47 protein-coding genes are annotated in these 56257 nt (G+C 66.5%); 16 read left to right on the top strand and 31 right to left on the bottom strand.

Annotated elements, in window-relative coordinates; genetic code table 11:
• The 13 genes from KVS69_RS12950 to ndk all read right to left on the bottom strand — a co-directional run.
• Positions 1–575 (bottom strand): integrase arm-type DNA-binding domain-containing protein (locus KVS69_RS12950; RefSeq protein WP_217538396.1); only part of this gene is annotated, 575 nt, incomplete at its 3' end.
• A 301-nt stretch (positions 576–876) separates the two neighbouring features.
• Complete coding sequence (guaA, locus tag KVS69_RS12945) at positions 877–2442, bottom strand: glutamine-hydrolyzing GMP synthase (RefSeq protein ID WP_217538394.1); 1566 nt, start codon at positions 2440–2442, stop codon at positions 877–879.
• Positions 2443–2554: 112 nt separating this feature from the next.
• Complete coding sequence (gene guaB, locus KVS69_RS12940) at positions 2555–4009, bottom strand: IMP dehydrogenase (protein ID WP_068854633.1); 1455 nt, start codon at positions 4007–4009, stop codon at positions 2555–2557.
• Between the two features lie 188 nt (positions 4010–4197).
• On the bottom strand, positions 4198–5073 hold the full coding sequence (folD, locus tag KVS69_RS12935) for a bifunctional methylenetetrahydrofolate dehydrogenase/methenyltetrahydrofolate cyclohydrolase FolD (RefSeq protein ID WP_217538392.1): 876 nt from the start codon (positions 5071–5073) through the stop codon (positions 4198–4200).
• A 111-nt stretch (positions 5074–5184) separates the two neighbouring features.
• A complete protein-coding gene (locus tag KVS69_RS12930) occupies positions 5185–7011 on the bottom strand; it encodes a monovalent cation:proton antiporter-2 (CPA2) family protein (protein ID WP_217538390.1) in 1827 nt (608 codons plus the stop codon).
• A 125-nt stretch (positions 7012–7136) separates the two neighbouring features.
• Entirely contained in the window at positions 7137–8276 is a 1140-nt protein-coding gene (moeB, locus tag KVS69_RS12925; protein ID WP_217538388.1) for a molybdopterin-synthase adenylyltransferase MoeB, read from the bottom strand.
• A gap of 92 nt (positions 8277–8368) precedes the next feature.
• Positions 8369–9766 carry a ribosome biogenesis GTPase Der gene (gene der, locus KVS69_RS12920; protein ID WP_068851324.1) on the bottom strand — a complete coding sequence of 466 codons (1398 nt, stop codon included), beginning with the start codon at positions 9764–9766 and terminating at the stop codon, positions 8369–8371.
• Between the two features lie 12 nt (positions 9767–9778).
• On the bottom strand, positions 9779–10987 hold the full coding sequence (gene bamB, locus KVS69_RS12915) for an outer membrane protein assembly factor BamB (RefSeq protein ID WP_095364619.1): 1209 nt from the start codon (positions 10985–10987) through the stop codon (positions 9779–9781).
• Positions 10987–11625, bottom strand: a complete 639-nt coding sequence (locus KVS69_RS12910) for a tetratricopeptide repeat protein (RefSeq protein ID WP_217538386.1) — start codon at positions 11623–11625, stop codon at positions 10987–10989. The genes bamB and KVS69_RS12910 overlap by 1 nt, the downstream gene beginning before the upstream one ends.
• Before the next feature lie 72 nt (positions 11626–11697).
• Positions 11698–12558, bottom strand: a complete 861-nt coding sequence (locus KVS69_RS12905; protein WP_217538384.1) for a RodZ domain-containing protein — start codon at positions 12556–12558, stop codon at positions 11698–11700.
• A gap of 6 nt (positions 12559–12564) precedes the next feature.
• Positions 12565–13362 carry a tetratricopeptide repeat protein gene (locus tag KVS69_RS12900; RefSeq protein WP_068851312.1) on the bottom strand — a complete coding sequence of 266 codons (798 nt, stop codon included), beginning with the start codon at positions 13360–13362 and terminating at the stop codon, positions 12565–12567.
• Positions 13349–14554: a 23S rRNA (adenine(2503)-C(2))-methyltransferase RlmN gene (rlmN, locus tag KVS69_RS12895; protein ID WP_217538382.1), complete on the bottom strand. Its 1206-nt coding sequence runs from the start codon at positions 14552–14554 to the stop codon at positions 13349–13351. The genes KVS69_RS12900 and rlmN overlap by 14 nt, the downstream gene beginning before the upstream one ends.
• Positions 14555–14564: 10 nt before the next feature.
• Complete coding sequence (gene ndk, locus KVS69_RS12890) at positions 14565–14990, bottom strand: nucleoside-diphosphate kinase (RefSeq protein ID WP_068851305.1); 426 nt, start codon at positions 14988–14990, stop codon at positions 14565–14567.
• Positions 14991–15266: 276 nt separating this feature from the next.
• Here ndk and KVS69_RS12885 point away from each other — a divergent pair, with 276 nt between their 5' ends.
• The 3 genes from KVS69_RS12885 (at position 15267) to KVS69_RS12875 (ending at position 19600) form a co-directional block, all read left to right on the top strand.
• Positions 15267–15929, top strand: a complete 663-nt coding sequence (locus tag KVS69_RS12885) for a TetR family transcriptional regulator (protein WP_093534404.1) — start codon at positions 15267–15269, stop codon at positions 15927–15929.
• A gap of 70 nt (positions 15930–15999) precedes the next feature.
• The gene (locus KVS69_RS12880) at positions 16000–18372 is read left to right on the top strand and encodes a 3-hydroxyacyl-CoA dehydrogenase/enoyl-CoA hydratase family protein (RefSeq protein WP_217538379.1); all 2373 of its coding nucleotides are present in this window, start codon (positions 16000–16002) and stop codon (positions 18370–18372) included.
• 19 nt (positions 18373–18391) lie between these two features.
• Positions 18392–19600, top strand: coding sequence for an acetyl-CoA C-acyltransferase (locus KVS69_RS12875; protein WP_217538377.1), 1209 nt, complete (start codon positions 18392–18394; stop codon positions 19598–19600).
• A 139-nt stretch (positions 19601–19739) separates the two neighbouring features.
• Here the strand turns inward: KVS69_RS12875 and galU are convergent, their stop codons facing one another.
• The 8 genes from galU to cmk all read right to left on the bottom strand — a co-directional run bounded on the left by galU (position 19740) and on the right by cmk (position 28011).
• Positions 19740–20630 carry a UTP--glucose-1-phosphate uridylyltransferase GalU gene (gene galU / locus KVS69_RS12870; RefSeq protein WP_068851293.1) on the bottom strand — a complete coding sequence of 297 codons (891 nt, stop codon included), beginning with the start codon at positions 20628–20630 and terminating at the stop codon, positions 19740–19742.
• Positions 20627–22534, bottom strand: coding sequence for a nucleoside-diphosphate sugar epimerase/dehydratase (locus KVS69_RS12865; protein WP_217538375.1), 1908 nt, complete (start codon positions 22532–22534; stop codon positions 20627–20629). Before KVS69_RS12865 ends, galU begins: the two co-directional genes overlap by 4 nt.
• A gap of 16 nt (positions 22535–22550) precedes the next feature.
• A complete protein-coding gene (locus KVS69_RS12860) occupies positions 22551–23525 on the bottom strand; it encodes a glycosyltransferase family 4 protein (protein ID WP_217538373.1) in 975 nt (324 codons plus the stop codon).
• Between the two features lie 3 nt (positions 23526–23528).
• Complete coding sequence (lapB, locus tag KVS69_RS12855; protein ID WP_068851284.1) at positions 23529–24707, bottom strand: lipopolysaccharide assembly protein LapB; 1179 nt, start codon at positions 24705–24707, stop codon at positions 23529–23531.
• 6 nt (positions 24708–24713) lie between these two features.
• Entirely contained in the window at positions 24714–24998 is a 285-nt protein-coding gene (locus KVS69_RS12850) for a LapA family protein (protein WP_068851282.1), read from the bottom strand.
• A 56-nt stretch (positions 24999–25054) separates the two neighbouring features.
• Positions 25055–25360 (bottom strand): integration host factor subunit beta, encoded by a 306-nt coding sequence (locus KVS69_RS12845; RefSeq protein ID WP_017355596.1) that lies wholly within the window; start codon positions 25358–25360, stop codon positions 25055–25057.
• Positions 25361–25450: 90 nt separating this feature from the next.
• Positions 25451–27136 carry a 30S ribosomal protein S1 gene (gene rpsA, locus KVS69_RS12840; protein WP_068851279.1) on the bottom strand — a complete coding sequence of 562 codons (1686 nt, stop codon included), beginning with the start codon at positions 27134–27136 and terminating at the stop codon, positions 25451–25453.
• Between the two features lie 194 nt (positions 27137–27330).
• Complete coding sequence (gene cmk / locus KVS69_RS12835) at positions 27331–28011, bottom strand: (d)CMP kinase (RefSeq protein ID WP_068851276.1); 681 nt, start codon at positions 28009–28011, stop codon at positions 27331–27333.
• A gap of 193 nt (positions 28012–28204) precedes the next feature.
• On the opposite strand from cmk, the gene ykgO reads away from it, so the two are divergent.
• The 6 genes from ykgO (at position 28205) to KVS69_RS12805 (ending at position 33210) form a co-directional block, all read left to right on the top strand.
• Positions 28205–28330: a type B 50S ribosomal protein L36 gene (gene ykgO / locus KVS69_RS12830; protein ID WP_017355593.1), complete on the top strand. Its 126-nt coding sequence runs from the start codon at positions 28205–28207 to the stop codon at positions 28328–28330.
• A 233-nt stretch (positions 28331–28563) separates the two neighbouring features.
• Positions 28564–28890, top strand: a complete 327-nt coding sequence (locus KVS69_RS12825; protein ID WP_068851273.1) for a hypothetical protein — start codon at positions 28564–28566, stop codon at positions 28888–28890.
• Between the two features lie 44 nt (positions 28891–28934).
• Complete coding sequence (locus KVS69_RS12820) at positions 28935–29972, top strand: agmatine deiminase family protein (RefSeq protein ID WP_217538371.1); 1038 nt, start codon at positions 28935–28937, stop codon at positions 29970–29972.
• 568 nt (positions 29973–30540) lie between these two features.
• Positions 30541–31428 (top strand): carbon-nitrogen hydrolase, encoded by an 888-nt coding sequence (locus tag KVS69_RS12815; RefSeq protein ID WP_095364215.1) that lies wholly within the window; start codon positions 30541–30543, stop codon positions 31426–31428.
• Between the two features lie 23 nt (positions 31429–31451).
• Positions 31452–31982: a GNAT family N-acetyltransferase gene (locus tag KVS69_RS12810; protein ID WP_210132333.1), complete on the top strand. Its 531-nt coding sequence runs from the start codon at positions 31452–31454 to the stop codon at positions 31980–31982.
• On the top strand, positions 31975–33210 hold the full coding sequence (locus KVS69_RS12805; RefSeq protein ID WP_068851262.1) for a TraB/GumN family protein: 1236 nt from the start codon (positions 31975–31977) through the stop codon (positions 33208–33210). The genes KVS69_RS12810 and KVS69_RS12805 overlap by 8 nt, the downstream gene beginning before the upstream one ends.
• A gap of 119 nt (positions 33211–33329) precedes the next feature.
• Here KVS69_RS12805 and KVS69_RS12800 read toward each other — a convergent pair whose 3' ends face one another.
• Genes KVS69_RS12800 through KVS69_RS12790 form a run of 3 tightly spaced genes read right to left on the bottom strand, consistent with a single transcriptional unit; the run spans position 33330 to position 41082 of the window.
• The gene (locus tag KVS69_RS12800; protein WP_217538369.1) at positions 33330–36425 is read right to left on the bottom strand and encodes an efflux RND transporter permease subunit; all 3096 of its coding nucleotides are present in this window, start codon (positions 36423–36425) and stop codon (positions 33330–33332) included.
• Positions 36422–39937 carry an efflux RND transporter permease subunit gene (locus KVS69_RS12795; protein ID WP_217538367.1) on the bottom strand — a complete coding sequence of 1172 codons (3516 nt, stop codon included), beginning with the start codon at positions 39935–39937 and terminating at the stop codon, positions 36422–36424. Before KVS69_RS12795 ends, KVS69_RS12800 begins: the two co-directional genes overlap by 4 nt.
• Positions 39934–41082 (bottom strand): efflux RND transporter periplasmic adaptor subunit, encoded by a 1149-nt coding sequence (locus KVS69_RS12790; RefSeq protein WP_068851252.1) that lies wholly within the window; start codon positions 41080–41082, stop codon positions 39934–39936. Before KVS69_RS12790 ends, KVS69_RS12795 begins: the two co-directional genes overlap by 4 nt.
• A 206-nt stretch (positions 41083–41288) precedes the next feature.
• Here KVS69_RS12790 and KVS69_RS12785 point away from each other — a divergent pair, with 206 nt between their 5' ends.
• The gene (locus KVS69_RS12785; protein WP_068851249.1) at positions 41289–41684 is read left to right on the top strand and encodes a c-type cytochrome; all 396 of its coding nucleotides are present in this window, start codon (positions 41289–41291) and stop codon (positions 41682–41684) included.
• A gap of 8 nt (positions 41685–41692) precedes the next feature.
• Positions 41693–42154: a cytochrome c gene (locus tag KVS69_RS12780; RefSeq protein ID WP_217538365.1), complete on the top strand. Its 462-nt coding sequence runs from the start codon at positions 41693–41695 to the stop codon at positions 42152–42154.
• Positions 42155–42358: 204 nt separating this feature from the next.
• Here the strand turns inward: KVS69_RS12780 and KVS69_RS12775 are convergent, their stop codons facing one another.
• A complete protein-coding gene (locus KVS69_RS12775) occupies positions 42359–44254 on the bottom strand; it encodes an ATP-binding cassette domain-containing protein (RefSeq protein ID WP_217538363.1) in 1896 nt (631 codons plus the stop codon).
• A 36-nt stretch (positions 44255–44290) separates the two neighbouring features.
• Positions 44291–45193, bottom strand: a complete 903-nt coding sequence (locus KVS69_RS12770) for a LysR family transcriptional regulator (protein WP_217538361.1) — start codon at positions 45191–45193, stop codon at positions 44291–44293.
• A 114-nt stretch (positions 45194–45307) separates the two neighbouring features.
• Between KVS69_RS12770 and KVS69_RS12765 the strand changes: the two genes are divergently transcribed.
• Positions 45308–46372: a YeiH family protein gene (locus KVS69_RS12765; RefSeq protein ID WP_217538359.1), complete on the top strand. Its 1065-nt coding sequence runs from the start codon at positions 45308–45310 to the stop codon at positions 46370–46372.
• A gap of 16 nt (positions 46373–46388) precedes the next feature.
• Positions 46389–47765 carry an ATP-dependent RNA helicase DbpA gene (gene dbpA, locus KVS69_RS12760; RefSeq protein WP_068851234.1) on the top strand — a complete coding sequence of 459 codons (1377 nt, stop codon included), beginning with the start codon at positions 46389–46391 and terminating at the stop codon, positions 47763–47765.
• Here dbpA and KVS69_RS12755 read toward each other — a convergent pair whose 3' ends face one another.
• The 5 genes from KVS69_RS12755 to KVS69_RS12735 all read right to left on the bottom strand — a co-directional run bounded on the left by KVS69_RS12755 (position 47766) and on the right by KVS69_RS12735 (position 52156).
• On the bottom strand, positions 47766–48302 hold the full coding sequence (locus KVS69_RS12755; protein WP_217538358.1) for an adenine phosphoribosyltransferase: 537 nt from the start codon (positions 48300–48302) through the stop codon (positions 47766–47768).
• A 40-nt stretch (positions 48303–48342) separates the two neighbouring features.
• Positions 48343–49908 carry a YdiU family protein gene (locus KVS69_RS12750; RefSeq protein ID WP_217538356.1) on the bottom strand — a complete coding sequence of 522 codons (1566 nt, stop codon included), beginning with the start codon at positions 49906–49908 and terminating at the stop codon, positions 48343–48345.
• Between the two features lie 37 nt (positions 49909–49945).
• Positions 49946–50638, bottom strand: a complete 693-nt coding sequence (locus KVS69_RS12745) for a glutathione S-transferase (protein ID WP_217538354.1) — start codon at positions 50636–50638, stop codon at positions 49946–49948.
• Between the two features lie 102 nt (positions 50639–50740).
• Complete coding sequence (locus tag KVS69_RS12740; RefSeq protein ID WP_068851222.1) at positions 50741–50950, bottom strand: cold-shock protein; 210 nt, start codon at positions 50948–50950, stop codon at positions 50741–50743.
• 321 nt (positions 50951–51271) lie between these two features.
• Complete coding sequence (locus KVS69_RS12735; RefSeq protein WP_217538352.1) at positions 51272–52156, bottom strand: pseudouridine synthase; 885 nt, start codon at positions 52154–52156, stop codon at positions 51272–51274.
• Between the two features lie 42 nt (positions 52157–52198).
• On the opposite strand from KVS69_RS12735, the gene KVS69_RS12730 reads away from it, so the two are divergent.
• The 3 genes from KVS69_RS12730 (at position 52199) to KVS69_RS12720 (ending at position 56108) form a co-directional block, all read left to right on the top strand.
• Positions 52199–52753, top strand: coding sequence for a YaeQ family protein (locus KVS69_RS12730; RefSeq protein WP_184123933.1), 555 nt, complete (start codon positions 52199–52201; stop codon positions 52751–52753).
• Between the two features lie 10 nt (positions 52754–52763).
• Positions 52764–53948, top strand: coding sequence for an NAD(P)/FAD-dependent oxidoreductase (locus KVS69_RS12725; RefSeq protein WP_217538350.1), 1185 nt, complete (start codon positions 52764–52766; stop codon positions 53946–53948).
• 90 nt (positions 53949–54038) lie between these two features.
• On the top strand, positions 54039–56108 hold the full coding sequence (locus KVS69_RS12720) for an EAL domain-containing protein (protein WP_217538348.1): 2070 nt from the start codon (positions 54039–54041) through the stop codon (positions 56106–56108).
• Positions 56109–56257: the final 149 nt, after the last annotated feature.

The following is a 56257-nucleotide window of genomic DNA, read 5'->3' as shown; positions in this document are numbered from 1 at the left end:
GCCGCGCCCACGTCATCGGACGGGTTGTCCACCTTCTCGACGTGCACGATGGCGAAGGCGTAGACCTGCTTCACGATGTCACGGATGTGGACCGCGGTGGCAGGCGCGCCGCGCGCCTTCACCTTGTTGCAGAGGGCGCGCAGGTCATCGGCCGCGATTTCGTTGAGCTGCCGGTTCTGGAACGCCGGCAGGATGTCCCGATCGACGATGCTCTTGCGCATCGCCTTGGTGCTGTCGGCCATCCGTGCTCCGGCCAGCCACTTCTCGGTCACGTCGCCAAAAGTCTTGGCGGCGGTCAGGCGGCGCTTCTCGCGCTGCTTCTCCAGCGCGGGGGACTTGCCCTGAGCGACGGCCTTCTTGGCGTCGATCAGCTTTTCGCGGGCCATCGCCAGCGAAATGCCCGCCGGACCGTAGCGGCCGATGGTCAGCGTCTCACGGCGGCCGTTGAGACGGTAATCGTAGCGGAAGGTGACGGTACCGACGGGCGATACCGTCACGTACATGCCATCGCGGTCAAAAGCCTTATAAGTCTTGGGCTTAGGCTTGAGATTGCGCAGTGCGGTGTCGGTAAGCATCGAGGTTTTTCCTCCTGTTCGTGACGGCTTTTACCGTCAGGGGCCAGGAGACCTGCTGATGCTCGGAAAGCCGCATGAAACAAGCTTTCCCGAGGAGACTTTTACCGTCAAAGACCGGTTTAGTCTGGATAGTAAACGGGAGGGTCTTAATCCGGCCCCCGGTTCGTACCGTCAGTTCTACCGCCAACCTGTTCTGCTGGCCGGCGATAGTCACCGATAGCTGCCGTGACGTATTTCTTTCTAAATCAATACGTTATGACAGACTTTCGATAGCTGGCAATAGTCCCCGAAGGACCTGATTTCACTCCCACTCGATGGTTGCCGGCGGCTTGCCGGAAATGTCGTAGACCACGCGCGAGACGCCACGCAGTTCATTGATGATCCGGTTGCTCACCGTGCCCAGGAACTCATAAGGCAGGTGCGCCCAGTGCGCGGTCATGAAATCGATGGTTTCCACCGCACGCAGCGCGATCACCCACTCATACGCACGCGCGTCGCCCACCACGCCCACCGACTTCACCGGCAGGAACACCGCGAAGGCCTGGCTGGTCTTGTCGTACAGGTCGGCCTTGCGCAGCTCATCGATGAAGATCGCATCGGCCTTGGCCAGCAGCTCGGCGTACTCACGCTTCACTTCGCCCAGGATGCGCACGCCCAGGCCCGGGCCCGGGAACGGATGGCGGTAGACCATGCTGCGCGGCAGGCCGAGTTCGACGCCGAGGCGGCGCACTTCGTCCTTGAACAACTCGCGCAGCGGTTCCACCAGGCCCAGCTTCATGTGCTCGGGCAGGCCGCCGACGTTGTGGTGGCTCTTGATCACGTGGGCCTTGCCGGTCTTGCTGCCGGCCGACTCGATCACGTCGGGGTAGATGGTGCCCTGCGCCAGCCACTTGGCGTTGCTGAGCTTGTTGGACTCTTCGTCGAAGATGTCCACGAACAGGTTGCCGATGATCTTGCGCTTGGCTTCCGGATCGCTCACGCCTTCCAGCTTGGCGAAGTAGCGGTCGGCGGCGTTGACGCGGATCACCTTGACGCCCATGTGCTCGGCGAACATCGCCATCACCTGGTCGCCTTCCTGCCAGCGCAGCAGGCCGGTGTCGACGAACACGCAGGTCAGCTTGTCGCCGATCGCCTTGTGCAGCAGCGCGGCAACCACCGACGAATCGACGCCGCCGGAAAGGCCCAGGATCACTTCATCATCGCCCACCTGCTCGCGCACGCGCGCGATCTGGTCGTCGATGATGTTGGCCGCGGTCCACAGCGTCTGGCAGCCGCATACGTCCACCACGAAGCGGCGCAGCAGCGCCTGGCCCTGCAGGGTGTGGGTCACTTCCGGGTGGAACTGCACGCCGTACCAGCGCTTTTCCTCGTTGGCCATCGCGGCCACGGGGATGCGATCGGTGGTGGCGGTGATGGTGAAGCCCGGGGGCGCCACCGAAACGTGGTCGCCGTGGCTCATCCACACATTCAATTTCGGCTCGCCGCCGTGGTCGCTCAGGCCCTTGAACAGCGCGTCCGGGTGCACGACGTTGACTTCGGCATGGCCGAACTCGCGCTGGTCGGCCGCTTCGGTAGCGCCGCCGAGCTGTGCGGCCAGGGTCTGCATGCCATAGCAGATGCCGAAGATCGGCAGCCCGCTGTCGAACACTTCCTGCGGCGCGGCCGGCGCGCCCGGCAGCGTGGTGGATTCGGGGCCGCCAGACAGGATGATGCCCTTGGCGCCGAACGCGGCGATGTCCGCCGGGTTGTGATCCCACGCCCAGATTTCGCAGTACACGCCGAGCTCGCGGATGCGGCGCGCGATCAGCTGGGTGTACTGCGCGCCGAAATCGAGGATGAGGATCTTGTCGTTATGGATGTTGGTCATGGCGCCCGGCAATGCTGGATGGAAAACGGAGAAACGAAAATCAGGCAACGAATGGCAGATAGAGAAAGAGGAACGGGAATCAGCTTCCTCGTTCCTCTTCGCTCATGCCGCGTCAGGCGCGGTAGTTCGGCGGTTCTTTGGTGATCTGCACGTCATGGACGTGGCTCTCACGCTGGCCGGCGCCGCTGATCTTGACGAACTTCGGCTTGCTGCGCATGTCTTCGATGGTGCCGCAGCCCACGTAGCCCATGGTGGCGCGCAGGCCACCCATCAGCTGGTGGATGATGCCGCCGACCGGGCCGCGATACGGCACGCGGCCTTCGATGCCTTCGGGCACCAGCTTGTCGGCACTGGAAGCATCCTGGAAGTAGCGGTCCTTGGACCCCTTCTCCATCGCCGCCAGCGAACCCATGCCGCGGTAGCTCTTGTACGAACGGCCCTGGAACAGCTCGGTTTCACCGGGCGATTCCTCGGTACCGGCCAGCAGGCCGCCGATCATGATGGTCGATGCACCGGCGGCCAGCGCCTTGCCGATGTCGCCGGAGTAGCGGATGCCACCGTCGGCGATCAGCGGGATGCGGTCCTGCAGCGCTTCGGCCACCAGGTCGATGGCGGTGATCTGCGGCACGCCGACACCGGCGACCACGCGGGTGGTGCAGATCGAGCCCGGGCCGATGCCGACCTTGACCGCGTCCGCGCCGCTGTCCAGCAGCGCCAGTGCGGCTTCGCCGGTGCAGATGTTGCCACCCACGACCTGCACCTGCGGGAAGTGCTTCTTGACCCAGCTGACGCGGTCCAGCACGCCCTGCGAATGGCCGTGCGCGGTGTCCACCACCAGCACGTCCACGCCGGCAGCGACCAGCGCTTCGACGCGGCGATCGGTATCGCCGCCGACGCCCACCGCGGCACCCACCAGCAGGCGCGTGGCGACGTCCTTGGCGGCGTTGGGGTAATCGGTGTTCTTCTGGATGTCCTTGACGGTGATCAGGCCGCGCAGGGCGAAATCATCGTTGACCACCAGGATCTTTTCGATGCGGTTGCGATGCAGCAGCTGCAGCACTTCCTCGGACGCGGCGCCTTCCTTGACCGTGATCAGGCGATCCTTCTTGGTCATGATGTGGCGGACCGGATCGTCCAGCTCGGTTTCAAAGCGCATGTCGCGGTGGGTCACGATGCCCACCAGCTGGCCGCCATCGACCACCGGCACGCCGGAGATGTTGCGCGCCTGGGTCAGCGCCAGCACGTCGCGGATGGTGGTTTCCGGGCCGACCGTGATCGGGTCGCGGATGACACCCGCTTCGAACTTCTTGACCTTGGCCACTTCGGCGGCCTGCTGGTCCACGCTCAGGTTCTTGTGGATGATGCCCATGCCGCCGAGCTGGGCCATGGCGATGGCCAGGCGTGCTTCGGTGACGGTATCCATGGCAGCCGACAGGATCGGAAGCTTCAGCCGCAGGTCGCGCGTCAGGCGCGTTTCCAGGGTGACATCCTTGGGCAGGATGATGGAATGGGCGGGGACGAGCGAGACGTCGTCGTAAGTCAGTGCTTCAGCCTGGATGCGCAGCATCGGCATACCCGAGATGTGGGGAAGCGCGACATTTTACCCTGATTTCGCCCCGTTGGGCAGGGGGCGGATGCGACGCTGTGTCGCGCCGGCGCAGCGCGTTCATGCAGCGGTTCGGCGGCCGGGCCGCACGACCAACGGTCGTGCGCTACCGGTAGGTGACGACCGTTGGTCGCCACGGCGTCCCGGCGTCAGGATGCTTCGGCGGCTTCTATCGTGTTCTGCATCAGCGTAGCGACGGTCATCGGCCCTACCCCGCCCGGCACCGGGGTGATCCAGCTGGCCCGTGCGGCCGCCGCCTCGAAGCCCACGTCGCCGACCAGGCGGCCATCGTCCAGGCGGTTGATGCCCACGTCGATGACCACCGCGCCCGGCTTGACCCACTCGCCCGGCACGATGCCGGGGCGACCTACCGCTACCACCAGGATGTCTGCATTGCGCACCGACTGCTCCAGCACGTCCTTGGGGGTGAACTTGTGGCAGCTGGTGACGGTGCAGCCGGCGATCAGCAGCTCCAGGCCCATCGGCCGGCCCACGTGGTTGCTCACGCCGACGATGGTGGCGTTGCGGCCGCGCACCGGCTGGTCGGTATGGCCCAGCAGCGTGGTGATGCCACGCGGGGTGCACGGGCGCAGGCCGAATTCGCGCAGGGCCAGGTGGCCGACGTTCTCCGGGTGGAAGCCGTCCACGTCCTTGCGTGGGTCGATGCGGTGGATCAGGCGGCTGGCGTCGGGGATCCCCGGCAGCGGCAGCTGGACCAGGATGCCGTGGATCTTCGGGTCCGCATTGAGCTGGTCGATCAGGGTCAGCAGCGCGGCTTCACCGGTGCCGGCCGGCAGGTCGTAATCGAACGCCTCGATCCCGACCTTTTCGGCGGCACGGCGCTTGTTGCGCACATACACCGTCGAGGCCGGGTCGCCGCCCACCAGCACCACGGCCAGCCCCGGCCGGCTGCCACCGGCCGCCAGGCGGGCGTCTACGCGCACCTTCAGGCTGTCCAGCAGGTCTTCGGCGATGCGGCGTCCGTCCAGGATGCGGGCGGAATGACGGGGGGCGGAATCGTTCATCGAATGCGGGGCGTGCGGCGGCGGAAGGGTATTGTCCCCGATTAACGTGCCGCCGAACACCGTCACAGCCGGGCATGGCCCGGCCCTACGCTGCGGTCGCGCTCACGCGCGTCATTCTTCTTCCGGCACTTCGTCGGCGTTGAGGGTGCGTGCCTTGCGCTTGGGCGCGGTGAACGGGGTCGGCGTGGGCACGCCCGGCAGCGCGCTGCCGAACACCATGTGCGCACCGGCACGCAGGTCGCCGCCGGCCATTTCCAGCTCGAAGCGCTCGGCGTCGCGTTCGCGGATCTGCTCGGCGATGTCGCGTGCGTCGTCCTCGTCGGCGCCCAGCTCGACCAGCGCGGCCTGGCCGAACATCAGCGCGGATTCGAAGGTTTCGCGGATCTGGAAGTCCACCCCGGCGTGGATCAGGCGCAGCGAGTGCTCACGATCGAACGAACGCACCAGCAGCTTGGCCTGCGGGAACTCGTGCGCGACCAGTTCGACGATGCGGTCGGCATCCTGCGCGTTGTTGACGCACACCGCGATCGCGCGCGCGGTGGCCGCGCCCGATGCATGCAGCACGTCCAGCCGGGTGCCGTCGCCGTAGTAGATCTTGAAGCCGAAGCGCTCGGCGTTGTGAATCATGTCCACGTCGTTGTCGATGATGGTCACGTCCACGTCGCGGGCCAGCAGCGACTGGCTGGCCACCTGGCCGAAGCGGCCGAAGCCGATCATCAGCACGCTGCCGGACATGCCCTCTGCGGTGTCCACGCCTTCCAGCGAGACTTCCCGCGCCGGCATCAGCTTGTCGTGCAGCAGCACGAACAGCGGGGTGAGCGCCATCGACAGCACCACGATGGCGGTCAGGTTGGCGTTGACCTCGATACCGATGACACCGGCAGCAGCGGCGGCCGAGAACAGCACGAAGGCGAATTCGCCGCCCTGTGCCATCACCACGCCACGATCCAGCGCCTGCCGGTGGTCGCTGCCCAGGATGCGCGCCACGGTGTAGATGCACACCGCCTTGGCCAGCATCAGCGCCAGCACGCCGGACACGATCAGCGGCCAGTTGTTGGCCACCACGGTCAGGTCCAGCGCCATGCCCACGCTGAGGAAGAACAGCCCGAGCAGGATGCCGCGGAACGGTTCGATGTCGGCTTCGATCTGGTGGCGGAAGGTGGATTCGCTGAGCAGCACGCCGGCCAGGAACGCGCCCATTGCCATCGACAGCCCGCCCAGCTGCATCAGCAGCGCCGCGCCCAGCACCACCAGCAATGCGGCGGCGGTCATCACCTCGCGCGCCTTGGCGGCGGCCAGGATGCGGAACAGCGGGTTGAGCAGGAAGCGGCCCACCAGCACCAGCCCGATGATCGCGCCGGCGGCGATGGCCACGCTGATCCAGCGCGAGCCGGTACCGGCATCGGCCTGCACCGGCGCCATGAAGGCGACCACTGCCAGCAGCGGCACGATCAGCAGGTCCTCGAACAACAGGATCGAGACGATCTTCTGCCCGGACGGCAGCGCGATATCACCGCGCTCGGCCAGCAGCTGCATCACCACGGCCGTGGAGGTCAGCACGAAACCGGCCGCACCGATGAAGGCCACCGGTAGCGGGAAACCGAACAGCATGCACACGCCGGTGAGCACCGCACCGCAGACCACGATCTGCAGCGTGCCCAGCCCGAAGATTTCCCTGCGCAGGCTCCACAGGTGCGAAGGCCGCATTTCCAGTCCGATCACGAACAGGAACATCACCACGCCCAGTTCGGCCGTATGCAGGATCGCCTGCGGATCGGAGAACCAGCCGAAGCCGAACGGACCGATCGCCAGCCCGGCCGCGAAGTAGCCCAGCACCGAGCCCAATCCCAGCCGGCGGAACAACGGCACCATCACCACTGCCGCACCCAGCAGGGCGACTACTTTCACCAGTTCACTGGCACCTGCTTCCACCGCCATGCGGTTTGTTCCTTGCAACTCCGATCAGCCATCACGATAGGACAAGTTGATGCAGGGACATAGCACGCAGGTGCGCAGGATCGTGCCGGGAATGGAACGATCGGTCAGTAAATCGCCATATCGTCCTACGGACCTGCGCAGAATGCGGCGTAGTCGATGTAACCCGGGAACGCCTGCCCGGACGCGCACAGCGGGCAGGCGGGGTCCGGCCCCAGGCGGATCTCACGGAAACGCATGCCCAGCGCGTCGAACGTCAGCAGCCGCCCCACCAGCGGCTCACCGATCCCAAGCAGCAGCTTGAGCACTTCCGTGGCCTGCAGCAGGCCGACCATGCCCGGCAGCACGCCCAGCACCCCGGCCTCGGCACAGTTGGGCGCGAACTCCGGCGGCGGCGGCTCGGGGAACAGGCAGCGGTAGCACGGCGCCTGTCCGCGATGGCGGCCGGCGTCGAATACCGACACCTGGCCGGTGAAACGCTCCACCGCGCCGTAGACCAGCGGGATCGCGTGCTGGATGCAGGCATCGTTGAGCAGGTAGCGCAGCGGGAAGTTGTCCGACCCGTCCAGCACCACGTCCACGCCGTCGAGCAGCGCGTCGATGTTGTCCGAGGTCACCCGCTCCTGCACCGCTTCCACGTCCAGCCGGGGGTTGAGCGCCAGCAGCCGCGCGCGGGCCGACTGCACCTTGGGTTCGCCGATGCTGGCGTCGGTATGCAGGATCTGCCGCTGCAGGTTGCTGCGCTCCACCACGTCGTCGTCGGCGATGCGCAGGTGCCCTACCCCGGCGGCGGCGAGGTAGAAGGCGGCCGGCGAGCCAAGCCCGCCCGCGCCAAGCAGCAGTACCCGGGCGCCGAGCAGCGCCTGCTGGCCGGCAACGCCGACCTGCGGCAGCAGCAGGTGGCGTGAGTAGCGTTCGTTGAAATCGCGCTCGCCGTCGCTCTGCAGCGGCTGCACGAGTGGCAGCGCGGCAGCACGCCAGGCAGTGGTGCCGCCGTGGACGGACGCGATGTGGGTGTAGCCGAGATCGAGCAGGGCCTGCGCCGCTTCCATGGAGCGCTTGCCGCTCTGGCAGATCAGCAGGATCTCGCGGTCAAGCGCCGGGAGCTGCGTGCTGGCTTCGCTCAGGAGATCGCCCTGCGCGATTCCCCTTGCGCCCTCGGCCATGCCGGTAGCGCGCTCGTGCGGTTCACGCACGTCGATCAGCAGCGCGCCGTGGAGGGTGCGTTGGCGGGCGTGCTCGGGGCTGAGTTCGGGTATTGCGGTCATGGCCCATTATGGGCGGGTTGGGTCCGGCTGGGACACGCGTAGCGTGTCGCTACCGTGGGATGGCGTCCCGGTGTGCCGGGACGCCACGGGCTTCAGCGGCCCTTGACGTGCTTGATCAGGCGCTTCTTCTTGGCGATCTGACGCTCGCTCAGCACGTTCTTCTTGCCTTCGTACGGGTTGGCACCCTCGCGGAAGATGAACTGTACCGGCGTGCCGATCAGCTTGAAACGCTTGCGGAAGAAGTTTTCCAGGTAGCGCTTGTACGACTCCGGCAGCTCCTTCAGCCGCGTGCCGTGCACGATGAAGGTCGGCGGATTGGAGCCGCCCGGGTGCACGTAACGCAGCTTGGACACGTGACCACGGATCGCCGGCGGCGGGTTGGTCTCGTAGGCGATTTCCAGCGCCTTGTTGACTTCGCTGGTGCTGAACTCGTGGGTCGCCGAGGCATGCGCCTGGTGGATCGCACGGAACAGCTCGCGCAGGCCCGAGCCGTGCTTGGCCGAGATGCGCACCGTTTCAGCCCACGGCACGAAGCCGAGCTTGCGCGAGACCAGCGCTTCGGCCTGTTCGCGCTGGTAATCGGTCAGGCCATCCCACTTGTTGATCGCCACCACCAACGCGCGGCCGGCATCCAGCACCGCGCCCAGCACGGTAGCGTCCTGGTCGGTCACGCCTTCGCTGGCGTCCAGCATCAGCACCGCCACCTGGCACTGCTCGATGGCCTGCAGGGTCTTGATGACGCTGAACTTTTCCACCACCTCTTCGACCCGGCCGCGGCGACGCAGGCCGGCGGTGTCGATCAGGCGGTATTCGCGGCCGTCACGCTCCAGGTCCACCGCGATCGAGTCGCGGGTGGTGCCGGGCACTTCCGAGGCGATCATCCGTTCTTCGCCGAGAATGCGGTTGACCAGGGTCGACTTGCCCACGTTGGGGCGGCCGACGAAGGCAATGCGCATCCGGTTCGGATCGTTGTCCATCTCCTCGCCGCTGCCCTCTTCGGGCAGGCGCTGGACCACTTCTTCAAGCAGGTCGTCCAGGCCCTGGCGGTGGGCAGCGGACACGGTCAGCATTTCGCTGAACCCGTAGCGGGCGAATTCCGCGCGCACGGTGTCTTCGTTGGTGCCATCGATCTTGTTGATCAACAGCAGGGTCGGCCGCGACAGCTTGCGCAGCCACGACAGGATCTCGTCATCCAGCGCGGAGGTCCCGTCACGGGCATCCACCACGAACAGGATCAGATCGGCTTCGCCGGCGGCAGCACGTGCCTGGTCGGCGGTTGCGCCGGCCAGGCCTTCGTCATCCTCCGAGATACCGCCCGTGTCGACGACGAGGAACGGGTTGTCCTCGTCCAGACGGCAAACACCATAGTTGCGGTCCCGGGTGACGCCGGGCTGGTCATGGACCAGGGCGTCACGGGTACGGGTCAGCGCATTGAAGATGGTGGACTTGCCGACGTTCGGCCGTCCAACCAGGGCGACCAAGGGCAGCATCGCGGTAACTCCTTATTGTGCCAACCGGAATGCGGTCAGCTTTCCATCAACGTTCTGCACCAGCAGAATCCCATCGGCGACCACCGGCTGCGCCAGCAGGGCATCGCCGCCACTCTTGGCGCGCGCGGCCAGTTCACCATTGTCTGTCCGCAACCAGTGCAGATAACCCTTGTAGTCACCCACCACAACGTAATCGCCGTGGATGGCCGGCCCGGTCAGCGAGCGACGGGCCAGGCCGGTCTGCGACCACATGGCGCTGCCGCTGGCCTTGTCCAGGCCGAACACGCCGCCCTTGTTGTCGGTGACGATCACATTGCCCGAGGTCAGGGCCACGCCACCGGCGCCGCCATGGTCACGTGCCCACAGCGGGCGGCCGGTCGGGCCTTCGATCGCCATGGTCTGGTTCTTGAAGCTGCTCACGAACAGGGTGTTGCCTTCCAGCACCGGCGCGCCGTCCACATCGGACATGCGCTCCAGCTCGGTGCGGCCTTCACCGTTGGAGACCATCTGGTCCCACACGGTACGGCCGTCCTGCATGCCCAGCGCGGCCACGCTGCCGTCATCGTTGCCGATGAACAGCACGCCCGGGCCGGCCACCACCGGCGCGTTGCCGCGCACGGTCAGCATGGGCAGCTCACGCGGGTTGAACCACTTCTGGGTGCCGTTGCCGGCATCGAAGGCGGTCACCCGGCCATCGTTGCTGCGCACGAACACGATGCCCTGGGCGATCGCCGGCGCGGCGATCACTTCGCCCGGCACCTTGGCGCGCCACTTTTCGCTGCCGTCGTTGGCGTCCAGCGCGATGACCTGACCATCCAGCGTACCGATCACCACCAGGCCTTCGCCGACGCCCGGGCCACCGGACAGACGCAGCTTGGGCTGCTTCTTGACCTTGGCCGGCTCGTAGGTCCAGACCGTCTTGCCGGTCTGCAGGTCCAGCGCATGCACGCCGCCGGTGATCGCGGCCGCGTACACGCGGCCATCGGCCACGACCGGGCCCTGGCGCACGCCGATGCGCTTCTCGCCCTTGCCCAGGTTGGTGCTCCAGATCCGGTCGACCTTGGCGGTCGGCTCGAACTTGACCAGCTCTGCCGGTTCCAGCGCCTTCTTGGCCTCCGCGTCCTTGCCGGCGAACCAGCCCTTGACGGTGGTGCAGCCGGACAACGCCACGCCCATCAACACCAGGGTGGCTACGCGCTTGATCATGACCATCTGCTTCATTACACCGACTCCGCAGGCTCGGTGACGGTGCCACCGGCATCCATCACTTTGGTTTCCAGCACGCGCCGTTGGGGCGCTGCCACATCCAGCGTCTTGAGCGCCTTCTCATACTGCCCGCGGGCTTCGTCACGCTTGCCCAGCGCCATCAAGGCGTCGCCATGGATTTCCAGGCTCGCACTGTCGGTGGCACTGCCCAGCAGCGTGATGGCTTCATCGTTCTTGCCGGTGGCGATCAGCAGGCGCGCAATGCGCTGGTCGATCGCCGCCTTGTATTCCGGGTCGGCCTTGATGGCACGAAGGGTGGCCAGGGCCTCCTCGTTCTTGCCTGCATCGACCTGCGCCTTGGCCAGCTGCAGCGCTGCGAGGTCGCCGTAGACCTGGACCTTGCCGGCTTCCAGCGTCTTCACGCCCTTGGCCGCTTCGTCCAGCTTCTTGTCCTCCAGCTGCTTGAGCACCACCTGGTACTCACCGTGGGCACCCGCCAGGTGGCTGCCCTGTTCTTTCTGCCACCACTGCCAGCCGGCGATGCCGCCGATGGCAATCGCCACGCCGGCGATGATGCTGACACCATTCTTCCGCAGCCAGCTGCGGACGCGTTCACTTTGTTCGTGCTCGTCGAGCAGGTCGTCGATCGCCATGCGTACTCTCGCCCCTGCCCGTCAGGAGGGACTGTTTGAATTGGATTGTCGAAATGAATCGGGAAACGCGGCTCAGTGTGAAACCGGAGCCACGGAGCCGTCAGAGGATACCGTAAAGCGTGCCACGTTGGCTCGCTGGTAGGGCGAAAGGTCGATGATGGTGCCGGCCTGCTGAACCTCCACCGCCGACGCATTGCCGAGCACCATGCGGGCCACCTGGCCCGGGCTGAAGGCGCGGGTTTCACCTGATTTGATCAGGGCTTTCTCGACGGTGCTGCCGTCGGGCGCGACGATATCCACCCAGCTGTCGCCCTTGAACTGCAGGTTGAGCGCACCGGCCGGCGCCGGCGCGGCGGCCGTGGGCCGAGGCACCGGGGTCAACGAGGCCAGGTAAGGCGCCGACGGCGCCGTCGACGGCGCAGGCGTCACCACCGGCGCCGCCTGGTCAGCCGGTGCGGTGCCCGCCACCGGTACGGCGGCGGGAATCACATCCAGCGAAGCGGTATTGGGGGTGGTCGAGGCACTGTCGAAGTGGCCGCGTGTAGCGAACCACACCGGCACGGCCAGCACCGCGGTGATGCCGACATACAGGGCACGGCGGCCGAGGCTCTCGGCGATACGGCGGGCCCGCGGGGTATGGGTGTGGCTGACCAGCTGCGGCGGCACCACCGGCCCGATGTGGGCCTGGTCCAGCACATCGCCCAGGTCGACCTTGAGCAGGCGCGCATAGCTTTTGAGCTGGCCGCGGACGAACACCGGCGCACCGAGGCGATCCCACTGCTCGGCTTCCAGTGACTTCACCACCTGCACCGGCATGCGCAACTGCTGCCCCACTGCTTCGAGCGTCAGTCCTGCCGCTTCCCGCGCCTGCCGGAGACGTGCTCCACAGCCGGCCGCGGTGTCAAAAGCGTTCACAGTCTGGTCATCAATCACAATGCTTCAACCCCGGGAATTAGGAGCCGCATCCTGCGGAAATTCGTCGCGAATTCGCTGCAGATAACGACCGGATGCCACTGTGTCGCCAAGCTGCGCCTCGATTTGAGAGGCAAGTTGTAACACGGAACGTGTGGCCGGTGCAGCCGCTAGACGCCGTTGCACGAAGGCCCGGGCCTCGAAAAAGCGGCCCTGGGCATGCTCGTTGCGGGCCATGGCCTCCAGCGCATAGGGGTTGGCCGGATCCAGCGCCAGGGCCCGGCGCAGGTCACGCACTGCGCGCTCGGGCTGGCCGGCGTCAAGCGCACAGCCGCCTGCGTTGGCCAGGGCTGCGGCCGGCGTGCGGTAACCCGGCGCGGCAACGGCCCGGTCGAACAGTGGCAACGCTTCGGTGGCGCGGCCATGACCACATAACCAGGCGCCATAGTTGTTGAGCACCTCGCCGCTGTCCGGCGCCAGCTCGGCCGCCTTCTGGAACAGCGGACCGGCGGCGGCATCGTCACCGCGCCGGTTGGCCAGCGCCGCCAGCATGATGTAGGCATCCGGCCGGCCCGCATCGAGCTTGAGCGCGCTTCGGGCGCGCTTTTCGGAAGCATCCAGCGCTCCGGCGCGGAACGCCTCGGCCGACAATGTCATCTGGTCCTGGTAGCTGACCCGGCGACGGGTGTCAGCGTTGTCGCGCGCCACGTATTCGGGCGCTACGCCCAACGGAGCGGTCATGGGTTTGACGCCTTTGTTGCCACATCCGGCGAGTGCCAGCGCGACGAAAAAAACGGCTGGCAATCGGCGGTCAGGCAGCGGCATCCCGGTTTTTCCCGTCCTGGAGCGTTCTGTTGAACTCGGCCTGGCGGCGGGTACGATCCATCACCTGGCCCTTGAGCTGGCCACAGGCGGCATCGATGTCGTCGCCACGGGTCCGCCGCACCATCGTCAGCACCTGCTGGTCGAGCAGGATCTTCTGGAAGGCGCGGATCTCCGCATCACCGGAGCGCTCATAGCGGGTACCGGGGAACGGATTGAACGGAATCAGGTTGACCTTGCCCGAATGCGAGGCCTGTACGGCATTGTCGAACTGGCGCATCAGCCGCGCCAGCTGGCGGGCGTGCTCGGGCTGGTCGTTGATGCCCTTCATCAGGGTGTATTCGAAGGTGACCGATTCGCGGCGCTTGTTCGCACGCAGGTAGCGCGCGCACGAGGCCATCAGTTCCACGATCGGGTACTTCTTGTTGAGCGGCACCAGGGTCTCGCGCAGCGCATCGTTCGGCGCATGCAGCGACACCGCCAGCGACACATCGCTTTCGGCCGACAGGCGGTCGATCTGCGGCACCAGGCCGGAGGTCGACAGGGTCACGCGCTTGTTGGCCAGGCCGTAGCCCAGGTCGTCGCGCATCACGCTCATGGCGCGCACGACGTTGTCGAAATTCATCAACGGCTCGCCCATGCCCATCATCACCACGTTGGTGAGGCGACGCTGCTTGTGCGGGATGTTGCCCAGGTGGCGCGCCGCCACCCACACCTGCCCGATGATCTCGGCGGTGGAGAGGTTGCGGTTGAAGCCCTGGGTGGCGGTGGAGCAGAACGTGCAGTTCAGTGCACAGCCCACCTGCGACGACACGCACAGCGTGCCGCGGTTCTTGTCCGGGATGTAGACCGCTTCGATCGCGTTCTTGCCATCGGTGCCCATGGCAAGCAGCCACTTGTGGGTACCGTCGGCCGACGGCTTGTCGAAGACGATGTTCGGGACGCGGACTTCGGCATGCTGCTGCAGCTTGCTGCGCAGCGCCTTGCCCAGGTCGGTCATATGGTCGAAATCGGTGACGTAGTGGTGGTGGATCCACTTCATGACCTGGTGGGCACGGTAGCGCGCTTCGCCGAGTGTCTCGGCGAAGAAGCGCTCCAATCCCTCGCGATCGAGGTCGAGCAGGTTCTGCTTGGCCACCGGCGCGCCCTGGGCGAGCACGATGGGGATGGCGTTGGGCTGTACGACCTCGTTCACGGCATTACTCTCAGCGCGAGACCACTTCGGTCGCGGCGAAGAAGTACGCGATTTCAATCGCGGCATTCTCGACCGAGTCCGAGCCGTGGGCGGCATTGGCATCGATGGAATCGGCGAAGTCGGCGCGGATGGTGCCCGGCGCAGCGTCCTTCGGATTGGTGGCGCCCAGCAGGTCGCGGTGGGCCAGCACGGCGTTGTCGCCTTCCAGCGCCTGGATCATCACCGGGCCGGAGATCATGAACTCGACCAGCGCGTTGAAGAACGGACGCTCCTTGTGCACGGCGTAGAAGCCTTCGGCTTCACGGCGCGACAGCTGCTTGTACTTGGCAGCCACGACCTTCAGGCCAGCCTTTTCGAAGCGGGCGTAGATTTCACCGATGACGTTCTTGGCGACGGCGTCCGGCTTGATGATGGAAAGGGTGCGCTCCAGCGCCATGGGAATTCTCCGTTGGGCGGGCCACTGATCGGCCCGAGAGTAACATGAAAAAAACCCGCGTCGAAACGCGGGCTTAGCCTATATACGTGGCGTGATTCTACAACCTCTCGGTACGTCTTGCCACGCCCTGCGCGGCAACCTCGCGCTGGCGGCGACTGCCCGCCGTTCAGGTTGATGGGCATGAACGAGGACCAACATCTTGTGCGTCGCAGCATGCCAGCGGCGATGCCGGGGTCTAATATCAAACAATCGTTTGATTGAACCCCTGCCCCGCCCATGGCCAAACCCGCCCACTTCTCCACCAAGGACCGCATTCTCGGCGCTGCCGAGGAGCTGTTCGCCCTGCACGGGTTCGCCGGGACATCGCTGCGCCAGGTGACCAGCCAGGCCGATGTGAACATCGCTGCGGTGAATTACCACTTCGGATCCAAGGAAAACCTGGTCAACGAGGTGTTCCGCCGGCGCATGGACGAAATGACCGCCGCCCGGCTGTCGCAGCTGGACAGTGCCCGGCGCGACCACCCCGGGCAGCTGCGTCCCGTGCTGGCTGCGTTCGTCGAACCGGCCCTGGCCATGGCCCAGGACCGCCAGACCGGGGGCGCGTTCGTGCGTGTCATCGCCCGCGCGTACGCGGAAAAGAACGACAACCTGCGCAAGTTCCTCTCCGACCACTACGGCCACGTCCTGCGCGAGTTCGGCAAGGCGATCGCCGCCAGCGTGCCGGGCCTGAGCAAGGAAGAGCTGTATTGGCGACTGGACTTCCTGGCCGGCGCACTGACCTACGCCATGGCCGATTTCGGGCTGATCAAGCGACCCGCCGGTGTCACCGAAGCGGCGCATCGTGCCCATGCAGCCCAGGAACTCATCCATTTCGCCGAAGCCGGTTTCCGCGCCAGCGCGGCCACCGCCCCTGCGGCGGCGACCCTTGCCACCCCGTAACGCCGGGCCCCATATCACCCCCGTAGAGCCGGGCCCTGCCCGGCTTCCAGACCAACAAAGGCTTATCGACATGTCCAATTCCCTGCTAGTCCGCCGCGCCGCCGTGCTGGGTGCCGGCGTCATGGGTGCCCAGATCGCGGCCCACCTGACCAATGCCGGCGTCGACACCGTGCTGTTCGACCTTCCCGCCAAGGAAGGTCCTGCCGACGGCATCGTGCTCAAGGCCATCGCCAACCTGGGCAAGCTCAGCCCTGCCCCGCTCGCCAGCAAGTCCTACGCCGAAGCGATCACCCCGGCCAACTATGAAACCGGCCTGGAACAGCTGCGCGACTGCGACCTGATCATCGAAGCCATCGCAGAACGGATGGACTGGAAGCAGGACCTGTACAAGAAGATCGCCCCGTTCGTGGCCGATCATGCCGTGCTGGCCTCCAACACCTCCGGCCTGGGCATCAACAAGCTCGCCGACGTGCTGCCCGAACAGCTGCGCCACCGCTTCTGCGGCGTGCACTTCTTCAACCCGCCGCGCTACATGCACCTGGCTGAGCTGATCCCGGCCACCACCACCGACGCCGCCGTGCTGGAAGGCCTGGAAAGCTTCCTGGTCACCACCCTGGGCAAGGGCGTGGTGTACGCCAAGGACACCCCGAACTTCATCGGCAACCGCATCGGCGTGTTCTCGATCCTGTCCACCATCTTCCACACCCAGCAGTTCGGCCTGGGCTTCGATGAAGTCGATGGCCTGACCGGCCCGCTGGTCGGCCGCCCGAAGTCGGCCACCTACCGCACCTCCGACGTGGTCGGCCTGGACACCATGGCCCACGTCATCAAGACCATGGGCGACACCCTGCCCAACGACCCGTGGCACCAGTACTTCGCCTCGCCGAAGTGGCTGGACGCGCTGATCGCCAAGGGTGCGCTGGGCCAGAAGACCGGCGCCGGCATCTTCCGCAAGGTCGGCAAGGACATCGTGGTGCTGGACCTGGAGAAGCAGGACTACCGCGCTGCCGATCGCACCGCCGCCCCGGAAGTGGTCGAGATCCTGAAAATCAAGAACCCGGCCGAGAAGTTCGCCAAGCTGCGCGAAAGCCAGCACCCGCAAGCGCAGTTCCTGTGGGCGACCTTCCGCGACCTGTTCCATTACAGCGCCTACCACCTGGCCGACATCGCCGAAACCGCGCGCGACGTCGACCTGGCCATCCGCTGGGGCTACGGCTGGTCGCTGGGCCCGTTCGAAACCTGGCAGGCCGCCGGCTGGAAGCAGGTCGCGCAGTGGATCGCCGATGACATCGTGGCCGGCAAGAGCATGAGCAACGCCCCGCTGCCGGACTGGGTGTTCGATGGCCGCGATGGCGTGCACGCCGCCGAAGGCAGCTACAGCCCGACCCGCAACGCCAAGCTGCCGCGTTCGGCGCTGCCGGTGTACCAGCGCCAGCGCTTCCCGGATCCGCTGCTGGGCGAAACCTTCAGCCCGGGCGAAACCGTGTTCGAGAACGACGGCGTGCGCATGTGGCACGACGGCGACGGCATCGCCGTGGTCAGCTTCAAGACCAAGATGAACACCGTGTCCGACCACGTGCTCAACGGCCTGCAGGAAGCCATCAAGCGCGCCGAGCAGGGCTTCAAGGGGCTGGTGATCTGGCAGCAGAAGGAACCCTTCTCCGCCGGTGCCGACCTGGCCGGCGCGCTCGGCCTGCTGCAGGCCGGCAAGGTCGACCAGTTCGAAGAAATGGTGCACAACTTCCAGCGCACCAGCCAGGCCATCAAGTACGCGCTGGTGCCGGTGGTGACCGCCGTGCGCGGGCTGGCCCTGGGCGGCGGCTGCGAATTCCAGATGCACAGCGCCAAGAGCGTGGCCGCACTGGAAAGCTACATCGGCCTGGTCGAAGCCGGCGTCGGCCTGCTGCCGGCCGGTGGTGGCCTGAAGGAACTGGCGGTACGCGCCTCCCAGGCCGCCGGCCCGGGCGGTGATGTATTCGCCGAACTGAAGAAGACCTTCGAAACCGTGGCCATGGCCAAGGTCTCCAACTCCGCGGTCAACGCCAAGGAACTGGGCCTGATGCGCGCCACCGACAAGGTGGTGTTCAACAGCTTCGAAGCGCTGCACATCGCCAAGGCCGAAGTGCAGGCGCTGGCCGAAGGCGGCTACCGTCCGCCGATGCCGGCCCGCCGCATCCAGGTGGCCGGTGACGTGGGTATCGCCACCTTCAAGATGATGCTGGTGAACATGCTCGAGGGCCGTTTCATCAGCCCGTACGACTACGAAATCGCCGTGCGTATCGCCACCGTGCTGTGTGGTGGCGAAGTGGACCGCGGCACGCTGGTGGACGAAGAGTGGCTGCTGACCCTGGAGCGCAAGCACTTCGTCGAACTGGCCCAGCAGGAAAAGACCCAGGCCCGCATCGCGCACATGCTGAAGACCGGCAAGCCGCTGCGCAACTGACCCATAAGAGACCACCACAATGACCAAGCAGATCCAGGACGCCTACATCGTCGCCGCCACCCGTACCCCGGTTGGCAAGGCGCCCAAGGGCGTGTTCCGCAATACCCGTCCCGACGACATGCTGGCCCACGTGCTCAAGTCCGTGGTCGCGCAGGCACCGGGCATCGACGTCAACCGCATCGATGACGCCATCATCGGCTGCGCCATGCCCGAAGCCGAGCAGGGCATGAACGTGGCGCGCATCGGCGTGCTGCTGGCCGGCCTGCCGGACACCATCTCCGCGCAGACCGTCAACCGCTTCTGCTCGTCCGGCCTGCAGGCCGTGGCGATGGCAGCCGACCAGATCCGTCTCGGCAACGCCGACCTGATGCTGGCCGGCGGCACCGAATCGATGTCGATGGTGCCGATGATGGGCAACAAGATCGCGATGGCGCCGAGCGTGTTCGACAACGACCACGTGGCCATCGCCTACGGCATGGGCATCACCGCCGAGAAGGTCGCCGAGGAATGGAAGGTTTCCCGCGAAGAGCAGGATGCGTTCGCCCTGGCCTCGCACCAGAAGGCCATCGCCGCAATCCAGAACGGCGACTTCAAGGATGAGATCAGCCCGTATGACGTGCGCACCCGCCAGCCGGACCTGGCCGACGGCCGCCGCATCATCACCCGCGACCGCATCGTCGACACCGACGAAGGCCCGCGCCTGGACTCGTCCGCCGAAGGCCTGGCCAAGCTGCGCCCGGTGTTCCGCAACGGCCAGTTCGGCGGCACGGTGACCGCCGGCAACTCCTCGCAGATGAGCGACGGCGCCGGTGCGGTGCTGCTGGCATCGGAACAGGCGGTCAAGGACTACGGCCTGAAGCCGCTGGCCCGCTTCGTGAGTTTCTCGGTCGCCGGTGTGCGCCCGGAAGTGATGGGCATCGGCCCGATCGCGGCCATTCCCAAGGCGCTCAAGCAGGCTGGCCTGACCCAGGACCAGCTGGACTGGATCGAGCTCAATGAAGCGTTCGCCGCGCAGTCGCTGGCGGTGATCCGTGATTGCGGGCTGGACCCGTCCAAGGTCAACCCGCTGGGCGGCGCCATCGCACTGGGCCACCCGCTGGGCGCCACCGGCGCGATCCGGACCGCCACGCTGCTGCATGGCCTGCGCCGTCGCCAGCAGAAGTACGGCATGGTCACCATGTGCATCGGCACCGGCATGGGCGCAGCGGGTATTTTCGAATCGCTGTGATCCGGGATCCAGGTACCGACCAACGGTCGGTACCTGCCGGCCGCAAGAGATGGCCGCCTGCCGTTGTCAGGCGGGCGGAGAAGCAAAAAGGCGACCCGTCCGGGTCGCCTTTTTCATGCGCGTGCATGGGACGCGGGGCTTACCCCTCGTCTTCTTCCAGCATCTGCGCCAGCTTCTCACGCGCCGGCTTGCCCAGTTTGTGGCTTTCCAGCGCGAAGCGGATGGTGGCTTCCACCAGCCCGAGGTGGGTGCCGCAGTCGAACCGGGTACCTTCGAAACGGTACGCGTTGACCTCTTCGGTTTTCAGCAGGTCGGCAATGGCGTCGGTCAGCTGGATCTCACCGCCCGCGCCCTTGCCGGTGGCTTCAAGCAGTTCGAAGATCTTCGGGCTGAGCACGTAGCGGCCAACCACGGCCAGATCGCTCGGCGCGTCTTCCGGCTTGGGCTTTTCCACGATCTGCGCGATGCGCCCCTTGCGGCCGTCGAAGGCCTCGGTCGCCACGATGCCGTAGCTGGCCGTGTTCTCGTGGGGCACGTCTTCAACCGCGATCACGCTGGCGCCCGTGGCCTGGTTGAGATCGGCCATCTGCTTGAGGGCGCCGTCGCCGCGGTTCCAGATCAGGTCATCAGGCAGCAGCACCGCGAAGGGCTCGTCGCCCACCACGGATTTGGCACACAGCACCGCATGGCCCAGGCCCAGCGCTTCGGTCTGGGTCACGAACACCGCGCGCACGCCTTCCGGCAGCACGTTGCGCACCAGTTCCAGCAGCTCGGTCTTGCCCGCGCGCTCGAGCTTCTGCTCCAGCTCGTACGCCTTGTCGAAATAGTCCGCGACCGCGTGCTTGTAACGATTGGTGACGAAGATCAGGGTGTCGCACCCTGCTTCGATCGCCTCATCGACGGCGTACTGGATCAACGGCCGGTCGATGATCGGCAGCATTTCCTTGGGAACCGTCTTGGTTGCGGGAAGGAACCGGGTGCCCAGCCCCGCCACCGGGAAAACCGCCTTGCGAATGCGCTTGTTCGTCACAGCCTGTTGGCCTCTCGTGCCGGAAAGGGAAGCACCTTAGCCGACTCGACGTGAGATTCGTGTTGCAACGGCGCAAATTCCGGCATGGTCGCGAACAGGATGCTGTTGATCGCATCGGTATCGTAGTTGGCGATGGCCTCGCGCAGGCGCGGCACGTTGCCCAGCACCTGCTCGCGGGCGAAGGTGCGCACACCGGCCTCGAGGATCTTGGGATGCGCGGTCGGGCGGTAGTCCTCGTCCGAATAGAACAGGGTCTCGTGCAGCTTTTCGCCGGGACGAAGGCCGGTGTAGATGATGGCGATGTCCTTGTACGGCTGCTTGCCGGCCAGGCGGATCATCTGCTCGGCCAGCACCCGGATCGGCACCGGCTCGCCCATGTCGAGCGTATAGATCGCGCCGTGCGAGGCTGATGCCGCCGCCTGCAGGATCAGCTGGCAGGCTTCGGGAATCGTCATGAAGTAACGGGTTACTTCCGGGTCGGTGACCGTGACCGGCCCGCCCTTGAGGATCTGCTCGCGGAACACCGGCACCACGCTGCCCGCCGAGGCGAGCACGTTGCCGAAGCGCACGGTGACGAAGCGGGTATGGCTGGTCTTCTGGTCCAGGCTCTGGCAGATCATCTCGGCGTAGCGCTTGCTCGCGCCCAGCGCATTGACCGGGTCGACCGCCTTGTCGGTGGAGATGAACACGAAATGTTCGATCCGCGCTTCCACGCAGGCCCGGGCCACCGTTTCGGTGGACAGGATGTTGTTGCGTACCGCTTCGCGCAGCTGCCGTTCCAGCACGGGCACCTGTTTGTAGGCGGCCGCATGGAACACCGCATCCACCTGCGACAGCGACAAGGCGTGGCGGATCACCGCCGGGTCGCCACAGTCACCCAGTACCGCCTCCACGACCAGGTCGGGGAAGCTGCGCTTGAGTTCGGCCTCGATGGTGAGCAGCAGCAGCTCGCTCATTTCCAGCAGTACGACCCGCCCTGCCCCGTGGCGCGCGCACTGGCGGCACAGTTCCGAGCCGATCGAGCCACCAGCGCCGGTCACCAGCACGGTGCGCCCGCCCAGCCAGCCGCGGATCAGCGACCAGTCCGGCAGGATCGGCTTGCGCCCCAGCAGGTCCTCGATCGCCACTTCCTTCAGCTCACCGGGCAGCGAATGGCCCAGCAGCACGTCGTTGAGCTTGGGCACCATGCGGAACGGCACCCCGGTGCTTTCGCAGATGGCCACCACGCGCTGCATGCCGGCGGCATCCAGCGACGGAATGGCGATCACCAGCAGCTTGGCCGCGGTTTCGCGTACCACCGAGGCGGCATCGTCCAGCGTGCCCAGGATAGGCAGGCCCTGAAGCTTCGCCCCCTGCAGGTGCGGCGCGTCGTCGAGCAGGCCAACCGGTTCGAAATCTCCCGACCGGCGCAGGTCGCGGACCAGCGCTTCGGCAGCCTGGCCGGCGCCCAGGATGAGCACCCGGCGCGCGGTCGCATCCGACTGCAGCGCCTGGTAGTCCTTCCATGCCCGGTACAGCAGGCGGGGCGCGCCCAGCAGGGCCGACAGCGCGAAGGGATAGATCACCAGCACCGACATCGGCACGCCATTGAAGCGCTTGTAAGCCAGCACCACCACGATGGCCAGCAACCCGATGAAGCTGGATTTGAAGATGTGCAGCAGGTCGGCCACGCTGGCGAACCGCCACAGCCCGCGGTACAGGCCCACTCGCCAGAAGACGATGGCCTGGATCACCAGCACCAGCGAGGTATCGATGTTCCACAGCGGCAACGAGGGCGCATCGGCCAGCATCGAATAGCGGCCGGCATGCAGCAACTGCCAGCACGCCCAGACCATGAACAGGTCGTGGACCACGATGGCGGCACGGGGAAGCAGACTCGTGAAACGGTCCTGCCAAGGCGTCATAAAGCAAACAATCCTTCTAGTAGCGCATTCCCTTGCGCAGGAGCAGCCAAAGACCGGTCGCGAGGAACATCCACGCTACGGCTACGGCAGCCTCCCACCTCGGCTGCAAATACGTGCAAGCATTAAACACTGTAATACTGAACAGACCAAAAACAAAGTACGTCCCTGTAACCGAAGTGTGCGTTGCACCACTTTTGACGGCACGTTGATACAGATGTTGGGTGTGGGGCTCCATCCATCTTTGCCCCGACAGCATGCGCGAAAGCAGTGTGAAGCCAGCGTCCACGAGGAAAGCCGTCAGCGGTACCAGCAGCAGCAGCCATGAGATGTCGGTTGCCACGCTGGCCAGGCAGACCAGGGCTGCGACGGCATAACCTAACGCCCCGCTGCCCACATCGCCCATGAAAATCCTTGCATTCGGAAAATTGAATGGCAGGAAACCCAGGCAGGCCAGTGCCAGGACAATCCCGGCCAACGCCAGCGGACCCGGCAGGACAAGCGCGAACGCGGCGCCGGCCAGAATGGCCTGGCTGGTCGCGATCCCGTTGATCCCATCCATGAAGTTCCAGATGTTGATCAGGGATGTCGTAAACAGCAGCGCCAGCAGCGCCTGCCAGGGGTTGCCCGTTGCATCCCACACCAGACCTGCCAGCAGGCCGGCGGCCAGCAGATGGACCAGCAACCGGCGCACCGCCGGCAGCGGCCGGTGGTCGTCCCACCAGCCGATCCCGGCCACCAGCACCAGGCCCAGCCCCGACACCAGCAACGGCGTCCGGGCGCCCGGCCAGATGACCGCCGCCGCGGCCAGCGCCAGCAGCAGGGTCACCACGATGGCAATGCCGCCCCCGCGTGGGGTCGCCACGACATGGCTGCGGCGTTCCCCGGGCTGGTCGAACAGCTTGCGCCGCAGCGCGTACCGGCGGGCGCACCACGTGAGCACCGCCGCCACTGCCAGCACGGCCGGCAGCCCCATCCACCACCCTGCCGGCATGGCTCAGAGCACCGCGTAGTTCAACAGCGGCTTGACCGTACCCCACTCCTTGCAGCTGGGGCATTGCCAGTGGTGGGTGCGCGCACCGAAGCCACAGCGCGTGCAGCGATAGGCCGGATTGCGGACCAGCAGCTGGTCGGTGATGTGCTTGAGGTCATGCAGGGTGGCGGTGGAGTCGGCGCCTTCGGCCAGGGTCAGGTCGATCAATGCCGACTCGCCGCGTACCGACGGGCGATCCTTCAGCTGCCGGCCGAGATAGGCGCGTGCCGGAGCCACGCCCTCCTGCTCTTCCATCAGCTGGGTCAGGGCCAGTACCGGGGCGATGCCGCGATAGTGCTCGGTCATTTCCGACAGGAACGCGCGCGCGCCGCCCAGATCGCCGACCTTGCGGTAGTTCTGCATCAACGGCTGCAGCACCTCGGGCAGGTATTCGGGATCATTGCGGGCGGCCCGCTCGAACGCGCGCACGGCGGCTTCGGCATTGCCGGCATCGGTTTCCAGGCGTCCTTCAATGATGCCGGCACGCACCGACATCGCATCGGCCTGGTAGGCACGGGCGATGGCCGCGCGGGCTTCATCGATCTTGCCGGCGCCACGGAAGCGTTCGGCCAGCTCGCACTCGAACTGCCCCACCAGCTTGCCCATCGGCTCGCCGGTGACTTCTTCGTAACGGGTGGCGTTGTCGATCGCCTTTTCCCAGTCCCGCTCGGCCTGGTAGATGCCGATCAGGTGCTTGAGCGCCTGCGGGGCGCGCTGGTCGATCTGGGCCAGTTCGGTAAAGACGGTTTCAGCACGGTCGAGCAGGCCGGACTTCATGTAGTCCTCGCCGAGCGCCAGCAGGGCCTGGACGCGCTGTGCGTCGCTGAGGTCGGTACGGTTGACCAGCCCCTGGTGCAGGCGGATGGCGCGATCAACCTCGCCCCGGCGGCGGAACAGGTGGCCCAGCGCGACCTGGGTCTCGAAGGTTTCCTTGTCCAGTTCGGCAATGTGCAGGAACAGTTCGATGGCCTTGTCGGGCTGCTCGTTGAGCAGGTAGTTCAAGCCACGGAAGTAGGTGCTGGACAGGTGGCTGACCTGGTTGTCGCCATGGCGCTGGCCACCGCGACGGCCGATCACCCAGCCCGACAGTGCTGCCAGCGGCAGGAACAGGAAAAACCAGAACCACTCGGATACAAATTCCATCGGCGCTCAACGTCCGTCGAAAGGTGAAGAAGAAGACGCCACGGGGGCGGCGGCCGGAGCCGCTTTCTGCGCTTTGCGCAGTCGGGAATACAACGGGATCACCACGCCGACCAGGACCAGCCCGGCACCGATGATCGCACCGGTCAACAGGGCCACGGTAATGGCCAGGCCGGTGCTGGAATGGATGGCAGTGAACCCCAGGTTGAGGGTCATGTCCTGCGAATTGAGGGCACCGATGACGAGCCCGGCCACCAGCACGGCGAGCAGGATCAACAGACGTGCGACTTTCATTGTGGCAGCTCCCATTCCCTTTGAGGTAGAGAGTAGCGGACTAACCATCCGCTCTACTAGGCCGGATCGCTTTCCAGCGGCACCACGGCGCTTACGCGCTCACGGAGTTCCTTGCCCGGCTTGAAATGCGGGACATGCTTGCCCGGCAGTGCGACCGATTCCCCGGTCTTGGGGTTGCGCCCCAGCCGCGGCGGCCGGTAGTGCAACGAAAAACTGCCGAACCCGCGGATCTCGATGCGATCCCCGCCAGCCAGCGCCCCGCCCATCATTTCCAGCAACGACTTCACCGCCAGATCGACATCGTCCGACTTCAGATGCGCCTGTCGGCGCGCCAAGATTTCGATCAACTCGGATTTGGTCATTGCGGACTCGCGTCGAGGGTCTCAAACCCTGAAACGGCCCGGACAATTGTCCGGGCCGTCCAGGAAACTACTGCTACGGGTAAAGGCCGATTACTCGGACTTGTTGCCGTTCAGCTGTGCACGCAGCAGCGCGCCGAGCTGGGTGGTGCCGCTGGAAGCCGAAGAGGACTGGTATTCCTCCAGCACTTCGCGCATTTCCGCGTCGTCCTTGGCCTTGATCGACAGCTGCAGGGTACGACCCTTGCGATCCATGCCCACGAACTTCGCTTCAACCTTGTCGCCGACCTTCAGGAACTGGGTCGCGTCGTCGACGCGCTCGTTGGCAACGTCACGCGCAGCGACATAGCCTTCGATGCCGTCAGCCAGTTCGATGGTAGCGCCCTTGGCGTCCACTTCCTTGACCACGCCTTCGACCTTCGAACCCTTCGGGTTGGCAGCCATGTACTGACCGAACGGATCCTGCTCCAGCTGCTTGACGCCCAGGCTGATGCGCTCGCGCTCCGGATCGACGGCCAGGACGACGGCGTCCAGGTTGTCGCCCTTCTTGAAGTTGCGGACCACGTCTTCGCCGGTGGTGTTCCAGCTGATGTCGGACAGGTGCACCAGGCCATCAATACCGCCGTCCAGGCCGATGAAGATGCCGAAGTCGGTGATCGACTTGATCTGGCCCGACACCTTGTCGCCCTTCTTGTGGATGGCAGCGAAGGTTTCCCACGGATTGGCGGCAACCTGCTTCATGCCCAGCGAGATGCGGCGACGCTCCTCGTCGACGTCCAGGACCATGACTTCAACTTCGTCACCGACCTGCACAACCTTGGACGGGTTGACGTTCTTGTTGGTCCAATCCATCTCGGAGACGTGCACCAGGCCTTCGACGCCCGGCTCGATCTCGACGAACGCGCCGTAATCGGTGACGTTGGAGACCTTGCCGAACACGCGGCTGTTGGCCGGGTAACGGCGGGCGATGTTGTCCCACGGATCCTCGCCCAGCTGCTTCAGGCCGAGCGAAACGCGGTTGCGCTCGCGGTCGAACTTCAGCACGCGCACGTCCAGCTCGTCGCCGACGTTCACGACTTCGGACGGGTGGCGCACGCGCTTCCAGGCCATGTCGGTGATGTGCAGCAGGCCGTCGATGCCGCCCAGGTCCACGAATGCGCCGTAATCGGTCAGGTTCTTGACGACACCCTTCAGGATCGCGCCTTCCTGCAGCTTGTCCATCAGCTGCTCGCGCTCTTCCGAGTGCTCGCTTTCGACGACAGCGCGGCGCGAGACCACGACGTTGTTACGCTTGCGGTCCAGCTTGATGAGCTTGAATTCCAGCTCCTTGCCTTCCAGGTAGGCCGGGTCGCGCACCGGGCGCACATCCACCAGCGAACCGGGCAGGAACGCGCGGACATCCTTGATGTCCACGGTGAAACCACCCTTGACCTTGCCGCTGATGCGGCCGGTGATGGTTTCGTTCTTTTCCAGGGCTTCTTCCAGCTCGTCCCACACCATGGCGCGCTTGGCTTTCTCGCGCGACAGGACGGTTTCACCGAAGCCGTTCTCGATCGAGTCGAGGGCGACCTTGACGACATCGCCTTCGGCGACGTCGATTTCGCCGGCGTCGTTACGGAACTGTTCGATCGGCACGATGCCTTCGGACTTCAGGCCGGCGTTGATCACCACGACGTCGCCGCGGACTTCAACGACAACACCGCTGACGATGGCGCCCGGCTTCAGCTTGGCCAGATTGGCCTGGCTGGCTTCAAACAGTTCGGCAAATGATTCGGTCATTAGATTTACTCTGTTGGACACATGGGCATTGGTCCCCGCGAGGGTTCCGTTTACTGCCCGCCTGTTGGTCGACCCCGGAAACGCAGGTCGTGTGTGAAGTAGGAAAACCGCCACGCATCATTGCGGGACGGAGCTTTTACTGCATTGCATTGGTGCGACTACCGCCGATGGATTGGCGGCCTCCTTGCCACGGATCAGGCACCCGAAACCGGAAGCAGATCCAGTACCTTGGCAACGACTTCGTCGATGCCGATACCACTGGTGTCGATGACGACGGCATCGTCTGCCGGCTTCAGGGGCGCCACTGTGCGCTGTGCATCACGGGCGTCGCGGGCCATGATCTCGCGCAGGAGGTCATCAAAGTTAACAGAAACCCCCTTGTCTTTCAACTGGTTATGCCGGCGCTCGGCGCGCTCTTCGGCACTGGCCGTCAGGAAGACCTTGAATGGGGCGTCGGGGAAGATGACCGTCCCCATGTCCCGCCCGTCGGCCACCAGGCCCGGGAGAACCCTGAATGCGCGTTGACGCTCTTTAAGCGCGGCGCGGACCTCGGGAATGGCGGCAATGGCCGAGGCCAGGGCCCCGGTGGTTTCCAGCCGCAGCTCGTCGGTGGCGTCGGTCTCATTGACGATGACACGCAGGCTGCCGTCGTCGGCCTCGACGAAGCGGACATGGGTGTCGAAGGTGCAGCGGACCAGTGCCGAGGCATCGGAGGTGTCGATATCGGCCCAGCTGGCAGCCACGCCCACGGCGCGGTAAAGGGCGCCCGAATCCAGGTAATGCCAGCCCAGCCGGCGTGCGACAATGCGGCTGACGGTCCCCTTGCCGGCCCCGGACGGGCCGTCGATGGTGAGCACGGGAGAAGGCTGGTTCATGGGGTTCCCTGTGGATTTGACCCCCCATTCTAGCCCCTGCCCGGCCCCGTCCAAGACATTTTTAGTGCAAGCACTTGAAAGGATGGAAAAAAGCCCGGTAGAATGGCGGGCTTGAACGGGCGTCACCTGCCGATTGTCATCTGCATATCGCGGCCGCGCTCCAACCGAATCCACGTTTACGCCGAGGTATGCAATGAAAGTCCTGTCTTCCCTGAAGTCGGCCAAGTCCCGTCACCGTGACTGCAAGGTCGTCCGTCGTCGCGGCAAGATCTTCGTGATCTGCAAGTCGAACCCGCGTTTCAAGGCTCGCCAGCGCTGAGCCTGGGCCGTCGCGGCCACCGGTCGCGACCTGCCTGAATAAAAAGCCGCCTCCGGGCGGTTTTTTATTGCCAATTTTGTTGTAATCGCCGGGTGCGCCACGACCGCCGGTCGTGGCTGCCTTGCCGGATTCACGGCAGGTCACGACCGTTGGTCTGACTGCCTTGCCGGATTCACGGTAGGTCACGACCGTTGGTCGTGACTCCATTCTTGATAACTGGGGAGTAGATCGAGATGAAGCGTTACCTGACCACACTGCCGTTGCTTGCCCTGCTGGCCTGCGCCAGCGCCCACGCCGACACCCTGCTGATCGACCGCACCAAGGAACAGGTGGCGCCGGTAGTGCCGGTGCGCGGCGAGACGACCAGCCAGGTCCTGAGCCGCTTCGGTGAGCCCAGCGAGAAGCTGGAGCCGCGCGGCGGCCAGAAGCGCCAGTGGCCGACCATCAACCGCTGGGTCTACCCGATGTTCACCGTCTACTTCGAGAAGCAGAAGGTGATCGACGTGGTGGCCAACAAGGCTGACAGCAACGAAGTCGGCCCGAAGCCGCCGATCCGCTGATCCATCAGAACGCCCGCCGCCCGGCGGGCCATCGCACCGAGACCATGAACGATACGCTCCGCTTTCCGGCCGAATGGGAATCCCAGTCCGCCATCCTGATCGCCTGGCCCCACGCCGACACCGACTGGGCCGACCGCCTGGGTGACGTCGAGGACACCTACATCGCGCTGGTCGCGGCCATCACCCGCTTCCAGCCGGTGGTGATCATCGTGGCCGATGACGACCTGGAGGCGTACGCCGACGCGCGCCTGCGCTCCAACCGGATCGACACCGACCGCGTGCGTTTCGTCACCGCGCCGTACGACGACACCTGGCTGCGCGATTCGGGCCCGATCACGCTGCGCCGCGCCGACGGCGGCTTCCGGCTGCTGGACTTCCGCTTCACTGGCTGGGGCGGCAAGTTCGAGGCCAGCCTGGACGACCAGCTGGTGGGCGTGCTGCACGCCGCCAACCTGTTCGCCGACGCGGAGCTGCAGAGCATTCCGTTCGCGCTGGAAGGCGGCGCCATCGAGACCGACGGTGCGGGCACCCTGCTCACCACCTGGAAGTGCCTGCACGAACGCCACCCGGACCGGGATCGTGCGTCGCTGAGCGCGGACATGGCGAGCTGGCTGGCGCAGGACCGGGTGCTGTGGCTGGACCACGGCTACCTGGAAGGCGACGACACCGACGCGCACATCGACACGCTGGCGCGCTTCGCGTCGGTGGACAGCATTGTCTACCAGGCCTGCGATGACGCCAGCGATTCGCACCATGCCGAGCTGCAGGCGATGGGCAACGAACTGGCCGCGCTGCGCACCGCCGACGGCCAGCCGTACCGCCTGTTCCCGCTGCCGTGGGCACGCCCGGTGATCGACGAAGGCCGCCGCCTGGCCGCGTCCTACGCCAATTACCTGATCCTCAACGGCGCGGTGCTGATGCCGGCCTACGGTGACGTGGCTGACGACGCGGCACGCGACGTACTGGCCCAGGCCTACCCGAACCACGAGATCGTGCAGGTACCCTGCCGCTCGCTGATCTGGCAGAACGGCAGCCTGCACTGCATCACCATGCAGTTGCCTTCCGGGTTGCTGGCTGCGTAAAGCTCATCGGCATTCGATGGTTTCCTTGGCGCCGGGCTTTGCCCGGCGCTTTTGGTTTTGGGCGAACAGCCGGCGGCCATCGCTTGGCCTGAGCTGGGCCGGCGGGTGCGGGGGTACGGGGGGCGCCGTGAACCCATCCCTGGGGGCTCTTGCGAAACATCCATGTTTCGCAAAGCCCCCGTACCCCCGCCCCCGCCGGCCCTCGACGGTGTGTTGGTGGCCATGGGAGATCAACGGCGGTGCCGATCACGTTCATGCGTCATCGGGCGTATCGCCGAGCCGTAGAGCCACGCCATGCGTGGCTGCTCTTCCATCCGCAGGCGACCCAGCGTCGGGGCCGGCCGGCGGGCAGCCCACGTAGGGACTGTCAAAAACATGGATGTTTTTGCCAAGCCCCCATGGATGGGTTTACGGCGTGTCCCGTAGTGGGCTGCCCGTCGGCCGGCCCAGCCCGTAACGGTGAACAGCTGCTCTTCGCGACCAGACACGCACCCCGTTTATCGCCCAGCACGCCGCACACACCCATCCGCGATAAACTGCGTTTTTCCCCCTGCAGGACCCGCCCCGGATGAGCTCACGCCACACCCTTTCCGTCGCCCTGATCCAGGAGCGCAACCACGGTGACGCGGCCGCCAACCTGGCCGTGATCGAAACGCGCGTGGCTGAAGCGGCTGCCCAGGGTGCCAAGCTGGTCCTGCTGCAGGAACTGCACAACGGCGCGTACTTCTGCCAGCACGAATCGGTGGATGAGTTCGACCTGGCCGAACCGATTCCCGGGCCGAGCACCGAGCGCCTTGGCGCGCTTGCGAAGAAGCATGGCGTGGTGATCGTCGGCTCGCTGTTCGAGCGCCGCGCCGCCGGCCTGTACCACAACACCGCCGTGGTGTTCGAAAAGGACGGTACCCTGCTGGGCAAGTATCGCAAGATGCACATCCCGGACGATCCCGGCTTCTACGAGAAGTTCTACTTCACCCCCGGCGACATCGGCTTCAAGCCGATCGATACCTCGGTGGGTCGCCTTGGCGTACTCGTCTGCTGGGACCAGTGGTACCCCGAAGCCGCGCGCCTGATGGCGCTGGCCGGTGCCGAACTGCTGCTCTACCCCACCGCCATCGGCTGGGATCCGGATGACCAGAAGGACGAACAGGGCCGCCAGCGCGATGCCTGGGTACTCAGCCACCGCGGCCATGCCGTGGCCAACGGCGTGCCCGTGCTGAGCTGCAACCGCGTCGGCCACGAGCCCTCGCCGCTCGGCGCATCGGGCATCCAGTTCTGGGGCAACAGCCACGTGCTGGGCCCGCAGGGCGAGTTCATTGCCGAAGCCGGTGGCGAACCGACCGTTCTGGTCTGCGATGTCGACCTGCAGCGCAGCGAACACGTGCGCCGCATCTGGCCGTTCCTGCGCGACCGCCGCATCGACGCCTATGGCGACCTGCTCAAGCGCTACATCGACTGACCTTCCCACAGGAACCCTGCCCCGTGACCGTGCTGCTGCGCGACGCCACCGATGCCGACATTGCGGCCATCACCGCCATCTATGCGGTGGAAGTAACCGATTTCGTCAACACCTATGAGTACGACGTTCCGGACGCGGCCGAGATGCAGCGACGCATGCACGACATCGTCGCACGCGGTTTCCCGTACATCGTGGCCGAGGTTGACGGCCACGTGGCCGGCTACGCCTATGCCAACACCTACCGTGGGCGTATCGCCTACCAGTGGACGGTCGAAAACTCCGTCTACGTCGATGCCGCGTTCCAGGGCAAGGGCGTCGGCACCGCGCTGATGCAGGGCCTGATCGACGCCTGCGTCGCGCGTGGGTACCGGCAGATGGTGGCGGTGATCGGCGAACCGACCAACACCGCATCGATCAAGCTGCACGAACGCTTCGGCTTCCACCTGGTCGGCATTTTCCGTGGCCTGGGCCGCAAGCATGGGCGCTGGCTGGATACGGTGCAGATGCAGCGCGCGCTCGGCGACGGTGTCGACAGCGCCCCTTCGAATGAATGATGAAATGACTGAAAACCTGATGGACGACAACGGCGACACCCTGTTCGCCGGCCAGCCCGTGCGCGTGGTCGAGCGCGACGGCGTGCGCTATACCCTGCTGGGCACCGCGCACGTCTCGCAGGCCAGCGTGGAGGTGGTGGAACGGGCCATCAACAGCGGCCGCTTCGATGCGGTCGCGGTGGAGCTGGATCCGCAGCGCCTGCAGGCGCTGACCAATCCCGATGCGTTGGCCAAACTGGACCTGGTCGAAGTGATCCGCAAGGGCCGCGTGGCGCTGTTCGCCGCGAACCTCGCCCTGGCCGCCTACCAGCGGCGGCTGGCCGAGCAGCTGGGCATCGAGCCCGGTGCCGAGCTCAAGCGCGCAGTCGGCCTGGCCAACGCGCACAACCTGCCGGTGCACCTGATCGACCGCGAAGTGGGCCTGACCTTCAAGCGCGCCTCGCAGCGGCTGGGCTTCTTCGGCAAGATCAAACTGGTCATGGGCCTGGGCGCCGGCCTGTTCGCCTCCGACGACGTCGGCGAAGACGAGATCGAGAAACTCAAGCAGGGTGACATGCTCGAAGCAAGCTTCGGCGAGTTCGCCAGCGAAAGCCCGGCACTGTACGAAACCATCATCGGCGAGCGCGACCGCTACATGGCCACCCGCCTGCGCGAAGTGCACGATCCGGCCCAGCGCGAAGTGCTGGCCGTGGTCGGTGCCGGCCACCTGGCCGGGCTGGCGAAGTACCTGGAATCGGACACCGAAGCGCCCGGCCCGCTGCGCGCGTCGCTGGAAGACGTGCCGAAGAAGCGCAACATTCCGTGGATCACGCTGACCATCCTGGCGGTGGTGTTGGCCGGTATTGCCGTGGGGTTCTATCGCGGTGGACTGGGCGTGGGCACCGAGCTGCTGGCGGTGTGGGCGATGTACACCGGCGGCCTGGCCGGGTTGGGCTGCCTGCTGGCCGGCAGCCACCCGCTGAGCATCCTCACCGCGATCGTGGTGGCACCGTTCAAGCCATTCCGCCTGAGCATCCCGACCGGCGCCTTTGCCGCGCTGGTCGAGGCGCGCCTGCGCAAGCCGGCGTACGAGGATTTCCTCAAGCTGCGCGATGACGCGCAGAGCGTGCGCGGCTGGTACCGCAACCGCGTCACCCGGGTGGTGCTGACCTTCATGCTGACCAACCTGGGCAGCATGCTGGGCTTGTGGCTCACTGGCTTCCAGGTCTGGAACAAGGTCGGCGGCTGACGGCGCCGTACCGACCAACGGTCGGTACCTACCAGTGCGGATCAATGTTGTTCGACCTCGGTAGGTATCGACCGTTGGTCGATACGAAAAAGGGCCACGCATTGCGTGGCCCTTTTCGTTCATGCCGGTTCAATCACCGCGCCGCTGCCCTTGGGCGGCAATCCCCTCGCCCGCCGCACGATGCGGGCCACGTTGATGCTCATGTCGTCGAGCATGGCGTAGATGGTCGGCAGGAACAGCAGGCTGACCACGGTGGAGAACGCCAGGCCGCCGGCAATGGCGCGCGCCATCGGGTAGTACGGCGGGCCATCGCCCAGCAGCTGGGTGTCGGTGAGCGAGATCGGGACCATCGCCAGGATCGCCGTGCCCATCGTCATCATGATCGGGCGCAGGCGCTCGCGCGAGCCTTCCACCAGCGCCTGGGTGCGCGCCAGGCCGCGCCGGCGCAGGTTGTTGATGTGCTCGATCATCACGATGCCGTTGTTCACCACCACCCCCATCAGCACCAGGATGCCGATGAAGGACATGATGCCGAACGAGGTACCGGTGAGCCAGAACAACCAGAACACCCCGAAGATCGAGAACAGCACCCCGCTCATGATGGCGGCCGGGAACAGCAGCGATTCGAACACCGCCGCCATCACCACGTAGATCATCACCAGCGCGATGACCAGGTTGAACAGCATCTGCTGCATGGCCTCGTTGTCGTCACCGAAGTCGCCGCCGTCGAAGGTGAAGTTATAGCCGGCCGGGAAGCTCATCGGCTTGAGCGTCTCCTCCATTGCCTTGCGGCCTTCCGGCGCAGTCACCTTCTCGGCCAGGTTGGCCTTGATGGTCAACGTGGTCTGGCGGTTGGTACGACCCACGCGGGTGGCGGAGGGCTTGATGCTGACATCGACCAGGCTCAGCAGCGGTACCGAGCGACCATCGCCGGTGCGCACGGTGAAGCTGGCCAGGTCTTCCGGGCTGCTCTGTTCGGCACCGGCAAAGCGCACCCACACCGGCACTTCGCTGTCACCGCGACGAAACTCGCGCAGCGGTGCACCGCGCAGCGCCAGGCCGACAAAGCTGGCAACCTGCTCGGCATTGAAGCCGAACGCAGCGGCACGCTCGCGGTCCACATGGATGGACAGCTCGCTACCCTTCTCGCCATTGTCGATGCGCACATCGCGCAGTTCCTTGCGCTGGGCCAGCAACGGCACCACGTCTTCGCCGATCTCCTGCAGCATCTGGGTCGAATCACCGACCAGCTGCACTTCCACGCCCTTGCTGCCACCGCCACCGCCGCCATCGCCGCCCTGGTTGCCGATGATGTAATCGGCCCGCGCCGAGCGCGGCAGTCCCTTCCGCAGCGACTCCTGCACGGCGGCCATGTTGCCCGCGTGCTTCTGGTCCAGAGTGACAATCGTGCTGCTGCCCTCCTGTTCGCTGTACCAGGAATACACCTGGGTGATGTGCAGCTTCTCGCGGTTCTGGTCCAGGTACTGCTCCACCCGCAGGATCTCGTCGGACATCTGCGCGCGGGTGAAGGCCCCCTTCCAGTTGTAGCCGATGAAGACATCGGTGCCACCTTCGCCACCGAACATGTCGATCTTGGTCAGCTTCATCGGTACCAGGCTGACCAGCACCACCATGATGATGCCGAACACGCTCCAGCCGCGGTGTTCCAGCGTCCATTGCAGCAGCTGGGCATAGCGGCGCTGCAGGCGGGCGATCACGCCGGTCTGCGAGTGCACCAGCTTGGGCGTCTGCATGCGCGCGGACAGCATCGGGATCAGGCTCACCGCCACCAGCCACGAGGCCATCAGCGAGACCGAGATGGTGATCGCGATCTGCGCCATGAAGATGCTGATGTTGTTGGTTTCGCCAAACAGGTTGGGCACGAATACGATGCAGTGGCACAGGGTGCCGGCGCTGAGCGCGATGGCCACGTTGCGGGTGCCGATGATCGAGGCCTGCACCGGCTGGTCGGGCATGCGCTCGCGTTCCTGGTAGATGCTTTCCACCACCACCACGGCGTTGTCCACCAGCATGCCGACCGCCAGCAGCAGGCCCATCATGGTCAGGATGTTGAGGGTCACCCCGACGAAGTACATGAAGCCCAGGGTGATCACGAAACAGATCGGAATCGCCAGCGTCACCATCAGCGTCGACGGCCAATGGCGCAGGAAGAAGAACAGCACCGTCACCGACAGCAGCAGGCCGACCGCGCCGGCTTCGGCCAGCTCCAGCAGCGAGGAGGTCACCGTCTTGCCCTGGTTGTCGATCACCTTGATGTTCACATCGCGCATCGACGGCTGCCGGCGGATGGCTTCCACTTCGGCCAGCGCGCCACGCGAGACTTCCACCAGGTTGGCGCTGCGCTCTTTGTAGATGTCCAGGCCCACCGCCGGATTGCCATCCAGGCGGCGGCCATAGTTCATCCGCGCAGCCTTGAGCCGCACGTCGGCAATATCGCCCAGGCGCAGGCCCTTGGTGTCGATGACCAGGTCGCGCAGTTCCTGCAGGTCGGTGATCTCGCCGACCGGCTGGATCCGGACCCGCTGGCCGTTGTCGTCGATCTGCCCGGCCGAGATCGAGAAGTTGAGCGTGCGCAGGCGGTCACTGAGTTCGTTGATGCTCAGGTTGTGCGCGGTCAGGCGATCGGCATCGATCGCGATTTCCACCTCATTCGGTGGCGCGCCGGAAATCTCCACCCGGGCCACGCCGGGAATGCGCTCGATCCGCCGCTTGAACTCGCGGTCGAGCATGTCGTAGGCACCGGTCAGGTCCGATGCACTGGCCAGGCGCACCTTGAGTACCGGCTCGTCGCTGCTGGACCACTTGAACACGTTGTAGCGCTGCAGGTCATCGGGCAGGTCGCTGCGGATCGCGTCGATGCGCTCGCGTGCGTCGGAGGCGGCGATGGCGATGTCGCGGTCCCAGTCGGTGAACTCGATGAAGATGCTGGCACCTTCGGCGGTCGCCTGGGAGCGCATGCGCTTGATCCCGGTCATCGTGGCCAAGGCTTCCTCGGTCGGCCGGATGATGGTGCGCTCCACTTCTTCCGGTGTCGAGCCGGTGTAGGGCACCTGCACGAACAGGAACGGCGCGGAGATGTCCGGCAGCGCCTCCAGTGGCAACCGGAACGAGGCGATCAGGCCCACCACCACCAGTGAGACGAAGCACATGATGGTGGTGATGGGACGGCGGATGGAGAACTCGGCGATGCTCATGCCGGCTCCTGGGCCGCACCACCGGCGGTGCTGGAATCGGGCGTACCGCGGTGGTGATGGCGGCCACGTTCGCGGTAATAGGCATCGCCACGGCGGTCAAGCAGGTCGTACACCACCGGGATCACCAGCAGGGTGAGCAGCGTGGACACCAGCAGGCCGCCGATCACGGTGATCGCCATCGGGGCGCGCACTTCTGCACCCTCGCCCATCGCCACCGCCAGCGGCAGGAAGCCGAACAGCGTGCACAGGGTGGTCATGATGATCGGGCGCAGGCGCGAGCGGGCGCCTTCCACCAGCGCCTCATGCTTGGCCACGCCGGCTTCGCGCAGCTGGTTGACCTTGTCGATCAGGATGATCGCGTTCTTGGTCACCAGCCCCACCAGCAGGATCAGGCCGATGAACACCACCACCGAGATCGGCTTGCCGGTGAGCATCAGCGCCAGGATCGCACCGACCAGCGCCAGCGGGATGGTGAACAGGATGACGAACGGGTGCAGCAGCGATTCGAACTGCGAGGCCATCACCAGGTAGACCAGGAAGATCGCCAGGCCGAAGGCGAAGATCAGCGAGCGCGCGGATTCGGCCAGCTCCTCACCCTGCCCACCGATGTGCATGCTGACGCCGGCACCCAGCGGGTCGTTGGCGACCATGTCCTGCACTTCGCGCACCGCGCCGCCCAGGTCGATGTCGCGCAGGTTGGCCGACACCACCGCCACGCGGGTCTGGTCGGCCCGGTGGATCTCGCTGGGGCCGTTGGTGGCCACCACGTCGGCCACCGCGTCCAGCGTCACCGGGCGCGTGCTGCCCGGGTTGACGATCAACCGGCGGATGCTCTCCACGCTGGCGCGGTCGCCTTCCTGGGCGCGCACCAGCACGTCGATCTTGCGGTCACGGAAGCTGTAACGCGTGGCCACGTCGCCGCGCACCTTCTTGACCACCACGTCGGCGATCTGCCGCGTGGTCAGGCCCAGCGCACCGGCGCGCTCCTGGTCGAAGCGGATCTGGATCTCCGGGAAGCCCTCTTCCACGGTCGATTTCACGTCGGCGTAGTGCGGGTTGCTGCGCAGGCGCGCGGCCAGCGCCTGCCCGGCACGTTCCAGGGTGGCCATGTCCTGCCCGCGCAGCTCCACTTCCAGCGGCGTGGAGAAGCTGAACAGTGCGGGCCGCGCGAAGTCGACCTGCACGCCCGGGTGGCCCTGCATCGAAGCGCGCAGGCGCTCGGTAATGGCCGCCTCGGTGCGGGCACTGCCGCCGTCGGCCATCACCACGGTGAGCTTGCCGATGTTCTCGCCGCTCTCGGTCGGGCTGGCATCCAGCCGCGTGCCGCTGCCGCTCACCCCGTACAGCGAGGTGATGCTGTCGTCCTTGGCGTGGGCCAGCTGCAGCTCGCGCACCAGCGCATCGGTCTGCTTCAGCGGCGTGCCGGCCGGCAGCTTTGCGGTCATTTCAAAGCGATCCTGGGCCAGCTGCGGAATCAGGTCCGCGCCCAGCATCGGCACCAGCGCCAGCGTAGCCACGAAGGCAAGCGCCGCCATGCCCAGTACCTTGCCCGGGTGGGCCAGTGCGTTCGGCAGCAGGCGCAGGTAACCGCGCTCGGCACCGGCGTACGGCTTCATGGCCAGGTCGCTGGCCTTGCGCATCACCGGGCCGATCACCGCCACCAGCAGGCGCCACACGCGCACGATGGCCCACGCGATGCCGAACACGGTCCAGCGGGCCAACGCGCCGAAACCGCGGCGGCTGCCGGCGACCGGCTTGAGCCAGCGACGCTGCGGCTGCCATGCGGCATGCGCGGGCTCTTCCGGGAACGCCAGCGGCGGACGGCCCTTGAGCGAGCTCAGCATCGGGATCAGGGTCATCGCCACCAGCAGCGAGATCGCGATGGCGATCGCCACGGTCAGCGCCTGGTCGCGGAACAGCTGGCCGGCGATGCCGTCGACGAACACCAGCGGCAGGAACACCGCGATGGTGGTCAGGGTGGAGGCGACCACGGCCATGCTGACTTCGCGGGTGCCGGTGATGGCCGCCTGCAGGATGCCCAGGCCGCGTTCGCGCGCCTTGGCGATGCTTTCCAGCACCACGATCGAATCGTCCACCACCAGGCCGGTGGCCAGCGCCAGCCCGCCCAGCGACATCACGTTCAAGCTCAGCCCCAGCTGGCCCATGAAGAAGAACGTAGTGATGATCGAGACCGGCAGCGACAGGCTGATCACGAACGTGCTCCAGCCATCGCGCAGGAACAGGAAGATGATCAGGATGGCCAGCAGGCCGCCGATCACCGCATCTTTCTTGACGTCGCTGATGGCGTGCTCGATGAAGCGCGACTGGTCTTCGATGGTGGTCAGTTCGGCATCACCGGGAATCTGCGCCTTGATCTGCTCAAGCTTGGCGCGCAGCGCTTCGGCGGTGGCCACCGTGTTGGCATCGCCTTCCTTGTAGATGGCCAGTTCCACCGCTTCGCGGCCACCCAGGCGGATGATCGCTTCGCGTTCCTTGAAGCCCTGGCGCACCGTGGCCACGTCCTTCAGACGCACCGGCACGCCGTTGGCCACGGTGGTGGAGCTGCTGCTGGACGCGCTCTGCGCGGCGGACGCGGCGGCGACCGCGGCATCCGAACCGGTCGAGGCGGCGATGGCGAACATCTGCTGCATGGCCGCGTCGGCGGCACTGCCGTTGCTGCCCTGGGTGGTCACCAGCAGGTTGCGGATGTCTTCCAGGTCGGCGAACTGGTTGACGGTACGCACCAGGAAGCGCTGCGACCCTTCTTCCAGGCGGCCGCCGGAAATGTTGATGTTCTCTTCCTTCAGCCGCTTGATGACGGTATCGATCGGCAGGTTGAGCTGGGCCAGCTTCTGCTGGTCGATGTCGACCTGGATTTCATCTTCCAGGCCGCCGCCCACCTTCACCGCCGCCACGCCGGCCACCGGTTCGAGCTTCTTCTTCAGGTCTTCATCGGCATAGCGGCGCAGCGCGGTGAGCTGGCGCACGGCGTCGGCATCGCTGGCCGGGTCGTCCTTGGCCGCGATCACCAGGCGCATGATCGGCGCGGTGGAGGGATTGAAGCGCAGCAGCACCGGGGCCTTGGCCTCCAGTGGCAGGTTCAGCGCTTCCATCTTGTCGCGCACCTCCAGGCTGGCCTGGTCCATGTTGGTGCCCCAGGCGAACTCCAGCACCACATCGCTCTGCCCGGTGCGCGAGATCGACTTCAGCTTGCGCAGGTTCTTGACCACGCCCACCGCCTCTTCGACCGGTTCGGTGATCAGCGTTTCGATCTCGGTCGGTGCCGCGCCGGTGTATTCGGTGCGCACGGTCAACGTGGGATAGCTCAGGTCCGGCAGCAGGTTGACCTTGAGGTTGCCCAGCGCGATCAGGCCGAACAGCACCAGGGTGATCATGAACATGAAGATGGTGACGCGACGGCGGGTGGCGAATTCCACCAGGCCGCCACCAGGCGCCGCCGGGCCTTCGCCCGGCTGCGGTTCGTTGCCGTGGTCGTGCCCGGCCGAACTCATTGACGGGTCTCCGCCTTGGCCGGGGCGGCCTTGCTGGCCACCGCGGTGGCCGGCTTGTCGCCGATCACCTGCACGGCGGTGCCATCGCGCAGGGCGACCTTGCCGGCCGTCACCACCTTGTCTCCCTCGGCCAGGCCCTCACGTATCTCCACCCATGGGCCTTCGGCGTAGCCCAGCTTGACCGGCACGCGGGCGACCTTGCCCGCGCGCACGCGGAACACCGCCGGGTCACCGTCGTCGAGCAGCGCCAGGCGCGGCACCACCAGCGCGTCGGCGCGCTGGTCGTAGTCGATGCGGATGCGCCCGAACATGCCCGGCTGCAGGCCGGCGGCATCTTCGCCGAAGCCGCTGACCACGCGGAAGGTGCCGCTGCCGGCGTCGACCACCGGGGAAATACGGTCCACGGTGCCGGGGAAGGATTTACCCGGCAGCGCATCGGCCACCAGGGTCACCGGCTGCCCGGCACGCAGCGTGGCCAGTTCGCGCTCGGGCACGTTGAGCGTGGCTTCCAGCCGCGAGTTGTCGACGATGCGGAAGATCGGCGTATTGATCTGCACGAAGTTGCCGGTCTTGATCGAGCGCGATGCGATCACGCCGGAGATCGGCGCCACCACCGTGGTGTAGGACAGCTCAAGGGTCGCCAGGCGGTACTGCGCGCGCGCGTTTTCCAGGTCGTAGCGCAGCTGGTCGACATCGGCGGCGCTGACCATCTGCTGGCCCACCAGTTTCTGGGCGCGTTGGTAGCTGTTTTCCAGCTTGCGCATCTGCGCTTCGCTCTGGGCCACGGCCAGGCGCGCCCGGTCCGGGTCCAGCCGCACCAGCGGCTGCCCGGCGCGGACCTGCTGGCCTTCCTCGACCATCACGGCCAGGGCCACGCCCGACGTTTTCGCCACCACCTGCGATTCGGCGCGCGCTTCCAGCGCGGCGGTGCCGGTGTAGCTGGCGGCGACCGCACGGCGGCTGGCCGCTACCGCCTCCACCGGGACGGCGTCGGGGGCTTTTTCGGCCTTGGGATCCTTCTCGGCCGCCGCGGCATCGCCGGCGGGGCCACCGGCGCCGCAACCGCCCAGCAGCAGGGTCGTAGTGATCAGCAGCGCCGCGGCGCAGGTTCCGGTGCGGCCGGGCAGAAGAGAGATTCGCAACATCGTCGTGTCCCTGAAGGATGCGTGAGCAGGTGTGGTAGCAAAGTAATGCACCACGTCACGACAACACCATATCCCAAAGGTCATGGTGACCTGCGACCACTCGTCGGCATTGCCCGGTTTCAGCTAGATGAAAACGCAGGCTATACTCGGGTCAGTTCCGTACCCCACGCCGGAACGACCAGAACCCGTATACCGGAAACGACATCATGCGCCCGCAGCCGCTCGCCGCTTGTCTTGCTCTGGCCGTCCTCCTGCCCTTCGGGGTTGCCGTCCAGGCCGCACCTGCTCCTGCCGTACCCGCGCCACCCGCCGCTGCCCCGGCAGCCGCGCCCGCCGCCCCGCCTGCCCTGACCGGCAGCTTCGACAATGGCCGCGTGCTGGCCTACACCTGCCAGGGGTGCCACGGCATCACCGGCTACAAGAACGCGTACCCCAGCTACCGGGTGCCCAAGATCGGTGGGCAGACCCAGCAGTACCTCAGCCAGGCGCTGAGCGAGTACCGCCAGGGCAAACGCCGGCATCCCACGATGCAGGCGCAGTCCATGAGTTTCTCTGAACAGGAGATCGCCGATCTCGCTGTTTACCTGTCCACCGTCAAATAAGCGCGCTCATGACGAAAGCCACGCCCTTCAAGCGTCACGCCATCGCCCTGTCCGTTGCCCTGCTGCTGGCTGCCTGTTCGCAGTCGCAGGTGGAAAACAGCGCAGATTCCGCCGCCGACCCGGGCCACGCCAGTGGTGAGCACGGGTCAGGCTCCTCCGCCGGCCTGCCGGCAGGCCGCATCGCCGCCGGTGAAGCGCGGGCCAACGTCAAGGGCAAGGCGACCGGGCAGAGCTGCATCGACTGCCACGGCGCCGACGGCAACCAGCCGATCGACCCGACCTACCCGAAGCTGGGGGGGCAGTACGGCGATTACCTGGCCCACGCCCTGCAGGCCTACCGCGCTGGGGACCGCCAGCATCCGCTGATGACCGGTCAGGCGACCGACCTGAGTGATCAGGACATTGCCGACCTGGCCGCGTATTTCGGTTCGCGGCCGAGCCAGCTCAGGGATCTGCACGGGGTCAAATGATCTGCGCGCCATGTGTGATCCCACGGGGTCCGTGGGACACGCATGGCGTGTCGCTACGATCCAACGCCATGGTCCTGCGCACATAAGAATTCGTAGGGACACGCCATGCGTGTCCACCGCGCGCAGCGCGGCCCAAGCATCCGAAGGCATTACAACGCCGCCCCCGGCACCGGGACCGGCGTTTGGATCCGCCGAAGCCGCAGATCAGGCGTCCAGTTCTTCCCACCGCGCGTAGGCCGCATCCAGCTCAGCCTGCACCGCCCCCAGCTTCTGGGTGTGTGCGGCCATGTCCGGCGCGCTGCGCTGGTAGAACGCGGGATCGTTCATCGCGGCGGTCAGGCCTTCGACATCCTTTTCCAGCGTTTCGATCTTCAACGGCAGCTGCTCCAGCTCGCGCGCGTCCTTGTAGCTGAGCTTGCGCTTGGGCGCGGCCGGTTCGGCGCTGGCCGCCGGCGCCGGTGCCGCTGCGGGACGCGGTCCGGCAACCGCTGCCGGTGCTGCTGCAGCCGCCGCTTCCACGCGTGCCGCATGCCGCTGCCAGTCGGTGTAGCCACCCACGTACTCGCCGACCACGCCATCGCCTTCCATCACCATCGTGGAGGTCACCACGTTGTCGAGGAAGTCGCGGTCATGGCTGACCAGCAGCAGCGTGCCGGTGTAATCACCAAGCAGCTCTTCGAGCAGCTCCAGCGTTTCCACGTCGAGATCGTTGGTCGGTTCGTCCATCACCAGCAGGTTGGAGGGCTGCGCGAACAGCTTGGCCAGCAGCAGCCGGTTGCGCTCGCCACCGGACAGCCGGGTGATCGGCGCGCGCGCACGCTCGGGCGTGAACAGGAAATCCTGCAGGTACGCATGCACGTGCTTGCGTTTGCCGTTGACCTCGAGGAAATCGCGGCCTTCGGCCACGTTCTCGATCGCGGTCCAGTCCTCGCGCAGCACCGAACGGTACTGGTCGAAATACGCGATCTGCAGGTTGGTGCCGGCGCGCACTTCGCCGCTGTCCGGCGCCAGGTCGCCCAGCAGCAGCTTGAGCAGCGTGGTCTTGCCGCTGCCGTTGGGACCGATCAGGCCGATCCGGTCGCCGCGCAGGATGGTGGTGCTGAAATCCTTGACCATCACCCGCTCGCCGAACGCGAACGAAATGTCCTTGACGTCGATGACCTTCTTGCCGGAATTCTCCGCCTGCGACGCTTCCATGCGCACGTTGCCGCCGAGTTCACGGCGCTGCGAACGCTCGCTGCGCATCGCCTTCAGGCGGCGCACGCGGCCTTCGTCGCGGGTGCGGCGGGCCTTGATGCCCTGGCGGATCCAGACTTCTTCCTGTGCCAGCATCTTGTCGAAGCGCGCGTTTTCCTGTGCCTGCGCGTTCAAGCGCTCTTCGCGGCGGCGTTCGTAGTTGGCCCAGTCGCCCGGCCAACTGGTGACCTGGCCGCGATCGATCTCGACGATGCGGGTGGCCAGCGCACGCAGGAAGCGACGGTCATGGGTGACGAACACCACGCTGCCGTTCCAGTTTTTGAGGAACATTTCCAGCCAGTCGATGGCTTCGATGTCCAGGTGGTTGGTCGGTTCGTCCAGCAGCAGCAGGTCCGGCGCGGACACCAGCGCGCGGCCGAGCAGCACGCGGCGCTTCATGCCGCCGGACAAGCGCGCGAATTCGGCATCGCCGTCCAGGTCGAGCTTGGTCAGCGTTTCGCTCACACGCTGGTCCAGTCCCCAGCCGTTGGCGGCATCGATCTTGGCCTGCACCGCCGACAGCGCATCGCCATCGAACTCGTCGGCCACGCTGAGGTGGTGGAATTCGGCCAGCCACTGGCCCAGCTCGCCCAGGCCATCGGCGACCACGTCGAACACGCTGCCGGCCGCGCCGTGCGGCACTTCCTGCTCCAGCCGGGTGATGCGCACCCCCTGCTGCACGCGCACTTCTCCGTCGTCGGGCTTGTGGTCGCCGGACAGCAGCTTGAGCAGGGTGGATTTGCCGGCGCCGTTGCGGCCGATCAGGGCGATGCGTTCGCCCGGCTCGATCGACAGTTCGGCTTTTTCCAGCAACAGCGGGCCGCCGACGCTGAAGTCGACGTTTTGCAGAGTAATCAGAGGCATCCCGCCATTGTACGGGCTGGCGGCCTGCGGCGTCGCTCAGCCGGACGCAAAAGCGGATGCCGGCAGTCCCAGCAGTGCGGTCAGTTCCGCCGGCACCCGCTTGCCCGGGTGGCGCACCACCCACAGCTGACGCGACAGGGGCGGCAGCGGGGTCTGCAGGACCCGCAGGCTGCCCAGCGCGACCAGGTCGGCCACCGCGTGCCGCGACAGGCAGGCCAGGCCCAGCCCCGCCGCCGCCGCCTGCTTGATTGCCTCGGTGCTGCCCAGCTGCATGGCGCGCCCGAAGTGGTGCAGGTGCGGCAGCAGGGCCTGTTCAACCGCCTCGCGGGTGCCCGAACCGGGCTCGCGCAGCAGCCAGCGCGCCGCGGCCAGTGACGCGACATCCACCGCATTCGGCAACGGCGAGGCGGCCGCCGCCACGATGACCAGGGCATCGCGCTGCCAGGGCAGCACCTCCAGGCCGCTTTCGTGGCACGGTCCTTCGATCACGCCCAGGTCGACCTCCAACCGCTGCACCGCCGCCACCACGTCGGCGCTGTTGCCGATCCGCAGGTCCACCTGGGCCTGCGGATTGGCCGCCAGCAACGAAGCCACCCGGGTCGGCAGCAGGTAATTGCCGATGGTGGTGCTCGCGCCTATCCGCAACTGCAGGGCCAGTGTGCCAGCCGCGTGCGACTGCCCTGCCCCGGCCTGCTGTTCCAGCTCCCTCGCCGCCACCAGCAGCGCGCGGGCCGGGTCCAGCAGCGCGCGCCCGGTGGCGTTGAGCACCAGCCGGCGCCCGATCCGGTCAAACAACGGTGCGGGAAGCTGCCCCTCCAGTTCGTTGAGCGCGGCGCTGGTCGCCGACTGCGACAGCTGGAGCTGGGCGCCTGCCGCTGCGGTGGATCCGGCATCGGCCACGCTCACGAAAACCTGCCATTGGCGCAGCGTCAGACGCATCGTGGCGTAACCTTCTTTATAGGTTGATTTTACACAAACAATGCGTTTTACCAATTGATTGGTCAAGGGCACGCTGTAGCCCTGTTTCGACGAGAGCGAACCGTGACCACTTCAATGGCGAGCGCCCCCACCCCGGGTGCATTCCAACGCTGGCGCAGCCGGCTGCCCGGCCTGCTGCTGACCGCCATCCTTGCGGCGGCGGGCATCGGCCTGTCCTCCGTGCCATGGCTGCAGGCGCACGGCATCAGTGCACTCACCCTGGCCATCGTGCTGGGCATCGCACTGGGCAACACCGTGTACCCGCACCTGGCGGCATCGTCGGCGGACGGTGTGGGCTTCGCCAAGCACTGGCTGCTGCGCGCCGGCATCGTCCTGTACGGCATGCGCCTGACCTTCCAGGACATCGGCCAGGTCGGCGCAGGCGGCGTGCTGATGGACGCACTGGTACTGACCAGCACCTTCGGGCTGGCGTGGTGGGCCGGCACCCGCTGGCTGGGGATCGACCGCGATACCGCGATGCTGATCGGCGCCGGCAGCGCCATCTGCGGAGCGGCCGCGGTGATGGCCGCGGCGCCGGTGGTACGCGGCCGCGCCGAACAGGCCACCGTGGCGGTGTCGACCGTGGTGGTGTTCGGCACGCTGGCAATGTTCCTGTATCCGGCGCTGTACCAGCTGAACCTGGAACACGCCTGGCTGTCGCTGGGTGAACAGGCCTATGGGGTGTTCACCGGCTCGACGGTGCATGAAGTGGCCCAGGTGGTGGCGGCCGGGCGCGCGGTCAGCGAAGGCGCCGCCGATACCGCCGTGATCGCCAAGATGGTGCGCGTGATGATGCTGGCCCCGTTCCTGGTGGCGCTGTCGCTGCTGCTGGCCCGCGGCCATGCGACGCAGCCCGGCACGGCGCGGGCCAGGATCGTGGTGCCCTGGTTTGCGTTCGGTTTCGTGGCGGTGGCGGGCATCAACTCGCTGCACCTGCTGCCGCCCGCCGTGGTCGGCGCGGCCATCGACCTGGATACCGTGCTGCTGGCCATGGCGATGGCCGCGCTGGGCCTGACCACCCACGTGTCCGCCCTGCGCCGGGCGGGGCCGAAGCCACTGCTGCTGGCGCTGCTGCTGTTTGCATGGCTGCTCGTTGGTGGGTTGGGGATCAACCTGGCGGTTCACTGGCTGATCGGCTGAGCGGGTAGAATGTGGCATGAACGAATTCTCCGAACTGCCCCTGTCGGCCTCGCTGGCGGCGGGCATCGACGCGCTGGGCTATACCCAGATGACTCCCGTGCAGGCGCAGGCGCTGCCCGCCATCCTCGCCCGTCGCGACCTGATCGCCCAGGCGCCCACCGGCAGCGGCAAGACCGCCGCCTTCGGACTGGGGCTGCTGCAGGCGCTGGACCCGGCGGTGATCCGCGCGCAGGCGCTGGTGCTGTGCCCCACCCGCGAACTGGCCGACCAGGTCGGCAAGCAGATCCGCAAGCTGGCCACCGGCATTCCCAACCTCAAGCTGGTGGTGCTGACCGGCGGCATGCCGCTGGCGCCGCAGCTGGCGTCGCTGGAAGCGCACGACCCGCACGTGGTGGTCGGCACGCCCGGCCGCATCCAGGAACTGGGCCGCAAGCGCGCGCTGAAGCTTGGCGGGGTGACCACGCTGGTGCTGGACGAAGCCGACCGCATGCTCGACATGGGCTTTGAAGAACCGATCCGCGAAATCGCCGGGCGCACCAGCAAGGACCGCCAGACGCTGCTGTTCTCGGCCACGTACCCCGACGAAATCCGCGAGATCGCGCGCGTGCTGCTGCGCGATCCGGTGGAAGTGACCGTGGAAGGCGCCGACCACGCCCCGGCAATCCGCCACCTGTTCTGCGAAGTGGACCTGGCCAGCAAGCAGAAGGCGCTGGCCGGCCTGCTGCTGAAGTACACGCCGGAATCGACCGTGGTGTTCTGCAACACCCGCCGCGACGTGGATGACGTGGCCGTATCGCTGCAGCAGTTCGGCTTCTCCGCGTTGCCGCTGCATGGCGAAATGGAACAGCGCGACCGTGACGAAGTGCTGGTGCGCTTCGCCAACCGCAGCTGCAACGTGCTGGTGGCCAGCGACGTGGCCGCGCGCGGGCTGGACGTGCAGGACCTGGCGGCGGTGATCAATTACGAGCTGCCCACCGACATTGAAACCTACGAACACCGCGTGGGCCGCACCGGCCGCGCCGGCGCCACCGGGCTGGCGATCAGCCTGGTGACCCACCGCGAGCGCAACCGCGCCGATGCGCTGGAAGCGGCGCAGGGCAAGCCGCTGGACTGGCAGAAGACCCCGCTGGCCACCGCACGCCCGGCGGTACTGCCGCAGGCGGCGATGGAAACGCTGCGCATCGACGGCGGCAAGACCGACAAGCTGCGTCCCGGCGACATCCTGGGTGCATTGACCGGCGATGCCGGGCTGTCGGCCAAGGTGATCGGCAAGATCGACATCTACGCCACCCGTTCCTACGTGGCGATCGCCCGCGAACACGTGGGCAAGGCCATCGCCCGCCTGGAAGCGGGCAAGATCAAGGGCCGGCGTTTCCGCGTGCGGAAGATGTAATCAGTACACCAGGTTCGCGACCAGCGGCACATCGCTGGTCCAGCGTTCGCGGCCGCCGAGGCCAGCCAGTTCGACCAGCACGGCGGCGCCGAGCACCTCGACCTGCAGCTGCCTGGCCAGCGACAGCGCGGCCAGCAGCGTGCCGCCGGTGGCGAGCACGTCGTCCACCACCAGCACGCGCGCGCCCGGCGGCAATGCATCGGCATGCACTTCGATGCTGTCGGTGCGGTATTCCAGCGTGTAGTCCTGTTTCAGCGTGCGGCCGGGCAGCTTGCCCGGCTTGCGCACGGGCACGAAGCCCACGCCCAGTACGCGGGCCATCGCCGCGCCGAGGATGAAGCCGCGCGACTCGATGCCCATCACCGCATCCAGCCGTGCCTCGCGCCACGGCGCGACCATCGCATCGATGGCGGCGGCGAAATCATCGCCATCGGCCAGCAGCGGCATGATGTCCTTGAACAGGATGCCCGGCTTGGGGAAATCAGCGACGTCGCGCAGGCGGGCGGCCCAGGCGGGCGTGGCGGGAAGATCGGTCATGGCGGGAGACAACGAATGGGTGGCATAGGGTAACCCGGCCTCATGAACTGCAGGACAGCGTCGAGCAGCCGGCCTTGTTGCGCGCCCACTCCGGCCGCTTGGCCGCGTAGTGTTCACGCCCGGGCTGGACCTCATACGGACGACGCAGCACTTCCTGCAGCGTGTGCACGCCACTGAGGTCGCCCTGCCCCGCCAGCTCGATGGCTTCCTGCGCCAGCCAGTTGCGCAGCACGTACAGCGGATTGGCTGCGGCCATGCGCTCCCGGCGCTGCACGGGGTCGAGGGCGTCCGCCTGCAGCCTGGCCACATACCGCTGCAACCACTGCTGGAGCGCAGGCAGCACGGCCTCACGTCGTGCCTCGCTGTAGAACGCCTCTTCCAGTACGGCGAGCCGGGGCGCCTGCGGATCGAGGTCGATCAGGCCACGGAACGCGAGCGTCATGTCCATCTCGCCGTCGTGCAGGAGGGTCAGCCAATCGGCCATCAATGCCAGGTCCGCGTCCTGGCACTCGGCAAGGCCCAGCTTGGCGGCAATGTCGTTGCGCTCGCAGCGCGCATGCACGGCCTGGAAACGCGCCAGTCCTTCGTGCAGCGGGGCCACGTCCTCGAACAGCGGCGCCAGCGCTTGCGCCAGCCGGGTCAGGTTCCAGTACGCCACCTGCGGCTGGGTGCCGAAGCGGTAACGGCGGCCCTGCGCATCGGTGGTGTTGGGCGTCCAGTCCGGATCGTAGTCGTCCACCCAGCCATATGGGCCGTAATCGATGGTGAGGCCGAGGATGGACAGGTTGTCGGTGTTCATCACCCCATGCACGAAGCCGACCCGCATCCAGTGCGCTACCAGCACCGCCGTGCGCTCGCAGACCTGCGCGAACCAGGCGGCATACGGCTGCTCGCCCCCAGCGGCCAGTTCGGGAAAATCGCGCGCGATGCACAGGTCGACCAGCTGCCGCAGCAACGTCACCTCACCGCGCGACGCGGGCAGCTCGAAGCTGCCAAAGCGCAGGAACGAGGGCGCCACCCGGCACACCACCGCACCCGGTTCCGCTTCGGGATGGCCGTCGTAGAACATGTCGCGCACCACGCTGTCACCCGTGGCAACCAGGCTGAGCGCACGCGTCGTCGGCACGCCAAGGTGATGCATCGCTTCGCTGCAGAGAAATTCGCGGATCGACGAGCGCAGCACGGCACGGCCGTCGGCGCCGCGCGAATACGGTGTGCGCCCTGCCCCCTTCAGCTGCAGCTCCCAGCGTGCACCCTCCGGCGCCAGCAGCTCGCCCAGTGAAATGGCGCGACCGTCGCCGAGCTGGCCGGCCCAGTGCCCGAACTGATGCCCGCCATAGTTGGCGGCCCAGGGCTGCATGCCGTCATACAGGGCGTTGCCGCCGAACACGCGGGCAAAATCCGGGCTGTCCAGCAGATCCCGGCCCAGACCCAACCGCTCCGCGAGTTCAGGCGAGTACGCCAGCAGCGTGGGCGCGGCTACCGGCGTGGGCATCACCGCCGACCACGCCGCGCCGCGCACCTCGCGCACGCGGGGGCCGGTTTCGTCGTCGCCGGGCAGGTCGCGGATGAATCGGTTGTCGAAGCGCAGCGGTTCAGTGCTCATCACGACAAGGTGGGGGCACCGGCACGCCCCCGCAAGCTCAGGCCGCGCCCGCGCTCAGGTCGAGCGGGCCACCGCGCTCCACGGCACGCTGGAACGCGGGGCGCTGTGCGATCCGGGCGAGGTATGCCTGCAGCTTGGGGTAGCGCTCCATGCTGCCGGCGCGCGAGGCCGCGGCCTGGATCGGGAAGCTCATCTGGATGTCGGCGGCGGTGAAGCGCTCACCCGCGAACCAGGGCGAGCTGGCCAGTTCGCGCTCCATCCAGTCCAGGTGCAGCTTCAGCTGCGGGCCTACGAAACCCTTCATCACCTTGTCGGCGATTCCGCGCGCGATCGGTTTGGCGAAGAACGGCATCGGTGCCTTGCGTACCCGCGCGAACACCAGGCTCATCAGCAATGGCGGCATCGCCGAACCTTCGGCGTAATGCATCCAGTAGCGATAGCGCACGCGCTCGGCGGCCTGCGCCGGCATCGGCTCGGGCGACAGCTGGCGGCCACTGTCGTAGCGGTCAGCGAGGTATTCCAGGATCGCGCCGGATTCGGCCAGGACCAGGGCGTCGTCCTGCAGCACGGGCGATTTGCCCAGCGGATGGATGTCGCGCAGCGCCTGCGGGGCCAGCCAGGTTTTCGGGTCACGCTGGTAGGTAACCAGCTGGTACGGCAGGTTCAGCTCTTCAAGCATCCACAGCACGCGCTGTGAGCGCGAGTGGTCCAGATGGTGCACCTTGATCATCGGCAGGTCCGCAGGGGGGCAAACGCCCATGCTACCCGCAATAAAAAACGCCGGAAGCTTTCGCTTCCGGCGTTCTTGGCACCTTGCGGTGGCAGGAGCCTATTAGGCGGCCTGCACCTGGTCAGCCTGCATGCCCTTCTGGCCCTGCACGGCGACGAAGGTCACCTTCTGGCCTTCCTGCAGCGACTTGAAGCCGGTGCCCTGGATGGCACGGAAGTGCACGAACAGGTCCGGGCCGCTTTCCGGGGTGATGAAGCCGAAGCCCTTGGCATCGTTGAACCACTTGACGGTACCGCTCTGACGATCAGACATGTAACTAACTCCTGAAACATAAGTTGAAATAATCGCGACCACCGGATTTCCGGAGCCGAGACTGAGTTGCAGGCGTTGGTAAAGCGGATCGATGAGCGGATCGTGAGATCAACCGCATCAGGCCACGATTCACGGTGACCCTAGCAAACACAGTGTGGGGGACGATACGCGTCTTTTACCCAAAAAGCGATAGCTGGGTTATTCAGCCACCTCCCCCCTCCCGCCTGACAGGACAAGGGATTGGGGAATGCTACACGAATTCCGACACCCTATTCATGTATTTTCCGCCTTAATTGCAGCCAAACGGCAGGCCCAGCGGCCCTAAAGGTTCAGCCCGCTGCTGAACTGTCTGGACTCGCCGGTCAGCGGGTCCTCGAACGCGAGGGCCTTCGCCAGCAGTTGAAGCACAGGTGCAGCAGCGCCCGGCCCGGCCGGGTTCAGTTCCGGATACAGGTCATCCCCGCAGATCGGCGCCCCAAGCGCGGCCATATGCACGCGCAGCTGGTGCTTGCGGCCGGTCTCCGGATGCAGGCGATAGCGCCAGAACGGGCCCGCCGCGTCGATCACCTCGACCCGCGTCCGCGCATTCGGCTCGCCCGGGGCCTCGGTCATGCGGAAGAACGGCTCGCCCGGCACCAGCCGGCTGTGCCGCTCCAGCGGGAACGCCCGCCCGGGCAGTCCCGGCGCAATGGCCTCATAGGTCTTTACGATGCGCCGCTCCCGGAACAGCCGCTGGTATGCATCGCGCGTCTCAGTGCATGTAGAGAAAAGCACCAGACCGGCCGTCAATCGGTCCAATCGATGCAATGGCACCAGGTCGGGATTGCCGGTCCGGGCCACCAGCCGCGCCAGCAGGGTCTGCTGCACGTACCCGCCGGCCGGGGTCACCGGCAGAAAGTGCGGCTTGTCGGCCACCAGCAGGTGCGCGTCGACATGCACGATGGCCTCCTGGTGCGGAATCACCGGCTCGTCCGCCACCTCACGGAAGTAGTGGATCTCCAGCCCCACCTGCCAGGGGTGGTCGGCCGCCAGCGCCCTGCCCTGCGCATCGCGCACCCGGCCCCGCGCGAACCGGTCCTGCCATTGGGTACGGTCGATGCGCGGGAACCGCGCACACAGCCCATCCAGCAGGCAGCGCCAGTCGCCCGGGGGCAACTGCAGGCGGCTGGCGGCAACGTGGCCGGTAATCGGATCGGACGGGTGCATACCCCACGCATTATCATGGCGCTCTTTGTTTACGGTACCCCCATGGCCCTCACCGCCACCATCCGCAAGGCCCAACTGCAGATCAGCGACATGGATCGTGGCTACTACGCCACCCATAACCTGACCCTGGCCCAGCACCCGTCGGAAACCGATGAGCGCCTGATGGTGCGCATGCTGACCTTTGCCCTGAACGCCGACGAACGGCTGGAATTCGGCCGCGGACTGAGCGTGGACGACGAGCCGGACCTGTGGCGCCGGGACTACACCGGCGACATCGAGCTGTGGATCGATCTGGGCCAACCGGACGAATCCCGCCTGCGCAAGGCCAGTGGGCGTGCCCGCGCGGTGCAGCTGGTGATGTACGGCAGCAGCAACCTCACCGACACCTGGTGGAAGCGCAACAGCGCGGCGTTGAACAAGCTGGCGTCGCTGGAGGTCATGGACCTGCCGGGCGACCTCGTCACCGAGCTTGGCGAGCAGATCGAGCGCACCATGCGCTGGGACGTGATGATCCAGGACGGCGAAGTGCGGCTGATCTCGGACACGAAGGAATTGACCTTCACCCCGACCTGGCGCAAGCAGAAGCCGCAGGCCTGATCCAGCGCCGATGAGTACGATCCGCTGCGATGTCCTGGTGATCGGTGCCGGCGCTGCCGGGCTGATGTGCGCGCTTACCGCCGGCCGGCGCGGGCGCATGGTGCAGGTGATCGACCATGCCAACAAGGTCGGCAAGAAGATCCTGATGTCCGGCGGTGGCCGCTGCAACTTCACCAACACCGGCACCGCCCCGGCCAACTTCCTGTCGGCCAACCCGCACTTCTGCAAGTCCGCGCTGGCGCGCTACACGCCATGGGACTTCATCGACATGGTCGAGCGGCACGGCATCGCCTACCACGAGAAGGAGCTGGGCCAGCTGTTCTGCGACATCTCGTCCAAGCAGATCGTGCGCATGCTGGTGGACGAATGCACGGCCGCCGGCGCGCAGATCCGGACCGACTGCGCGGTGGAGAAGGTCGAGCGCGGTGCGGACGGCTTCCACGTGCAGACCGCGCAGGGCCGCTTCCATGCCGCCTCGCTGGTGGTCGCCACCGGCGGCCTGTCCATCCCCAGCCTGGGGGCCACCGGCTTCGGCTATGAACTGGCCCGCCAGTTCGGCCACGAGGTGCTGCCGACCCGCGCCGGGCTGGTGCCGCTGACCCTGAGCGGCAAGCACCAGGAGCGCTTCCATGACCTGAGCGGGGTGGCGCTGCCGATCGCGGCGCGCTGCAACGACGTGGAGTTCCGCAACTCGATGCTGATCACCCATCGCGGCATCAGCGGCCCGGCGATCCTGCAGATCTCCTCGTTCTGGCAACCGGGCGACGACCTGCGCCTGGACCTGCTTCCGGGACAGGATGCCGAAGACTGGCTGCGCACCATGAAACGCGACCGGGGCGCGGCCGAGCTGCGCACGGTATTGTCCGAGGTGCTGCCGCGCCGGTTGGCGCTGCGCCTGTGCGAACACTGGCTGCCGGACCGTCCGGTGCGCCAGATCGACGAGCGCGAGCTGCGCCAGGCCGCCGCGCTGCTGCAGGATTTCCCACTGGTGGCCAGCGGCACCGAAGGGTACCGTACCGCGGAGGTCACGCTGGGGGGCGTGGACACCCGCAAGGTGTCGTCCAGCACGTTCGAGTCGCAGCTGGTGCCGGGTCTCCATTTCGTCGGCGAAGTACTGGATGTCACCGGCTGGCTGGGGGGATACAACTTCCAGTGGGCCTGGGCCAGCGGCCATGCCGCCGGCCAGGTCGTGTAGCGGCCCTTTCATTCCGTGATCGGCGCCCGCCGCCGGCATGGACGAAGTCACATGCATCGTGTATCAAGTTTGCAGTCCGGGGAGTAGTGAATGCAGAACGCGAATGACATCACCGTCCGCCTGCTGATCGTGGATGACAGCGGCGAGAACGCCGAAACCATCGTCAGCATGCTGCGCAACAGCGGCATTGCCGTGCGCCCGGCGCGCCCGCAGAACGTCGAGGAGCTGGGCCAGATCATCGGCGGCCAGCCGATCGACCTGGTGCTGGCCGCGCCCGCGCAGAGCATCCCGCTGCTGCAGGTGACCCAGCAGATCGCGGCCAGCGGCAAGGACATTCCGATGATCCTGCTGGCCGAGACCATCAACGAAACCGAATGGGTGGAAGCCAGTGCCAACGGCATCCGCGCGGTGGCCCTGCGCAGCCGCCCCGAGCACCTGCTGGCGGTGGTGCGCAACGAGTGGACCGACCTGCACGCGCGCCGTGGCCTGCGCCGCATCGAGGCGCAGATGCGCGAGACCGAGCGCCGCTGCGACGCGCTGATCTCCTCCTCGCGCGACCCGATTGCCTACGTCCACGAAGGCATGCACATCCGCGCCAACGAGGCGTACCTGGAGATGTTCGGGTTCGAATCGTTCGACGACGTGGAAGGCATTTCGCTGCTGGACATGGTCGCCCCGCAGCACGTGGACGGCTTCAAGCAGCTGCTCAAGTCGTTGAGCAAGGGCGAAGCGCCGCCGCCGCAGTACCAGGTGGATGCGCGCAACCAGGACGGGGCGGTGTTCGCCGCCACGATGGAATTCACCCCGGCCACCTATGAAGGCGAAAGCTGCCTGCAGGTGGTGTTCCGCCGCCGCATGGAATTCGACCCGGAGCTGGCCCGCGAGGTGGAGGACCTGCGCCAGCGCGACCAGGTCACCGGCCTGCTCAACCGCCAGACCTTCATGCTGCACGTGGAAAACGCGGTGGCCCAGGCCGGCCGCAGCGAGGGCCGGTTCGGGCTGCTGCTGATCGAACCGGATCACTACGCGCGCCTGCTGCCGGACATCGGGCTGGACTCGGCCGATGCCCTGATCGCAGCGCTGGCGCGGGTGCTGGCCGACACCGTCGGCGACACCGCGCAGCTGGCCCGCTTCGGCGAGCACAGCCTGGCGGTGCTGACCGAAGGTGCGTTCGCCCAGACCGAGGCACTGGCGGACCGGATCCGCGAGGCGTTCGCGGCGCAGGTGTTCAGCATCGGCGAGCGTTCGGCCACGGTCACGGTCAGCATCGGCGGTGTGCAGGTCGGCGAGAAGATCGCGAGCATCGGCCAGGTGCTGGCGCGCGCCACCGAATGCCAGCAGGCCGCATCGGAGCTGGGCAACACCAGCCGGATCTTCGATCCGGCGGCAGTGGACCGCGTGGAAGAAGAACGCATCCAGCGCTGGGTGGCCCGGATCAACGAGGCGCTGGCCGGCGACGGCTTCCAGCTGCATTACCAGCCGGTGCTCAACCTGGGCGGCGAACCGCTGGAGCTGTACGAAGCGTACCTGCGCCTGGACAACAACGGCGAGCTGCTCAGCCCGACCGCTTTCCTGGGCATTGCCGAGGAACACGGGCTGCTGGCGGACATCAACCGCTGGGTGGTGGCGCATGCGATCAGCGTGCTGGGCGAGCGCGAGCGCGCCGGCTATGCCACGCACATGATGGTGAAGATCACGCCGGAGTCGTTCAACGACCCGCAGATGGTGGCCACCATCCGCCGCGAGCTGCAGGCGCACGGCGTACCGGGCGAGCGGCTGTGGCTGCATGCACCGGAAGCGAAGGTGTTCACCCACCTGCGCAACGCGCAGCAGTTCCTGGCCGACGTGGCACCGCTGGGCTGCCGGATCGGCTTGGAGCAGTTCGGCTCGGGCCTGGATTCGTTCCAGCTGCTGGCACACTTCCAGCCCCAGTTCCTCAAGCTGGACCGCGACTTCACCAGCGACTTCGCCCGCACCCGCGAGAACAGCGAGAAGATCGCCGAAATCACCACGCGCGCGCAGGAAGCCAACATCCGCACCATCGCCGAGTTCGTCGCCGACAACGGCTCGATGAGTCTGTTGTTCAGCGCAGGCGTTGATTATGTGCAGGGCGAGTTCGTGGGGCCGGCTGCGCCAGTGATGAATTTTGAGTTTGGGTGAGTAGTGCCGTAAATCAAAACCGGCGGCCTGCGGTTTCACTGTTTTGGGCCGGCGGGTGTGGGTTTGCGGGACACGCCGTGAACCTGTGGTGGTCAAGTTTTTCTGGACACTCTCAAGGGGCGTTCAGGCCACCTGCGCTTCGTGGAGCG

The sequence above is a fragment of the Stenotrophomonas sp. GbtcB23 genome (genome assembly GCF_019091045.1).
In the GTDB taxonomy this organism is placed as follows: domain Bacteria; phylum Pseudomonadota; class Gammaproteobacteria; order Xanthomonadales; family Xanthomonadaceae; genus Stenotrophomonas; species Stenotrophomonas rhizophila_A.
This window is presented reverse-complemented; position numbering and strand designations above follow the sequence as displayed.

Coding starts and splice junctions, on each gene's coding strand:
- guaA (WP_217538394.1), bottom strand. CDS start 2,442: ATGACCAACATCCATAACGACAAGATCCTCATCCTCGATTTCGGCGCG.
- guaB (WP_068854633.1), bottom strand. CDS start 4,009: ATGCTGCGCATCCAGGCTGAAGCACTGACTTACGACGACGTCTCGCTC.
- folD (WP_217538392.1), bottom strand. CDS start 5,073: ATGAACGATTCCGCCCCCCGTCATTCCGCCCGCATCCTGGACGGACGC.
- KVS69_RS12930 (WP_217538390.1), bottom strand. CDS start 7,011: ATGGCGGTGGAAGCAGGTGCCAGTGAACTGGTGAAAGTAGTCGCCCTG.
- moeB (WP_217538388.1), bottom strand. CDS start 8,276: ATGACCGCAATACCCGAACTCAGCCCCGAGCACGCCCGCCAACGCACC.
- der (WP_068851324.1), bottom strand. CDS start 9,766: ATGCTGCCCTTGGTCGCCCTGGTTGGACGGCCGAACGTCGGCAAGTCC.
- bamB (WP_095364619.1), bottom strand. CDS start 10,987: ATGAAGCAGATGGTCATGATCAAGCGCGTAGCCACCCTGGTGTTGATG.
- KVS69_RS12910 (WP_217538386.1), bottom strand. CDS start 11,625: ATGGCGATCGACGACCTGCTCGACGAGCACGAACAAAGTGAACGCGTC.
- KVS69_RS12900 (WP_068851312.1), bottom strand. CDS start 13,362: ATGCCGCTGCCTGACCGCCGATTGCCAGCCGTTTTTTTCGTCGCGCTG.
- ndk (WP_068851305.1), bottom strand. CDS start 14,990: ATGGCGCTGGAGCGCACCCTTTCCATCATCAAGCCGGACGCCGTCGCC.
- KVS69_RS12885 (WP_093534404.1), top strand. CDS start 15,267: ATGGCCAAACCCGCCCACTTCTCCACCAAGGACCGCATTCTCGGCGCT.
- KVS69_RS12880 (WP_217538379.1), top strand. CDS start 16,000: ATGTCCAATTCCCTGCTAGTCCGCCGCGCCGCCGTGCTGGGTGCCGGC.
- KVS69_RS12875 (WP_217538377.1), top strand. CDS start 18,392: ATGACCAAGCAGATCCAGGACGCCTACATCGTCGCCGCCACCCGTACC.
- KVS69_RS12865 (WP_217538375.1), bottom strand. CDS start 22,534: ATGACGCCTTGGCAGGACCGTTTCACGAGTCTGCTTCCCCGTGCCGCC.
- KVS69_RS12860 (WP_217538373.1), bottom strand. CDS start 23,525: ATGCCGGCAGGGTGGTGGATGGGGCTGCCGGCCGTGCTGGCAGTGGCG.
- lapB (WP_068851284.1), bottom strand. CDS start 24,707: ATGGAATTTGTATCCGAGTGGTTCTGGTTTTTCCTGTTCCTGCCGCTG.
- KVS69_RS12850 (WP_068851282.1), bottom strand. CDS start 24,998: ATGAAAGTCGCACGTCTGTTGATCCTGCTCGCCGTGCTGGTGGCCGGG.
- KVS69_RS12845 (WP_017355596.1), bottom strand. CDS start 25,360: ATGACCAAATCCGAGTTGATCGAAATCTTGGCGCGCCGACAGGCGCAT.
- rpsA (WP_068851279.1), bottom strand. CDS start 27,136: ATGACCGAATCATTTGCCGAACTGTTTGAAGCCAGCCAGGCCAATCTG.
- cmk (WP_068851276.1), bottom strand. CDS start 28,011: ATGAACCAGCCTTCTCCCGTGCTCACCATCGACGGCCCGTCCGGGGCC.
- ykgO (WP_017355593.1), top strand. CDS start 28,205: ATGAAAGTCCTGTCTTCCCTGAAGTCGGCCAAGTCCCGTCACCGTGAC.
- KVS69_RS12825 (WP_068851273.1), top strand. CDS start 28,564: ATGAAGCGTTACCTGACCACACTGCCGTTGCTTGCCCTGCTGGCCTGC.
- KVS69_RS12820 (WP_217538371.1), top strand. CDS start 28,935: ATGAACGATACGCTCCGCTTTCCGGCCGAATGGGAATCCCAGTCCGCC.
- KVS69_RS12815 (WP_095364215.1), top strand. CDS start 30,541: ATGAGCTCACGCCACACCCTTTCCGTCGCCCTGATCCAGGAGCGCAAC.
- KVS69_RS12805 (WP_068851262.1), top strand. CDS start 31,975: ATGAATGATGAAATGACTGAAAACCTGATGGACGACAACGGCGACACC.
- KVS69_RS12800 (WP_217538369.1), bottom strand. CDS start 36,425: ATGAGCATCGCCGAGTTCTCCATCCGCCGTCCCATCACCACCATCATG.
- KVS69_RS12795 (WP_217538367.1), bottom strand. CDS start 39,937: ATGAGTTCGGCCGGGCACGACCACGGCAACGAACCGCAGCCGGGCGAA.
- KVS69_RS12790 (WP_068851252.1), bottom strand. CDS start 41,082: ATGTTGCGAATCTCTCTTCTGCCCGGCCGCACCGGAACCTGCGCCGCG.
- KVS69_RS12785 (WP_068851249.1), top strand. CDS start 41,289: ATGCGCCCGCAGCCGCTCGCCGCTTGTCTTGCTCTGGCCGTCCTCCTG.
- KVS69_RS12780 (WP_217538365.1), top strand. CDS start 41,693: ATGACGAAAGCCACGCCCTTCAAGCGTCACGCCATCGCCCTGTCCGTT.
- KVS69_RS12775 (WP_217538363.1), bottom strand. CDS start 44,254: ATGCCTCTGATTACTCTGCAAAACGTCGACTTCAGCGTCGGCGGCCCG.
- KVS69_RS12770 (WP_217538361.1), bottom strand. CDS start 45,193: ATGCGTCTGACGCTGCGCCAATGGCAGGTTTTCGTGAGCGTGGCCGAT.
- KVS69_RS12765 (WP_217538359.1), top strand. CDS start 45,308: ATGGCGAGCGCCCCCACCCCGGGTGCATTCCAACGCTGGCGCAGCCGG.
- dbpA (WP_068851234.1), top strand. CDS start 46,389: ATGAACGAATTCTCCGAACTGCCCCTGTCGGCCTCGCTGGCGGCGGGC.
- KVS69_RS12755 (WP_217538358.1), bottom strand. CDS start 48,302: ATGACCGATCTTCCCGCCACGCCCGCCTGGGCCGCCCGCCTGCGCGAC.
- KVS69_RS12750 (WP_217538356.1), bottom strand. CDS start 49,908: ATGAGCACTGAACCGCTGCGCTTCGACAACCGATTCATCCGCGACCTG.
- KVS69_RS12745 (WP_217538354.1), bottom strand. CDS start 50,638: ATGATCAAGGTGCACCATCTGGACCACTCGCGCTCACAGCGCGTGCTG.
- KVS69_RS12740 (WP_068851222.1), bottom strand. CDS start 50,950: ATGTCTGATCGTCAGAGCGGTACCGTCAAGTGGTTCAACGATGCCAAG.
- KVS69_RS12735 (WP_217538352.1), bottom strand. CDS start 52,156: ATGCACCCGTCCGATCCGATTACCGGCCACGTTGCCGCCAGCCGCCTG.
- KVS69_RS12730 (WP_184123933.1), top strand. CDS start 52,199: ATGGCCCTCACCGCCACCATCCGCAAGGCCCAACTGCAGATCAGCGAC.
- KVS69_RS12725 (WP_217538350.1), top strand. CDS start 52,764: ATGAGTACGATCCGCTGCGATGTCCTGGTGATCGGTGCCGGCGCTGCC.
- KVS69_RS12720 (WP_217538348.1), top strand. CDS start 54,039: ATGCAGAACGCGAATGACATCACCGTCCGCCTGCTGATCGTGGATGAC.